This is a genomic window from Rufibacter latericius (assembly GCF_003721515.1).
In the GTDB taxonomy this organism is placed as follows: Bacteria; Bacteroidota; Bacteroidia; order Cytophagales; family Hymenobacteraceae; genus Nibribacter; species Nibribacter latericius.
In genome coordinates this window covers 461,372-503,655 of record NZ_RJJD01000008.1, presented here as the reverse complement: position 1 = coordinate 503,655, position 42,284 = coordinate 461,372, and the positions used below count along the sequence as shown (strand labels likewise).

Here is a 42,284-nt window from a genome sequence, read left to right as displayed (position 1 = left end):
GCGTTTGTCACTTTTCTCCTTGATGAGAAAAGTAACCAAAAGAATCAAGAAGCCTCAAACTCGCTGACGCTCAGACAGTGAGGCTTCAATTCAGTACCACCCCGCTGCCGTCCTTTGTTTCATAGTTGACGTAGGGTATTGTCGTTGGAAAAGCTACTGCATGCATCCAATTACCACTGGGCTACGCATGCGGCCCAGTGGTAATTGGATGCATGATTCTGAGAATTGTTGGAGTTGCTGCAATGTCTGCATCGTTCTGCGGACTGATGTTTTAAGGCTGCCTTTGTGATAACTGCCTTCAAAAACCTTTCATGACTCAGAACTCAAGTCTCACAACCGGCACAGCCGTTCTGCGGCAGCTCGTAAGGTCTCCTCTTTCTTGGCGAAGCAGAACCGAATTACCTGGTGATCCAGGCCATCATGGTTGAACACGGAGACTGGGATTACGGCAACGCCGGCTTCTTTGGTGAGCCTTTGGGAGAAGTCCACATCAGATAAATCAGAGATTTGAGAGTATCGGGCTAGTTGGAAATACGTGCCGGCACTATGTAGCAGCTCAAACTTGGAAGGCTGTAACAGCGAGGCGAAAAGGTCGCGTTTTTGTTGGTAGAATTGCGGCAGCGTGAGGTAATGTTCCTGGTTGTCTAGGTAGGCAGCGATAGCGTGTTGCAGTGGGGTTGCCGTGCTGAAGGTAAGGTATTGGTGTACTTTCCGGAACTCGGTGGTGAGGGCTGCGGGTGCGATGCAGTAACCTACTTTCCAGCCGGTGGTGTGGTAGGTTTTCCCGAAGGAGGAGACCACGAACGATCGCTCGGCCAAGGCCGGAACCGTGAGTACGCTGTGGTGCGGCTGGTTGTCAAACACCATGTGCTCGTAGACTTCGTCGCTTAGGATGAGGAATGGGAATTTCTGGGTGAGGCGGATCAGTTCTTCCAGGTCTTCTTTCTGCCAGACGGCCCCGCTGGGGTTGTGCGGCGAATTGATGATGAGCAGCCGCGTTTTCTCCGTCAGGTTATTTTCTACCTTTTGCCAATCTACACTGAAATCTGGGAAGCGCAGGGGCACGAACACTGGCACGCCGCCGCTGAGCTCAATGGCAGGTACGTAGGAATCATAACAGGGCTCCAGGACCATCACTTCATCGCCGGGCTGTACCACGGCGGAAATGGCTGCGAACAAGGCTTCAGTGGCACCCGAGGTTACCGTGATTTCGGTGTCTGGATGGGCAAAATGGCCGTAAAGCTGCTGCGTCTTCTGGCTGATTTTCTTCCGCAGTAACGGCAAGCCGGGACTTGGCGCGTATTGGTTATGACCCGCTCGCATGGCTTGGGTTACCAGATCGATCAACTCCGGGGGGCAATCGAAATCAGGGAAACCTTGGGATAGATTGATGGCCCCGTGCTGCAAGGCCAGTTGGCTCATGGTGGAGAAGATGGTGGTGCCTACGTTGGGCAGTTTGCTCTGCAAAGAAATACTCATGCGCTTTCAGCCTGTTTTGGTGAAAATAGGTAAAAAACGCATTGCTTCTTTTAGCCGGGCAAAGTTGCCTGCACAATTTCCTGCAGGGTAGGAATTACTTCGCGCTCAAACCATGGATGGCGTTTAAACCAGGCGATGTTTCGGGGCGAGGGGTGGGGCAAAGGGAGGAACTTGGGCAGGTAGTCTTGCCAGGCTTCTACCGTCTGGGTGAGGGTTGGTCTGGCGTTTACGCCCAGGAATGCCCGCTGTGCGTAGGTTCCAATGAGAAGGGTAAGCTGGATGTTGGGCAGCAAAGGCAGCAACTGCGGATGCCAGTGCCGGAAACACTCTGGGCGGGGCGGCAGATCGCCGGAAGGGCCAGTGCCGGGGTAGCAGAAGGCAGTGGGCACAATGGCTACGTGGGCTTCGTTGTAGAATTCATCGGGCGTGAGCCCCAGCCAGCTGCGCAGGCGTTTACCGCTCTGGTCATCCCAGGGAATGCCGGAGGCGTGAACTTTGGTGCCGGGTGCCTGGCCCACAATCATAAGCCGCGCCGAAGTAGTTGCCCGCAACACTGGTCTGGGGCCGTGGGGCAGGTGGGCAGCGCACATCTGGCAAGCTCTGATCTGGGGCAGCAATTCTTCTAACATGGCGGGAAGCTGTTTTAAGGCAAATTTCCGAAAAAGGGCGCAGAAACTCGGGTAAAAAAAGAAGCCGGTACCAAAAGGCACCGGCTTCCGGACTTAAAAGGTGGTAGGGTTATGCTTCGGGGTAACCATCAGCGGAGACCTCATCCTCGGGGAATGCCCGGAGAAGTAAATAGGAGGCTACTACGCTGGTTACGGCAATGGCTATCATCAGGGCTCTCATGGTTTCTCAACGGGAAAGAACCTCTGTTTAATAGTTCCGCGGGTTGTTGTTGCGCGGGTAACGGGAATTGTTGTCGTCTCCGGAGTCTGTCTCGTCTGACCAACGCGGGCCTCGCTCGGTGCCGCGGTCATGGCGGGAGCGGTACTCATAGTCATGGTCATGCCGACGGTTATCTTGGTCATGACGGTCATGGTCTGGGTGCTGGTGAGAGTTGCGGGAAAACATATTTTTCACATCGTGCCAAACCTCGCGGGCACCTTCGCGCATATCTCCCAGGATGTCGCCTTTGTCACGGTCCATGACGCGGCCGTCATCGGCGGTGTAGCGTTGCTCTCTGTACCAGTCATGGTTGCCGCTGCCGTACCGGTAGTCATCGTCTTTGTAGCGGCTGCGGCCTCCTGGCCAGTCGTTGTAAGGGTTGTCATCTGGGCGAGGGAGTTCTTCGCGCACGCCGCGGGAATCCATGTAGCCGCCGCGGTAGTAGTTCTCATTGGAATCATCTCTGCGGCGTTGCTCAGAAAGTCTGTCTTCTGAATGCACGCGGTTGTGGGCATGCCCATCAGAATCCTGGCGGGCGGAGTAATTGCCGCGGCCATCGCCGTAAGGTGAATAGTTGTTGCTGTTGTTATTCTGAAAAGAGGAATTCTCTTGCCGGCGCTCAAAGTGCGTGTTGTTGCCGCGGCCGTCACCGTAGTTCAGGCTGTTAGGGTTGCGATAGGCGCTGTACTCCCTGTTACCGTAGTGTTTGCTCAGGCTCGCGCCCAGGTCGGCGTTGGAGTTGCGCTGATGGGAGTCTTCCGGGAAGTGGCTCCGTTGCTGGTTATTAGGCCCGGTATGGAAATGGTTACCGTTGTCCCAGGTGTTTTCGTTTCCCGGCTGGGTAGGTTGGTTCCGCTGCTGGTCGCGGTTGTACAACTCACGGCCTATCCGGTGATTCTCGGCGTTGCCGTCCGGACCCGGACGGAACTCATTGTATCTTTGATTGCTGTCCATGATTCTATTTGTTTTAATAGCACAATAGATACCTCTTGAGGAAGAGGGAATTGGTAGGTATGTGTACGATGGCGTTGCCGCAGGGTTAAGCCCCTGTGGTTCCTGGTTTTATTTTTGGGGTGTTTTCAGGAAAAGGGCAGGAAAGGAGAAGGGGTGTGGAAAACCTTTGAAAAAGATTTCAGTAAGTGGAAGAAATCATTTTCAAGCGTACCTTTTTATGAAACGATACTTACCTCTGTTGGGTGTTTTCTTGTTGTTTTTCCTGGTGATATCTGGGTTTGCGCACGGTCAGGCTAAAATTGGGAAATCGGTTTTATCCTCCTCTGTAGCCGGAAATGGAACCTTGGTTTCTATCTTCGCTGATGCCGGCCTGAACGTGAGATAAACGTTTAGCGGATTGTGTCTCTGACCTGAATTCCGGTAGAAAAAATTAACATCGTTACATCCTCCAATATGCAGAAGGGCGGCCTTGAATATTCAAGACCGCCCTTCTTTTATATCTTACTTTTGGTTTTCGTTTAGCTGAAGTGCTGGTTCAGGATCTCGCGCACGTGGGCTTCTTCCAGGGGTTTGGAGATGTGCTGTTCCACGGCGTTGTATTTTTTGAGTTTCTCCAGGTCATAGAAACTAGCCGATGAGGTGAGCATCATGACCAGAATGCATTTCTGGGCTGTCTCTGGCAGTTGGTGGTATTGGTCCAGGAACTCAAACCCGTCCATCACAGGCATTTTAATGTCCAGGAACATGAGATCTGGGAGAGGCTGCCCTGCGGCGATGGCCTCTTTCAGAAAGTTAAGTGCCTCTTCTCCGTTGGTGACTACCTCAATGTTCTCAGCGATTTCCATACGGGTAAGGAGCCGCTTATTCAGGTAATTGGTGGTCTCGTCGTCGTCAACCAATAAAATCAGGTTTAACTTTTTCATAGGACAAATATAGAAGCGCTTACGCTAGTAAACGTGGTTTTTAAAATAAATAGTAAAGGTGGTGCCTTCGTTCACCTGGCTTTCTACCTCAATACGGCCGCCGTTTTTCTGCACAATGCGGTTAAGGATGTAAAGGCCCAAACCAGAACCATCTACGTGGTTATGGAAGCGCTTGAACATCTGGAACATCTTGGGGCCGTGTTTCTCCATGTCCATGCCCAAGCCGTTGTCCTGCACGGTGAGTACGGTAAATCCCTGGTATTGGTACGTCTGCAGGTGCACCTTTGGTACCCGGTCTGGCGAGCGGTATTTCACCGCGTTGCTGATGAGGTTGTAGAAAATACTCTTCAGGTTCACGCGGGAATATACCAGCGATGAACCCAGCGAAAAGTCACAGGTGATTTTGGCGCCCGAGCCCTGGATCAGGTCCTGGATGCTGAGCTTGACCTCGTCTACCAGTTCAGATAGGTGGATCTCTTCCTGATGGGCGTCAATTTCCTTCTGCACTTTCACAATCTCAGACAGATCTGAAATGGTGGCATTAATCTGCTTCAGAGACCGATTGAACATGTTGATCAGAAGCGGGGCGTCTGGGTCATGGAAGGTGGCGCTTTTGGTGAGTTCCTGGAAAATGCCGGCCATGTTGATGATGGGCAGTTTGAGGTCATGCGAGGCGGTGTAGACAAAGCTGTCCAGGTCCTCGTTGATGCTGCGGAGCTCCTGGTTGGTTTGCTCCATAAGCTCCTCGTTGCGTTTCTGGTCCTCAATCTCAGTACACGTGCCAAACCACCGCAGAATGGTGCCGTTCTGGTCCCGCTGCGGGAGGGCCCGGGCCAGAAACCAACGCCATTGCCCGTCTGAGGCCCGCCGGAAGCGGTATTCCACTTCGTAGGGTTCGCCGGTGCGCAGCGAATGCCGCCACCGGGAGAAGGCCCGTTCCTGGTCATCTGGGTGCAGGAGGTTGTTCCACATATGGGTGCCCTTGCTGGCTTCCACGTCATAGCCGGTGTATTCCACCCATTGCCGGTTGAAATAATCATGGTAGCCGTCGGGGTCAGTGGTCCAGACAAGTTGGGGCATGCTATCGGCCAGGAACTGGAAATTCTTGGTGCTTTCCTGCAAGTCCAGCAACATTTGTTTCTGGTCCTGGATGTCTGTGTGCGAGCCCACCCACATGGTAATGGCCCCTGCCTCGTTCCGAACAGCAATTCCGCGTACCAGAAACCACCGGTATTCTTCGCTGTTTTTGGTGCGCCATCGGTTTTCAATCATATACGTTCCCCCGGTAGCAAGAGAGTGGCTCCAGCTTTCATGGGTAGCCCGGATGTCATCTGGGTGAATAAAGAATTCCCATCCCCAGCCGGTTAACTCTTCCTCGGTGGTGCCCAGGTAATCGTACCATTGCTGGCTGTAATAATCTACATAGCCGTCTGGCCGGGCGGTAAACGTCATGTGAGGAAGGGCATCCAGAATCTTGAGGGTTCGCTCATGCGAGACTTTCAATTCCTGGGCCAGTTTGGCGGCTTCTTCCTGAACCCGTACGCGCTCGGTTACTTCCACAATCAGGATCATGACCCCTTCCACGGCGTGGTGCTCATCAAACAGCGGCTGGTAGGCGAAATCGAAGTAGCCCAGTTCTAATTCACCGGTGCCTTTCCTGTCTAGATAGGCAGGTGTCTGGTTCCCGAAATAGGCTTGGCCGGTAGCGTATACCCTGGCAATGTGGTCAAAGAATCCCTGGGTTTCCAGTTCCGGCAGGGCCTCTTTGAACGGCTTGCCCACCATCTCGCGGCCGCCTACCAATTGCGTGAACTGGGGGGTAGCGAAATCACCTATCCAATCTGGCCCTTTCACCACGGCAAACTGTACCGGAGCCTGGGCCAGCATGCGTTGCACATACTCGTCGCGCTCTTTGAGCTTTTGCTGGATTTCTTTCTGCTCCTGAATGTCTGTGTCTACGCCTATCCATGCCCGGATATTGCCTTGCCCATCGTACAAGGGGGTGGCGCGCATGGAAAACCAATGGTACTGCCCGTCTGAGGCTTGTTTCAGGCGGGCCTCGTTCACGTATTCTTTGCCGGTGCTCAGAGCCTGGCTCCAGGTAGAAAAGGTGGGGTGCAGGTCTTCAGGGTGAATCACTTTCTCCCAGCCTTCGTCTGGGTGGGTGTTGCCGGTATAGGCGTACCAAGCTTTGTTGTAGTAGTAGATATAGCCATCGGCGCGGGCTACCCAGGCAATCTCAGGAATTCCCTCCAGCAAGGCACGCACGTGCTGCTCACTGGCTTTGAGCTCAGCGGCATAGCGGTTTTTCTCGGTGAGGTCCAGCATGGCCCCAATCATGCGCACAGGTTTTCCAGTTGCATCCCGGGCAACGGTGCCCCGGTCCAGGATTTCGGCGTAGGTGCCGTCTGCTTTTCTGAACCGGTATTCATCCTGCCAGGTAGAACCGTCGCCATCAATGACAAGGTGAATGCCCTCTACTACCCGTTCCGCGTCATCGGGGTGAATACGGCCGTACCAAGAATTGATGTCATGCTCAATTTCTTCCGCTTTGTAGCCAAATGTCACCTGGAACCCGTCGTTCCACCAGATGGTGTCATCGGTCAGGCTCCAGTCCCAGATTACGTCATTGGTGGCTTTGGCAATGAGCTCAAACCGCTCCAGATTTTGCTGGGCTTGTTGGGCCTGCTTTTCGGTTTCCTTTTGAGATTTGACGTGCTGGGTGACATCCTCCGACTCATGGATAAGGTAGAGCACGTTGCCGCTGGTATCCAGCACGGGCGAATTGGAAGGTTGCCAGTACTTCTCCTCAAACCCACCGCCCATCTCCACTGGCCGCGTCACATCATAGCGCTGGAGCGCCATTTTATGGGTCATCTTGTAATCCCGGGCAAATTCCAGCGACTGCCTCCAGTTGAGAACCCCGTCTGCGGTAGCCAGGTCTGGATTGTCTGGGAACACGTCAAACAGGTACTTCCCCAGGATGGACCGGTCTTTAAAGGTAGAGGCCAGATAGGCGTCACTGGCTTCTACAATAGTAAAGTCTGGGGAAACCACAATGTAGGGCCTTGGTAGTGCCTTAAAGATGGAATGAAGATCAGGAGAGGCAGCGGGCAGGGAGGAAGACTTCATGAACGGAAGCGCATTAAATTCTGTAAAGTGGGTCTACAGGGAAGCCCTGTAGCGAAAAAGGATTGAGAGCAAAACCGTTTAGGGGCAGTTTTGTTGAAAACTGCCCCTAAACGGTTTTAAACATGCATCTCTTCAAAAATGCCTTTGACCTGTTGTAACGTAGAAACATCCTCTACCGTCACAATGAGTTTATCTTTGGCTTCCTTCAACCTTGAACGGCGCGGATGCTGCTGCACGTATTTCAAGATTCGGCTGAACGTTTCTGACTGGAAGAAGGCCTCGTTGTTCATGCTGGGGATGTAGCCCTTCAAGGTGTCTTTTTTGAGCGTAAGCTTCTCAAATCCTAAATGACAGGCTTCCCAGCGCATCTTCACGATGTTCACCAACTGCTCCACCTCGGCGGGCAGCGGACCGAACCGGTCAATCATGCCTTCCACTATTTTCTCCAGACTTTCCAGGTCTTTCACGCGGTCAAGCTTGCTGTACATCTGCAGACGCTCAGAGATATTGCTGATATAGGAATCGGGGATGAGGATTTCCAGGTCAGTTTCCACAGAACACTCTCGAATTGGGTCCAGCAGTTTGTCGGCTTCCAGCTCTTTGAAAAACAAGTCGCGGAACTCCGTTTCCTTCAGTTCCTGCACCGCCTCGTCCAGAATCTGGTGGTAGGCCTCAAACCCCAAATCGTTGATGAACCCGCTCTGCTCGCCGCCCAGCATGTTCCCCGCCCCGCGGATGTCCAGATCGCGCATAGCAATTTTGAAGCCCTCGCCCAGGTCAGAAAATTCCTCCAGGGTACTCAAACGCTTGCGGGCATCAGACGGAAGTCCGGATACCGGCGGCGTTAGCAAATAGCAGTACGCTTTCTTGTTGGACCGGCCCACGCGCCCGCGCATCTGGTGCAGATCGCTCAAGCCAAACATGTGTGCCCGGTTGATGAGGATGGTGTTGGCGTTAGGGATATCCAGGCCGCTTTCAATGATGTTGGTGCTCACCAGCACGTCATACTCGCCCTCCACGAAGCGCATCATGCGTTTTTCCAACTCCTCAGGGTCCATCTGACCGTGAGCGTACGTCACCCGGGCATCAGGCACCAACCTTAAAATAAGGTTGGCCATTTCCTCGATGTCTGAAATGCGGTTGTGCACAAAGAAAACCTGGCCTTTGCGTTTTAACTCATAAGCCACGGCGTCTCTGATGAGTGTATCGTCAAACACATGCAACTCAGTTTGTACCGGTTGGCGGTTAGGTGGTGGTGTGGCAATCACGGAAAGGTCACGGGCGCCCATCAAGGAGAAGTGCAGCGTACGCGGAATAGGCGTAGCGGTAAGCGTGAGCGTGTCTACGTTCACCTTGATTTCCTTCAAACGATCTTTCGTTTTCACGCCGAACTTCTGTTCCTCATCAATCACCAGAAGGCCCAGGTTCTTAAACTTGACGTCTTTGCTGGCCAAACGGTGCGTTCCGATGAGAATATCAGTTTTGCCTTCCGCCACTCTGGACAAGGTTTCCTTTATCTGCTTGGTGGTTTTGAAACGGTTGATGTACTCCACGTTCACGGGAAAAGCTTCTAATCTATCCCGGAAGGTTTTGTAGTGCTGCATGGCCAGGATGGTGGTAGGCACCAAAACCGCTACCTGCTTGCCGTCACAAGCCGCTTTGAATGCCGCTCGTATCGCTACCTCCGTCTTCCCGAAGCCCACGTCACCGCAGACCAATCGGTCCATGGGGTGTGGTTGCTCCATATCGTTTTTCACGTCTTCGGTGGCTTTGCCCTGGTCTGGGGTGTCTTCGTAAATGAACGATGACTCCAGCTCGGCCTGTAGGAAACCGTCTCTTGAGTAAGCGTAACCGGGTGCTTTCTTGCGTTTGGCGTACAGCGAAATGAGCTCAGCGGCAATGTCTTTGACTTTGCTTTTGACCTTCTTCTTCTTGTTTTCCCACTCCTGTGAGCCTAATTTGCTCATGGTGGGCGGCGTACCTTCCTTACCGGTGTATTTAGATATTTTGTGCAGCGAGTGGATACTCACGTAGAGCAAATCATCATCGCGGTATACCAATCGGATAGCCTCCTGCAAGCGGCCACCTACTTCTACTTTCTCCAGCCCCGCAAACCTTCCTATGCCGTAATCCATGTGCGTGACATAGTCGCCGGGCTTGAGCGTGCGGAGTTCCTTGAGGGTAAGCGCCTTTGATTTGGAGTAGCCTTCGCGGGTTTTGTGCTTGTAGAAACGCTCAAACAACTGGTGGTCTGTGTAGCACACCAGTTTCACCAGATCGTCTACAAAACCCTCGCGCAGCGCCAGCATCAAATGGTGGAAACGTACGTCGTGGTCCAGTTCATCAAAGATGGTAGTTAATCTATCTGCCTGGCGCGGCGACTCGGCGGCGATGACGTTCACGTAGCCATTGCTTTGGTTTTCGTGAAGGTTGGCCACCAGCCGCTGGAAATCTTTGTTGAACGAGGGCTGCGGATGCGCCTGAAACTGCACCACCTCGGCATTGCGGAAGTTGAAGCGCTTGCCAAACTCCACCATGGTGAACGTTTCAAGCGTCTTTTTGAAATTCTTGCCTGATTCGAATAGGTCCTCGGGGTTGGAAACGATCTGCACGCCGGCACTATGCTCCAGCATTTCTTTGAACGCTTGTTCGGCCTTCTCAAACGACTCAGTCACCACATCCACGGAGTGGCGGTAATCCTTTACCCAAATGATGCTGTTTTCAGGAATAAAGGCCAGAAACGACTCACGGGTTTCCTGCAGAAGCTTGGTCTGCACGTTGGGGATAATGGAGATCTGCTTTTTCTGTTCCACCGAAAGCTGCGTGTTGGGGTCAAACGTCCGGATGCTTTCTATCTCATCCCCGAACATCTCCAAACGGAACGGCAACTCGTTCGCATAGGAGAACACGTCCACGATGCCCCCGCGCACGGCAAACTGACCGGCCTCGTAGACGAAATCGGTGCGTTCAAAGTCATAGCTGGCCAGCATCTCCGTGAGGAAATTCACATCCAGTTTCTCGCCCACCTTTGCGCCCAACGTATTCGCTACCAATGATTTTTTGTTGATGACTTTCTCAGTGAGCGCTTCGGGGTAGGTCACGATTAAGGCACCCGCGCCAGCCCGGTTGTTCAGGCGGTTGAGGACCTCGGCACGCAGCAGGATGTTGGCGTTCTCGGTGGCATCGAACTGGTAGGCGCGCTTGTACGAGCTAGGGAAAAGCAGCACTTCCTGGCCTTCTTCCAACAGGTTGGAAAGGTCGCTGTAAAAGTAAGCGGCCTCTTCGCGGTCATGCAGGATGAACAGGTGCGTGTTGGGCTGCATGGTTTGCAAGGCAGACGCCACCACGGCATCAAGGCTACCCACCAGCCCTTTGAGTTGTATATGTTGAGGTTCAGGAGTCTGCAGGCGCTGGGCCACGGTTTGCACCACGGGATCCTGCCGGTACAGCTCCAAAAATTGAGTTGCTTTCAAAGGTAAATCTTTTCTAGAAAAACAGGGGCAAAGCTAGCCATTCTTGCCGGTTACTGGAAACGAAGTGGAAGAAGGGTTAGTTGCCGGAATTAATGGGAGATTGAGAGATTGAATGATTAAGAGATTAGGTGAATAATTGAAGGCAGAGATTTTAAGCCAGTTTGGAAAAAGGAGGGCTAAAACCTACCAACGTGTGGATTCTTGCTACGGCCTTGTTCTAAGCTGTTCATTCTTTCTGGCTGCTTCCTATTCACAGGTTGTTTCGCTGGCGCGAGCCTCCAACTCGTGTCAGCACGCATTGCCACGCGCTCTATATCAATTTGCCTTTTTGAAAGGGTCTTTCGCGCAAATGGAAGAACTGTTTCTTCTCCGGCTTTCTAGTTTGCCCACAAGATCTTTCCATGATGACAAAGTGGGATAACCATTAACCTTATCAGCAATGCGCGCAGACACGAGCCGGAGGTTCGCGTCAGTGGTGAAGTCCAGCGGTGAAATTACTAGGACTATAAATCTTTCAGGAAACACATGCACTCAATCATTCAAAAATTACTACTCGTCCTTCAACTTGCCTTCCATCTTCTTTTTGAACTTCTCTACTTTAGGGGTAGAGACCGCGCGCATGTAGGGGTTGTTGGGGTTGTTACGGTAGAAGTCTTGATGCTCTTCCTCGGCGGGGTAGAATTCTTTAAGGGCCGCTACTTCGGTGACAATAGGGGCCTGGAAGGCGCGGGTAGCATTCAGTTTTTTCATGTATTCCTCAATCTGGGCTTTTTCCTCGGGGGTGCGGTAGAAAATGGCCGAGCGGTACTGGGTTCCTTCGTCCGGGCCCTGGCGGTTAAGCGTGGTGGGGTCATGCGCCGCAAAGAAGGCCTCCAAAAGGGTTTGGTAGGAGACTACTTTCGGGTCATAGTAAATCTGGACGGCCTCCGCGTGGCCGGTTAGGCCGGTGCTTACCTGCTCATAGGTGGGGTTCTTGGTGGAGCCGCCCGTGTAGCCCGAAATCACGTCATGCACGCCTTTCAGCTTTTCGGCGGCTTCCTCGGTGCACCAGAAACACCCCCCCGCAAAGGTGGCTATGGCTAAGCTATCACGAGGAACCGAAGGCTGTTTAGTGGCCGAGGAAGTTTTAGTGGCAGTTTGTTTTTCCTTCGGGCTTTGGGCGCAGGAACTGAAACCGAATAAAAATATAAAAGCAAAAGCGAGAAGTCTCATCGTTATTGTCGTGGGAAATTGCATATAAGTAAAACCGTAAAAGTACGGTATAAGTTTCGGGGGGAAGTAGGCGAAGGACCGGTAACTTTTTAAGGCTCGCCCGGTAAAATGAAAGTAAACCAAACGCATGTACACTATGTCAGAATCAGCGAAAACCACCACCGACCATGATACCATCCGGAAATGGGCTGAGGCCCGCAAAGGCAAGCCTGCCTCTGTGAAAGGCACCGGAAAAGGCGAGGAAGCCGGTCTGCTGCGCATCAATTTCCCGGGCTACGCCGAGGACAACCTGGAAGACATTAGCTGGGAAGAGTTCTTTGAGAAGTTCGAGGAAAAGAAGCTGGCTTTCCTGTACCAGGATGAGAAAGACAGCCATTTCTCAAAACTCGTGAACCGGGACAAATAGGCGAGAGTTGCTTCTAGCCTGGGCGTTTCTGGCCTGTTTCTTAGAAAGCAGGCCAGAAACGCCTTTTTTTGTCTTAGATACGGGAGGATGATAATAATCATCTCTTTTTATTTGGACTCATTCTAAACAGTGCCTATTTTTGCAGTGTTCCTTTTGAGCTTCAGTTGATTCCCCTATGCCTACCCCTCCTAATCTGCAAGAGTTATTCCGGACTATCTACGGCGCTGTTTACCAGTGCAATCGCTATAACTGCTATTTTGTGGAGTTTGCCGGGGGCATTTCCCCGTTCAAGGTGAAGGATTTCCTGGCGCTGAAGCAGCAGGTAGACGCCATCAATGTGGAGCAGATGGTAAAAGACCCTTCCCGGGCCTCTGATGTACAAGTGCTGATGCCTTACCGCTCTGAGCGTTGCTTCGTCCTGACGTTAACCGATGTACTGCATTTTCAGGAGCTGTTACAGGGAGCCAGAGCCATGATGTCATTAAACAGCATCCTCTTTGAATGCCTGTATGCCCCAGTAGTCTCTTAATTGACTTTTCCTATTTGCCTTTTCGTAGCGAAGCTCTTTCTAAGGAAGAGCTTCTTTGTTTTCAATACCACTCAAAGTTCAGTTGCAGCCTGTGCCAAAAGGGTGAATACTCTTCTCGCGTTTAAGGGGAAAAAACGTTTCAGAGCCGGTTTCCTGAAAACAGCCCTAAAGCGCTTCTCTGGTTTTCCTTTCTACTCCAAGGCTTGGAGTCTTCCGTTCATACTTCCCTTTTCTCCAGCCCCAGAATCTCCCGAAAGGTTTCTTTCCCCGGCTTCAGCCGTTTCAGGTTTTGGACAAGCATAATGGAACGGTCAATCCGGAGCTGCGAACTCTTCACCGCTGCTACGTGCTGGATGATGTACCGCTGCATGCCGGGCTTGAGCTGGTCAAAACGGGCTTTGCCTTCATCATCTTGCCTAAATAACTCAGTAAGTTCCTCTGGCACGGGCGTGCCGTATTTGCTTTCGTCTTTGGCAAGTGACACTTTCACTGGGCTACCTTCTTGAAGGCCAAGTTGTTTCAGGCGCTGTTTGGTGAGCGTGATGTACCCTCTGCCTTGCCCTAGCGCTACAATGCCGCCTTGATAAGTGAGCGTGTTATTCACGGTAACCAGCAACCGCACGTTGAACTTGCCGCCCAACTGCTGCACCACCTCAGCCGGAATCTCCAAGTAGTGGGTGCCCATGAGGTACTCTAGTTTTCCAATGTGCGTGGTGAAGTGGATGGGAGGCATGTTGAGAGAAGTAGGGTTTGAGGTAGTTTAATTAGATTGAGTTATGATTTCAAAATGTTTATGAAATTATGGGAATTGGAATATTTTAAACTAAGTAACCACAAAAACAAAGTAGAAATCTACATTTGAATGCTCAACATCCGGATATAATTCATAAACACATTGTTAGAAGTAGTTTATTTTCTGATGAAACTTTGAATTTCATCTAACAAATTGTTTAGTCTAACATTTGTATCTCTGCTCTTCTCTTTTTGATTTTTGTTCGCTATAACCGCATAATCCCGAGTTATAAATAGTGCTTTGTTTAAAATGATTAAGAATTGGTTTATGAAACTTGCGGCTTCCTCGCCATCTAACTTATAGGCTGTGTCGTAATATTTTTTCAAACTTTTTTCAATGTGTCCTGCTGTATAGTTTCGGGTATTCTCAATCTTTTTATAATCAGTTGCTTTCTTGAAAGCGTCTATGTCTTGAAATAAACTTTTAAGGCTTCCTTCTAAATCTGGATAGTTGCTTTCAACTATAGTTTGTATTCCTGATTTTCCTTTTAAAGGTTTTAATTTGTCGATGGTTTCATAAATTATCAGATATGAGTATTTGATAAAAAATATTTTCTCCCAGTCTGTTTTAGCTTTAACCAAATTCATGAGATTAACTGATAAATCCAAAGTCGAAATAGTGATGTAGCCATTGTAGTTGTTAAACTGCTCCATTTCTTTAAAGTCGACATAATCTTGTTCCGGATTTATTGTATTCAGCAACCTTTTTGCTTCTTCTTGAAGTGCAATGTTTCTCCTTAAGCTATCAAGATGCTTTGTGTAGAAATCTATATTCTTCTCACACTGATCAAGTAGCTTCTCTAAACCATTCATATTGAAGGAATAAGTCCTGTAAACTAGAATTTAAACAAAAATTCATTCCGGTCATCCGTTCACAGGAATAGATAACCGGAATGAATTCAAGAAGATTTTACAAATTTTACGCGTCCTGTCTAAACACTTTGAACTGCTTAATCAGACCGTTAGTGGAAGAATCATGCGAGGTGATTTCCTCCTCAGACATCAACTTCGGCAGAATCTGCTTGGCGAGTTGTTTGCCCAGTTCCACGCCCCACTGATCGAAGCTGTAGACGTTCCAGATCACGCCTTGCACGAAGATCTTGTGCTCGTACATGGCCAAAAGGCTGCCCAGGGTTCTGGGGTCTAGTTGCTTGAACAGGATGGAGTTGGTAGGGCGGTTGCCTTCAAAAACCTTGAATGTTTTCAGGCTGTTTATCTCTTCCTCAGAGCAGCTCATGCGGTGCATCTCGGCAATCACCTCCTCCTCGGTTTTTCCGTTCATCAGGGCCTCGGTCTGCGCGAAGAAGTTGGCCATGAGTTTCGGGTGATGGTCGCCCAGCGGGTTATGGCTGATGGCTGGGGCCAGGAAATCGCAAGGAATAAGTTTGGTGCCCTGATGGATAAGCTGGTAGAACGCGTGCTGTCCGTTGGTGCCCGGCTCGCCCCAGATGATAGGGCCAGTCTGGTAATTAACGGGTTGTCCGTTGCGATCTACGTACTTGCCGTTGCTTTCCATATCACCCTGCTGGAAATAAGCCGCGAACCGGTGCATGTACTGGTCATATGGCAACAAGGCGTGTGATTGCGCATCGAAGAAATTGTTGTACCAAATGCCCAGCAAAGCCAGAATCACGGGCAGGTTCTGCTCCAGCGGTGCTTTGCGGAAGTGGTTGTCCATGGCATGCGCGCCGGCCAGCAATTCCCTGAAGTTCTCATAGCCCACGGTGCAGGCAATAGATAACCCGATGGCCGACCACAACGAGTAACGTCCGCCAACCCAATCCCAGAACCCGAACATGTTCTGCGTGTCAATCCCGAACTCAGCAACGGCTTTGGCATTGGTAGAAAGGGCCACGAAGTGCTTCTTGATGTGCTCCTCGTCCTGGGCTTTCTCCAGAAACCAGCTACGCGCGCTCAGGGCGTTGGTCATGGTTTCCTGGGTGGTGAACGTCTTGGAGGCGATCATGAAAAGCGTCGTCTCTGGGTTGATTTTCTTCAGCGTCTCGGCAATGTGCGTGCCGTCTACGTTAGAAACAAAGTGCGTGGTGATGTTGGGTTTCTGGTAGGCTTTAAGGGCCTCGGTTACCATCACAGGGCCCAGGTCTGAACCACCAATGCCAATGTTCACGATGGTGTCTATCGGCTTGCCGGTGTAGCCTTTCCATTCGCCGCTGATCACAGAATCAGAGAACTTCTCTACCTGCTCCAACACTCGGTTTACCTCCGGCATAATGTCTTTGCCGTCTTCCAGAATAGGCGTGTTCGACTGATTGCGCAAGGCTACGTGCAGCACCGAGCGGTTTTCTGTGAAGTTGATTTTCTCTCCGGTGAACATGGCCTCAATGGCGTCCTGCAGACCGCACTCTTGTGCCAGTGAAAACAGCAACGTCTGTGTTTCCTCGGTGATCCTGTTTTTGGAGTAATCCAGCAGGATATTCTCAAACGTGACGCTGAACTTCTCAAAGCGCTGCGGGTCCTGCGCAAACGCGTCTTTCAGGTGGCTGTCTTTGATTTGCGCGTAATGCTGCGTCAGCTTCTCCCAGGCTTGGGTGGTGGTAGGGTTTATGGATGGAAACATGCGTATGTTTTAAGTTCAGGTCAATGGAGAGCGAAGTTAGGAATTGTGGCGACTTTAGGAAAAAGAGTTTGAAAACCGCCGGCGAAAGTGGCAGGCGTTTCTGCGCCGGTTTTCAGAAAGCAGCCTTATAACCTTCCTGCTATGCGGTATTTTAAGGCTGTTTAGTTTTTGTAGTGGCACGTTTTACTTTATACTCTCTAAGGCAATTTAGCTTGCCATCAACTTCTAACTCTCCGCTTTTTACTAATTGTACCAATCGCCAGTTGAGGGTAGAATCACTAGCTTCAAACCAAATATCTACCAGCGATTCACCGACAATCCTGGCAGCCTTCAGAAGTTCTTCTTTGCAATGTGAAAGGAGTGTGTCATCGAAATAAGAAACCTCCTTTGACTCAATCACCCCATCGGCTCGGGCTACTCTCATTAAACTATTTTCACTTTTTAGGCGGGCCCACATAGTCACCCATTTCCCGTATTCCTCCTGGTCTGTTTTTTTAAAGTATTTATGAATTAGATGTACCTGCTCTGGGTTCATGACACTTAGACTCTCTGCGATGTTGCCATTTTTAGGAATATCTGCTATGGTAAGATTGCTGAAGTAACCTTGTAGCTCAAAGACTAGCCTTGCGGTGGCAAGTCTTTCAGAGGTGGTTCTTCCGCACCAGATGTATATTTCCGCTTTATCCTTTGAATTATCTCTTATGCTTTGGATTTTGTCAAAATCGCCGGTAACGTAGGACCTTAGGTAAGCAGCATCTTCTTTGCAAGGCAGATTACTAGTTACCCAATTCTGTCTTTCTACCCTGCCATCTAATGAGCCTAAATTAATAGGCCCAACCCTCAGATCATCATTCAAGCTTACCACAGAATCAACATCTGCAGTCATCTCTTTAATGGAAAGCAGAGTCAATTCAGCAGTTTCTCCAAATACAATATGGATCTTCTCTGAAGCCATGATTATTTTAATTATATGCTACAACGCTCAACTTACTGCACCCACTTCTGAATCAACTGGTCAGCGAAGGCCTCACTCTTCCAGGCCGATAAACGGGTGGGTTGCCGCGGATTCACGTTCAGATACCACTGCTCCAGAATGCTTTTCACCGCCGGATATCGGGCCGAAAAATCACTGAAGGAGTTGGGCGAAATGGTTTGTTCACTGGGCCTGGCCGGTACCGCCACAATCAGGTGCCGAAGTTCTCCCTCGCTTTCCAGCACCATCACGCCCACGGGCGAAATTTCCAGCACTGTGCCCGGTTCTTTCTGGTCGCAGAGAATAATCACCGGCAACGGCGCCGCGGGCCGACCCTGCACTGAGTCTACCAAGGTGGAAGGAATAAACCCCTCATTGCCGGGATAAGGCAAGAACTCCAGCTTGCGGGGTTGCCCGGCCTCCAGCTGCGGCACAAACTTTTTCTCCTTCGCATCATAGACCTGCGGCAGGGTGGAGCCCGACGGGGTTTCCACCACAGCCTGCCAGTGCTTGGTTTCGGTGATGGCCGGCAACTCGCGGTAATCGGGTTTGCAGCTGAGGCAGAGAATAGCCATAAAAAGCAGCCAAAGCTGCCCATTCTTTAGTGAAGCGACGCGCATGTTCGTGGAAAGGGGTAGAAGCGTTTTCAGCCTGTTTCCTGTAAGATAAGTGAAAAACCGCATTCTTTCAGCTAAAACAATATTGCCTTTTTTATCCTTTCTAAACCATTCTCCCAACCATCCATTCACTCCTTCTCTCACGCTTTCCTTTACTCATTCACTACTGCATTTCGTCCAGCAGCCGGAAAGGGTTAAGCTTTTGCAGGTTCAGCGAGTACCTGATGCTGTTGCGGAAATCCTTGAAGTTTCTGGGGAAATGGTTCTCAAAGTTGCTGCCCGCCACCGGAAGGTAAATCTGGAAAGCATTGTTAAGGAAACTCCATTGCAGACCGGTACCGTAAAAAAGTTTGTTCTGCTCCTGCACGCGGCCCAAGTCAAGGTACACGGCAAAAGGCGTCACGGGTAGATCGGCGGTGAGGTTGAGGGCAGCTATCCACTCACGGCTATTCACCGGCACCGGATTCCGGAAACCGCCGTCCTGCCGATCGGTCTGCCGGATGGCCGAGGCTGGATTTGCCGATCCGTACATGTCGGTGCGGTTAAAGAAAGGCGTTTGCTTCAGGTAATCGGGGCTGCCGGCTAAACCAAGCAGGAAAGGACTACCAAGCTGATTGTTTCCGGCCATTAACCCCACGAAGCCCCGCACCCTGATTTCTTTGTCAGGACGATATTCCCGCCAGTTCTCCAGGGAAAGCCTGAACCGAATCGGGCTGAAATAGGTAGGGCCTTGGTCCGTTAACCCAGGGAAAGTGGTAGGAGCGGAAGGAACAGCGCGATAGCTGAACATGGTGGCGTCAAAGGCAATCTGGGTGCCGCTTATGGCATTTTTGGAAAGTAGCTGATAAGCGATTCTAGGCGCCTGAAAATCGGGGAACAAATCATCCTCCACCAAATGCCAGGCAAACGTCAGCTGTTGCCGCGGAGTGGTCGGGTTTTTAAGCTGATTGTGGAAAGTAATACTGGGAACAAGGGTATAGAACGTAGCGAACCGCTGGCCCTGCACGCCCATCTCTACCTTCCGAAGCGATCCTTGCCCTATCACCCGGTACCTAACATCCGCTAAGCCCGTAAGCCGATTACTCCCGAAAGCGTACATCGGCAGCACCACGTAGTTGAATTTGTGCTCGGTGAGAAAGGTGTTATAGAACACCGCTCCCGCCTGAAATTTGTCAAAGGTATTGTACCCCAGGGCCGGGGCTACGAAAAGCTGCTTCTTGTCTATGCGGTCAACGCCTACCAAAGCCCGAAGCTGCAATAACTCGGTTTTCGGGAAAAGACGCCCTAAACGGTACTGGTTGTCTCGGCGGTCCAGCACAGGGAACACGTACTCAGGATCTAAAACGATGCGGTCAATTTCTGCGGTGGTGGTGAAGGTTACCGTCTGCTCTTTTTCGCCCGGTTTAGTCCAGTGGGATTCCAGCACTTTGCCCTCTCCATCTACTGCACTTACCTGCACCGGCAGGGCCATTTTACCCGTTTGTTGCACTACCGCTTGAATGATTCCGCCCGAGGTTTTAACGGTTTTCAAACGGGCATCTGGGAGAGAAGTGGAAGGTAATAGATCCTTGAAAAACCAGCTTAGTTGCTTTCCCGTGGATTTCTCCAAAACGGCCTGTAAATCCTCGGGTGCCGGGTGGCGGAACTTCCATTGGTGATAATAGGCCTGCATGGCGCTGTCAAAGCGGGCAGTGCCCAGGTACTTTTCCAAGTACTGGAATAGTTGGGCCGTTTTCAGGTAAACGCCGGTGCCGTAATTAAGGGTTCTGAACTGCTGCGCCGGAGCGGTCACCGGTTGGTCTAATCCCCGACTGGCCGCCGACAAATAGGCGGAATTGTCAATGGCTGTTGGTGGCAAATCATCTACTCCAAAAAACTTCCCGAAGGCATTGGTGTTCACTTCGCTGGACACCATCCCGGCATACTTATTCCGAAGCGCCTTCGTCCTGATCTCATAATATGAGTTGATGCCTTCGTCCAGCCAGGGGTGTTCGCGCTCGTTGCTGCCCAGAATGCCGTAAAACCAGTTATGGCCCACCTCATGGATGATCGCCTCGGGCTCAGTGACCGTCACCATCGGGTATTCCATGCCTGCTCCGGCACTCAACGCTGCGTCAACTGCGGTGGCCTGACTGTAGGGGTAGTCACCCAGCCACAAAGAGTAGGCGTACACGACATCGTTGATCTCGTGTGCTCTTTTCAGCCATTGGTCGGCCTGCCTGTTGGTGAACAAAAGCCAGGTGGTGACAGTGCGTTTCGAGTGCGGCAATGTCACTTGGTCTTTGAGTACGTTGAACCGCTTATCTGCGAACCACGCGAAGTCATGGATGCGGTCTTGCCGGTAATGCAGCGTTTTGGTTTTCGTCGCCGAGGGCGGAAAGTTCAGGTCGTCCTCGTTGAATTCCTTCTTGGCGGCGGTGACCTGCGCCAGGCTGTCCAGACGCACCTGTTCCTCTCGGTTCTGCAGTTCGCCGGTCGCGCCTACCGTATAGTTGGCCGGCAGCGTGATGCGCACGTCAAACGACCCGAACTCAGAGTAGAACTCGCCTTGGTCCAGGTACGGCATCGGGTGCCAACCCTTCGGATCGAAGACCGCCGGTTTGGGGTACCACTGCGAAATCTGGTACGATTGCCCCACATGCCCTAGCCGCGAAAAAGAATCCGGCAACTTCACCTGAAACGGCGTGCTGATGGTAATCCGACTTCCTGGAGCCAGGGGCTGGTTTAAGGTGAGCTTCGCGATGTCCGGATTTTGCGCATCCAGTTCCCAATTTATGTTTTGGCCGTCTATTTTGAAATCCAGCCCTGAAATAAACCCGCGTGCTTCCTTCGGGGCGAAGTGAAATCTGTCCTCATCATTCAGAAGCTGCTGTTTGCCGAAGGCGGTGCTCCGGTCTTGGTAGGCGTTGGGCCACAGATGGAAGTACAGGAATGTCAGCGTTTCCGGTGAGTGGTTCACATATTCAATCTGTTCCGAGCCCGAAAGCGTGTGCTGCACATCATTCAGCGTCACGTCAATTTTATAGTTCACCTCTTGCTGCCAGTATGATTGCTGGGCGAAAGCGAGAAATGGAAACAAAAGCAATACAGAAAGAAATAGGCGAAGCGGCATCAGGTAAGTCTAAAATCCGGTTGAAATTACAATTATTAAAAGTAGGGGCAATCCCTTGAGATTGTCCTTGCGCCGGCCAAGCAGTTCTGGTTGTTGGTGAGAACACGCAACAACGGAAGGAGAATTGGTGTGGTTTGCTGTTAAAATTTCTACTAAAGGTAAATAGCAGCAAAAGGCCATCCCAAGGGATTGCCCCTACAGATGATTTTGCCCTGTTTTTCAGAATTTATGCTTAAAATAGGAGTGCGAACTATCACTACCCGTCATAACCAAACTACATGCATCCTTTTAAGAAGATAGCCTCGGCAGCAGCACTGGTGGCGCTTACCCAAATTGCCCAAGCTCAAACCACCAACCTGCACGCCCAGATAGACCAACTCGCGAATAAACTAGAGCCGAAGGTCATCCAATGGCGCCGCGACTTCCACCAGAACCCCGAGCTCAGCAACCGTGAGGTGAAGACTGCCGAGAAAGTGGCCAAACACCTGAAAAGCCTCGGGTTTGAGGTGAAAACCGGCGTGGCCAAAACCGGCGTCATCGGCATCTTGAAAGGCGGACAACCCGGACCCGTGGTAGCCCTCCGCGCCGATATGGATGCCTTGCCCGTGACCGAGCGTAACAGCCTGCCCTTCGCCTCTAAAGTGCGCACCACCTTCAACAACCAGGAAGTAGGCGTGATGCATGCCTGCGGCCACGACACGCACGTAGCCATGCTCATGGGTGCCGCCGAAATCCTGGCCCAGCACAAGAAAGACCTCAAAGGCACCGTGAAGTTCATCTTCCAGCCCGCCGAGGAAGGTGCTCCGGCCGGCGAAGAAGGCGGTGCCGATGTAATGGTGGCCCAGGGCGCTCTGGAGAACCCCAAAGTAGACGCCATCTTCGGGCTGCACATCAACTCCGCCACCGAGGTGGGCACCCTCAAATACCGTCCGCAGGGCACCATGGCCAGTTCCGATAACTTCAAGATCAAGGTGAAAGGCCGCCAGGCGCACGGCGCGTACCCCTGGATGAGCGTTGACCCTATTGTGGTATCGGCGCAGATCATCAACGGCATCCAGACCATTGTAAGCCGCCAGATGGAACTCACCAATGAGGCCACCGTAATCACCGTGGGCGCCATCCACGGCGGGGTAAGAACCAACATCATCCCCGAGGAAGTGGAGATGATTGGCACTATCCGGGCCCTTGACCCCAAAATGCAGGACCAGCTTCATGAGAAACTGCGCCGCACCGCTGAGATGATTGCCGCCAGCGCCGGTGCAACCGCCACGGTGGAGATTGTGAAAAATACGCCCATTACCTACAACCACGAAGCCCTCACCGCCCACATCCTCCCAACGTTACAGACCGTGGCAGGCCAGCAGAACGTGGTCCTCACCAAAGCCGTGACCGGTGCCGAGGACTTCGCCTATTACCAGCAAAAAGTACCGGGCGTGTTCATCTTCGTGGGCGGCATGTCCAAAGGCCAGGATGTATCAAGAATCCCAGCCCACCACACCCCAGACTTCATGATCGATGAAAGCGGCCTTAAACTAGGCGTCCGCACCCTGGCGTACCTAGCCGTAGATTACCTGAACAACCCGCTGAAGAAATAAGAAGCCTCCATATCTAATTTAGCACGCACCCCGTCCCCTTTGAAGGGGGTAGGGGGATGATCACTCATGCTGATGATGGATTTCCGAGGTCCTTTGTAGGGGCAATCCCTTGTGGTTGCCCTTTTCATTTGAAACGCATCTACTCTGTAGCAAACGCAATTGCTTCTTGATGCTGCAATGTCATCCCCTACCCCCTTCAAAGGGGACGGAACGCGTGCCGGTTTGATAACCTCCGTTCTAATAGCCAGTGCCTCGTTTTTAAGCTGTTTTCCAAAAGCAGCCTTAAAGCGAGGCACTGGCATATTTGCCTAATAACATCAGTGTCTGAACCATCTGCCCCTGAGGTCGTACCAGTTTAGAGCCTTTTTTGCCAGAAGGAGCCTTAAAACAGAAGCGTATGCCACAGCAGGTCAGTGATTTCATAGTGGAACGCCTCCATCAATGGGGGACGACACGCATTTTCGGGTATCCCGGTGATGGGATTAACGGGGTTATGGGCGCTTTGGAGCGGGCCGAAGACAAGGTAAAGTTCATTCAGGTGCGGCACGAGGAAGTGGCTTCGCTCATGGCCTGCGCCCACGCGAAGTTCACCGGGGAAGCGGGCGTTTGTCTGGCCACCTCAGGGCCGGGCGCGATTCATTTGCTCAATGGCTTGTATGACGCTAAACTGGACCATCAGCCAGTGGTAGCCTTGGTGGGACAGAAAGCCCGCACGGCCCTGGGCGGGCATAGCCAACAGGAAGTAGATCTGGTTTCGTTGTTCAAGGATGTCGCCAGCGAGTTCGTGCAGATGGCCACCGAGCCCAGCCAGGTACGGCATCTGATTGACCGTGCCTTTCGCATTGCCAAAGACCAGCGCACCGTTACCTGCGTCATCCTGCCCAGCGATCTTCAGGAATTGGAGTACAAGGAGCCGGAGCACAAACACGGCACGGTGCACTCGGGCATCGGGTACCTGCCGCCGCGCGTGCTGCCCCGTGACGAAGACTTGGAGAAAGCCGCCGAGGTGCTGAATGCCGGCAATAAAGTAGCCATTCTGATTGGGGCCGGGGCCAAAGACGCCGCCGAGGAAGTAACCCAGATTGCCGAAGTTCTGGGCGCCGGCGTGGCGAAGGCATATCTGGGCAAAGCCGCCTTGTCAGATGAACTCCCCTTTGTGACGGGCGCCATCGGGTTCTTCGGGACCGAGGCCAGCCACCAGATGATGGCCGACTGTGATACCCTGCTCATGATTGGTTCCAGTTTCCCGTACGCCGAGTTTCTACCCAAAGAAGGCCATGCGCGCGGCGTACAGATAGACCTGGACGGGCGCATGCTCAGCATCCGCTACCCCATGGAAGTGCCGCTTATAGGCGACAGCGCCGAAACTATCCGCGCACTCCTGCCGCTACTCCACCGAAAAGAAGACCGTACTTGGCGGCAAACCATTGAACAGAACATCCAGAACTGGGAGAAGCAGTTAGCCGAGGAAGCCAGCCACCCAGCCAATCCAGTGAACCCCCGTTTGGTGTTTGAAAAGCTCTCGCCGCGTCTGCCGGAGAACTGTATCTTGGCTGCTGACTCTGGTTCGTCCTCCAGTTGGGTAGCGCAATACCTCAAAATCAGGGGGAATATGAAGTTCTCAGTTTCAGGAACGCTGGCCACAATGGGCTGCGCTTTGCCGTACGCGCTCGCCGCCAAATTTGCCTACCCAGACCGGGTGGCGTTCGCGTTTGCGGGCGATGGGGCCATGCAGATGGGCAGCACCGAGGAATTGTTGACCATCCAGAAATACTACCGCCAATGGATTGACCCACGCCTGATTGTGCTCGTGCTCAACAACCGAGACCTCAACTTCGTGACCTGGGAGCAGCGCATGAACGAGGGCAACCCAAAATTCAATGATTCTCAAGTCCTGCCTGATTTCAACTACGCCGCCTACGCTGAGAGCATCGGCTTAATAGGCATCCGGATTGACCGCCCAGACCAAATCGACGCTGCTTGGGAAAAGGCCCTCAAAGCCGACCGGCCCGTAGTGATCGACGCCCTCACTGATCCCGAGATCATGCCCATTACCCCGCAGGTAGCCGCTAATTTCGCAGAGAACATCGCTGAGGCCATTGAACAAGGAGACACTGCCGCCGAGCAGCGCCTGGAAGAACCTTTGAAAGAAGCCGTGGACGAAGCGAAGGAGAAAGACAAGAAAGAGTAGTAGGTTTGTTTAGGCGCTGTTTTTCAGAAATAGGCCCTAAATCACGTACTACCTACTTCACTGAATCGCTGGCGCGAGCGTCCCGCTCGTGTCCGCACGCATGCCTGATCCTCTTTTGCTTCCTGCTTTTCAAAGTTTATAGACCTGGGCCGATCTCCTCCTTACTTGTCATCCTGAAAGGATCTTGTGAGCGAACGGTAGTAGCGCTTACTAAATGCTTGCCTAGTTCGCCAACAAGATCTTTCCAAGATGACAAAGGGAAGCGTTAGGATGACAGGAGAATGCACATTAAATATGTTCAGGACTGCGTGCGGACACGAGCTACAAGCTCACGCCAGCGGTACACTTCTGTTGTTTCTTATTGAAAGCAGTGATCCAACTCCGCAGCTAAAATTCCTTTTCCCGATTGGGTGGTGTACTTTTGTGTTTTCAGGCTGATTTTCCGGAATCGGCCGCTAAACAAAAGAGACCTAATGCTTTTCCATAAATCGCTTCTATTTTTCCTCACTTCTTTTCTAGGGATATCGCTTATCAGCAACGCGCAGACTGGTGCGCAAAATCAGATAGACCAGCTCGCTGATAAAGTTGAGCCCAAAGTCATCCAGTGGCGCCGCGACCTGCACCAAAACCCAGAACTAGGAAACTTTGAGGTAAAGACCGCTGAGAAAATAGCGAAGCACTTGAAAGCCCTCGGGCTGGAGGTAAAAACCGGAGTAGCCAGAACCGGCGTAGTGGGCATCTTGAAAGGAGGGCAGCCCGGACCGGTGGTGGCCCTTCGCGCCGATATGGATGCGTTGCCGGTGGTGGAGAACAACACGCATAACCTGCCCTTCCCCTCAAAGGTGAAGACCACGTTTGAAGGCCAGCAAGTGGGTGTGATGCACGCCTGCGGTCACGATGCACACGTAGCCATGCTCATGGGGGCGGCTGAGGTGCTCAGCGGCATGAAGAAAGATATCAAGGGCACTATCAAGTTCATCTTCCAGCCCGCCGAGGAAGGCTCGGCTCCCGGGCAAGTGGGCGGCGCGAAGCTGATGGTGCAGGAAGGCGTGCTGGAAAGTCCCAAAGTAGATGCCATGTTCGGGCTGCACACTCGGTCTGATGTGGAGGTGGGTACCATTACCTATCGGCCGCAGGGCATGATGGCCAGCTCCGATAACTTCAAGATCACGGTCAAAGGCCAGCAGTCGCACGGTGGAACTCCGTGGATGGGCGTGGACCCGGTGGTGACCTCGGCCTACATCGTGACCGCGCTGCAAACCATTGTGAGCCGGCAAGTGGATGTGACTAACGCTGCGGCTATCGTGACGGTAGGTGCCATCAACGGTGGGGTACGGGCGAACATCGTGCCTAGTCAGGTAGAGATGATCGGGACCATCCGGGCGCTGGACGTGCCTATGCAGCAGCAAATCCACGAGCGCCTGAAGAAAACCGCCACCAGCATCGCCACCGGCGCGGGCGCTACCGCCGAGGTTTCTATCCAAGAGATGACGCCGGTGACCTACAACCACGAAGCCCTTACCGCCCACATGCTGCCTTCGCTGCAGCGCGTGGCGGGCACTAACCAGGTGAAACTCACCAAACCCGTGACCATCGCCGAGGATTTTGCTTATTTCCAACAGAAGGTACCGGGCCTTTACCTGTTCCTGGGCGGCATGCCCAAAGGCGCAGATCCCGCCAAAGCGCCTGCGCACCACACGCCTGATTTCTACATCGAGGAAAGCGGACTTAAACTGGGCGTCCGGACCTTGGCCAACCTGGCGGTGGATTACCTGAACAATCCTCTGAAGTAGTGCTTTAGGACCATTTTTCAGAAAAGGAACTAAAAACCAGGTGCCCGGCTTTTCGGGTGGAGTTACCTGTCCCTTCTTCGTTTTTACACATCAACCTTCATATTCAAAAATTAACTTGAAACTAGCATTAGTGACCTACGAGGCCATCCACAGCTATGGCTCCTTGAGCGGCAGCGAAGACGGCGTCCTGATGGATTACCTTACAGCCAAAGGCATTGACATCACCCTGGAAGACTGGCATGACCCGGCCGTGAACTGGAAGCAGTACGATCTGGCAGTTTTCAAATCGCCGTGGGATTACTTCGATAAGTTCCCGGAGTTCTGCGCTTGGCTAGACCGCATGGAAGCGCTGGGCATCCGTACGCTGAACCCCATCTCTACCATCCGCTGGAACGCTGACAAGCACTACCTACTGGAGGTGGAGAAAGCCGGACTGCCGATTGTGCCTACTGCGTTGCTCAAAAGAGGAACCGCTGTACAATTGGAGCAATACTTCAGCCAATTCCAGACTGATAAGCTCATCATCAAACCCTGCGTGAGCGGCGGCGCTAAAAACACGTTCATTGTGTCGCTGAATGAAGTGGAAGAAGTAAAGCCGGAGCTGGAGGAACTGCTCAGAGCCGAGGATTACCTGGCGCAGCCGTTTATGCCGCAGATTCAGGAAGAAGGAGAGTGGTCGTTCCTGTTCTTCAACGGCCAGTACAGCCACTGTTTGCTCAAGTCTGCGAAAGACGGAGATTTCCGGGTGCAGCACTTTTTCGGGGGAACCATCCACCCGCAGGAAGCCCCGGCGCATTTATTGAAACAGGCTCAAACCATGGTAAACCAGTTTGCTGAGGGTTGCCTGTACGCCCGCGTAGACGGCGTGGTGGTGGGTGAGGAGCTGCAATTGATGGAACTGGAACTCATTGAGCCGTTCCTATACCTGCACACGCACCCAGACGCCCTGGAGAATTACTACCAGGCCCTGATGCAGATGATGGAAGAGGTTCCTTCCTCCGTTTCTTAGCTGATTTTAGAGAAACAGGCCTAAAACAGAAACTCCTCCCTAGCATAAACCGGGGAGGAGTTTCTGTTTTTATAGGTTGTGCAAAGATTACCCAAACAGGTTGATGCTCATACCGCCGTCCACGGCAATGCACTGGCCGGTGATGTATGCAGCGGCGGGCATGCACAGGAAAGCCACCGCCGAGGCCACATCCTCGGGGTTGCCGATGGTGCGGGTAGGGGTGCGGCTCAACACACTTTCCAGATACTCCTGGTTCTGCAGCACCTGATCCGCGAGCGGGGTTCTGATGTACCAAGGTGCCACGCAGTTTACCCGTATCCCGTCCGGCGCCCACTCGCCCGCCAGGTTCTTGGAGAGCTGTACCAGTGCGGCTTTCGTCATGCCGTAGATAGCGCCGGTGCGCACGTGCCCCAATCCGGCCACCGAGGAGACGTTCACCACATTACCTTGTGGGGATGCTTTCAAAAACGGATGCGCTAATCGGCAGAGTTCAAAGGCCGAGGTGAGATTGGTGTTCAGCAGGTAGCTGTATTCTTCGTGCGTGTACTCGCCAATTTTCTTGCGGATGTTGGTGCCCACGTTGTTCACCAGGATGTCTAAGGTGCCCCAGGTGTTCTCCACCAGTTGCAGTAGGTTGTGACGGTCAGCGGATTGGCTGACATCGGCCACCATGCCGGAAGCTTTCAGGCCCCGGGCGCGCCAATCGGTTACGGCTTGGTTTACCTCCAGTTCTTTGCGGGCCACGATAAGGACTTCAGCCCCAAAGGAAAGTAACTCCTCGGCAATGGCGGCGCCTATGCCTTTGGTGCCTCCGGTAACCAGGGCGCGGCGGCCCTCTAAACTCCAACGGTTGTTCTGCATGGTCGTCTTGATAGAAATAGTTGTTTCCGAGGGTAAGTCTACGCAGAAAATGGCAGAAGGGAAAGAAAGCCTCAGAAGCCAGAAGGATTGCCTCTGGTTTTTAGCCTGCTTTCAGGAAATTAGCCCCTAAACTCTCCTAGGTCAAACGCAATGCTATGGTTCTGGAAGGGCAACAAAAAAGCCGGTCTCGGATGAGAACGGCTTTTTCGGAACTAAAACTATAGGGAAAACTAACCCAGTGGGTATTAGCTTCTTTTTTCTTTGATACGGGCGGCTTTACCAGAAAGACCTCTCAGGTAGAACAGACGAGCTCTTCTTACTTTACCTCTGCGGATTACCTCAATTTTCTCGATGTTTGGAGAAAGAAGCGGGAAAATACGCTCGGTTCCGATTTGGTTAGACACTTTTCTTACAGTGAAAGTCTCGCTAGCGCCGGAGTTTCTGCGTTGCAATACCACGCCTTGGAATTGCTGGATACGCTCTTTGTTACCTTCACGGATCTTCACGTGAATATTCACTGTGTCGCCAGCAGCAAAAGTAGGAATTGAAGCACGCTTCTCTGTGTATTCCTGCTCTACTAATTTAATTAAATCGCTCATGACTATAATATAGTGTCTTTTTATCTGCAAAATTCGGAGTGCAAATATAGACGTTATTTTTCTAATTGTAAATCAACAAGTACTAATTTTTTTCATCGCGTAGCAAATCCGGCCTTAGTTGGCGGGTACGCTGCACGGCCTGCTCAAACCGCCACTCCTCCACTTTGGGGGTGTTGCCAGACAGCAGGATGTCTGGAACGGTATGTCCTTCGAAATCAGCGGGCCTTGAATATACCGGAGGCGCCAGCAGATTGTCCTGGAACGAGTCTGAGAGCGCACTGCTCTCATCATTCAAAACACCTGGAATCAACCTTATGAGCGAGTCTGCCAACACGGCTGCCGCCAGTTCTCCGCCCGACAACACATAGTCGCCTATGCTGATCTCGTGGGTCACAAACAGGTCGCGTACACGCTGGTCTACGCCTTTGTAGTGACCACACAGGATGATGATGTTCTTCAGCATAGACAACCGGTTGGCCATGGGCTGGTTCAGCGTCTGGCCGTCTGGGGTCATGTAGATCACCGCATCATAGGTGCGCTGGGCCTGAAGTTCCCTGATGCAGGTGGCAATAGGCTCAATCATGAGCACCATGCCAGCGCCTCCGCCGAAGGCGTAGTCGTCAATCTGGCCGTGCTTGTTGATGGCGTATTTGCGCAGGTCATGCAGGTGTACTTCCACCAGACCTTTGTCCTGGGCTCTTTTTAGAATAGAGTGGTCAAAGGGGCCGGTGAGCAGGTGGGGCTGGCAGGTGATAATATCAAACCGCGTCATCGTCTTCGTCTTCCTCACCCTCTAAAGGCGGTTCTTCCAATTGGCGGTTAGAAGGTTGGGTGTAGACTTCCAGCAGGCCCTCGGGCAGGTTCACGTAGATTTTTCGCTCCTCTTTGCTGGTGCGCAAAACAATCTCGTCCTGAACCGGAATAAGCACCTCGTGGCCCTGGTAGTCCATGGCCAACAGATCCTGGTTAGGCAAGTCAAAAAACGTCTGTACCGTACCCAGTTCGCCCAGTTGTTCGTCTACCACCGTGTACCCAATCACCTCATGGAAGTAGAACTGGTCTTCTTCCAACTCGGGGAGTTGGTTCAGGGGCAGGTAAAGGGCGGTACCTTTGAGTTTCTCGGCATCGGCTACGGTGTTCACATCCTCAAACTTGATGATGCTTTTGCCTTTGTCCTGCGGGTTGAGGTCATCAATGAAAAAAGGAACCAGTTTCCCGTTTATCAACAGGAAAACTGATTCCAATTCATCGTACTCTTCCGGAAAGTCCACGTCAAAAAACGCGACTACCTGGCCTTTGGTGCCATGCGTGCGAACAATATACCCCAATTGGAAGCATGCGTCTAACGTCATGGCCTGTAAAATTAAGCTTGAGCTTCTTCAGTAGCGTCAGCAGCCGGAGCATCAGCAGCGCCTTCAGTGGCATCACCTTCCGCAGCAGGAGCTTCTTCCGTTACTTCTGGAGCAGGAGTGTTCTTGATGCGGATTGCCTCAGCACGAGCAGCGTTTACTTTCGCTTCAGCATCTAAAGCAGCTTGTCTCTGAGCAGCTTTGTCAGTTCCTAATCTTTCTACCTTACCAGAGATTTTGGCTTCTTTGGCAGCTTTCCACTCTGCATAGCGGGCATCAGCCTGCTCTTGCGTCACGGCGCCTTTCAATACACCAATCTGTAAGTGTTTTCTGAACATAACACCCGTGTAAGAAAGCATGGCTTTCACGGTGTCAGTTGGTTGTGCACCTTTCAATACCCAATCCAACGCTTTGTCTTCGTTGAAGTTGATAGTGGCAGGGTTTGTCTGTGGGTTGTAAGTACCCAATTTCTCGATGAAACGACCATCACGTGGTGAACGAGCATCTGCAACTACGATATCATACATCGCAGCTTTTTTGCGGCCTCTGCGGGCCAGTCTGATTTTAACAGCCATAGTAAACTTTGTTAAAGCGCCGGATCCCGTCCGGCATTGGGGTGCAAATGTACGGGAATAATTTTGAAACTGCTAATAGATTGATGATGAGAATATTTGTGGATATCGTTTTAGGGCCGTTTTCAGCAAAACAGCCTTAAAAGTGCTTATCCTTAAAGAAATCAGAATAACCCTGCCGCTGCGCCAAATCAGGATTTTGCTTGATAGAAGCCCTTTTCCTGTATTTGCAGAGGTTAGGCATAGCTGTGCTTTAAGGCTGTTTCTAGAAATCACCTTAAAAGAGGGTATTGTCGCCGCAGATTACTTGAATGGGGCCAAGCCATCCGGGCCTCTGCCAAACAAAAGTCTCCAAAAAGGAGAGTTAAGATAAAGCAGAAAGGCGCTTCCTGAGTGGAAGACGCCTTTCTGCTTTATCTAAGAGGCGGATGGCTACGCCGTAGCTTTCTTCAATTTAATAATCCCGATTTTGTCTAGAGTCCAGATCACCGGATAGGTTGGGTCTACTTCCCACCATTTCACCCCGAAGTTCACTCGATTCGGCAATTTGTGGTGATTGTTCTGGAATAACTCTCCGCCAGTCAGGAAATCGAAGAACAGGGAGTTCCGGGATTTGTCGTTGTTATCGAAGTTCTGGTAACCGTATTTATGGCCGCTCCAGTTCACAATGGCTCCGTGGATCGGGCCCATTAGAAAGTGCAACGGAAGCAACAGATACATCCACCAGTATTCTGCATAGTTTATGTAGATGAGCACGTAAATAACGCCCCAGGCCAACCGCGAACCCCAATGATCACCAATATTTTCCACAACGCGCCAAACGGGGTAATTGCCGTCAAACCGCATCTCTGGTTCCACGCGCTTGTTCAGGAAATCATTGTAGATGTTCTTGGTTTTCCACATCATGGTAAAGGCATTGCTGGAGAAGTGCGGAGAGTGCGGGTCACGCTCAGTATCTGAGAAAGCGTGGTGCATGCGGTGCATGATGGCGTAGGCCCTGGGTGATAGGTAAGAAGAACCCTGGCTCAGGTACGTCAACAGGAAGAAGAACTTCTCCCAGAACACATTCATGGTAAACATTTTGTGGGCGGCGTAGCGGTGCAGGTAGAAGGTCTGCACAAACAGCGACAAGTACCAGTGGGCTACAAAAAAGAGGATGATGATCATGCTGGGTGATGCAATTAATTGTTAATCCAAAAAGGACAGGCTCTATGAAAACAGTCCTGCGGTAAATAAGTTCACAAAGCTACAACGCAAGAAGCAAAGGCTGCAAAAGACAAACCGCTTAATTCCATAAAAGTGACGAGAATCATTTTAGACCCCAATTCCCTAAAATGGCCCCAAATCATAATTCCCTTGAAACACGGCTTTTGAAAAAGGCAGAAGGTATATTCGTTTCAGGCTTATTTCAGGAAAACGAACCTAAAAACGGAAACTCTTTATGAGGGGTTTCAAGCCGATGGCAGAAATAATAAAAGGCTGAATCAGGGTTGAAAAGGCTGCCAGGCGGTCAAGCGAGGGAGAGGGGCCTGTACCGTCACCCAGGTTTTCAGGACAGGGTGCTCAAAGCCCAGTTCCCGGGCGTGGAGGCAGATGCTTTTGTCAGACATGGGCTCGGGGGCGCCATACCGGAGATCACCCAGAATAGGGCATTTCAGAGAGGCCAACTGCACCCGTATCTGGTGTGGACGACCGGTGACAGGACGTACCTCCACCAGGTTTTTGCCGGCCATTGATTTCAATAAAGAATAACTGAGCTCGGCCCGTTGGCTGCCAGGTTTCTCAGTGGTGAGGGCTTTGGTGGTGTTGCGTTCCGAGTCTTTGATGAGCCAGTGCACCAGCGTACCGCTCTCGGGCTGAGGTGTGCGTTGCGTGATAGCCCAATAGATTTTCTGCGTCTTGCGGGTTTTAAACTGCTCGTTCAGCCGACTGAGGGCCTTTGAGGTTTTGGCCAACAGCACTACGCCGCTTACCGGACGGTCCAGCCGGTGCACCACCCCCATGAAGACATTGCCCGGTTTCTGGTATTTCTGTTTGATGTACTCCTTGGCCAGTTCAGACAACGGAACATCGCCGGTTTCATCGCCCTGCACCAACACGCCGCTGGGTTTATTCACCACCAGAATATGGTTGTCCTCAAAAAGTACGTCTAGCTTGATTGGGGCGGGCATTCTGTTTTGGAGCTGTTTTTGGGATATAGGCCCGGAAACGGAAAATTGTTGGTTGTTAATTGCTGATTGTTGTATCCTAAGGAACAATCAGCAATTAACAACCAACAATTAATACGCTTCTTCTTCTGTGGGGAAGTTCAGGGATTTTACGTCTGAGATGTAATTGCTCACGGCACCAGTAATGATCTCGTGGAGCTCGGCGTAGCGGCGCAGGAAGCGGGGTTTGAATTCCTTGGTGATGCCCAGCAAGTCATGAATTACCAGTACCTGTCCGTCTACATGCGGACCAGCGCCGATTCCGATGATGGGAATCTGTAACTCTTGGGCTACTCGTTTGGCCAGGGAAGACGGAATTTTCTCCAGCACGATGGCAAAACAGCCCAGTTCCTGCAGCAGGCGGGCATCAGAGAGGAGTTTCTCGGCCTCGGCCTCTTCTTTGGCGCGCACCGAGTACGTGCCGAATTTATAGATAGACTGCGGCGTCAATCCTAAATGCCCCATCACCGGAACCCCGGCGCTGAGGATACGGGTAATAGAGTCTTTGATCTCCTCGCCACCTTCCAGTTTCACGCCGTGGGCTCCAGATTCCTTCATGATCCGGATGGCTGAGCGCAAGGCCTCCGAAGAGTTTCCCTGGTAAGAGCCGAATGGCAAATCCACGACCACAAACGCGCGTTTCACCCCGCGTACCACTGACGATGCGTGATAGATCATCTGGTCCAGGGTGATGGGAAGGGTGGTCTCATGGCCTGCCATGACGTTTGAGGCAGAGTCACCCACCAATAAAACATCTGTTCCGGCGGCGTCCAGCAGGGTGGCCATGGAGAAGTCATAAGCCGTGAGCATGGAGATTTTCTCCCCGCGCTCTTTCATGCTCTGCAACTGATGGGTGGTAACTATTTTTACCTCGCGTTTCTGAACCGACATAATAAGTAAGGTTATTGCCTTGGGCAAAGGTAAGGAGCGGGAATTTAGGAATCAGGAATTATAAACCAGAAATTCTGCCCCTCGGAAAATGCCATGACCAGCTTTGGGTGAACAGATCCCTGGTTCGTTTTGAGGCGGTTTTAACAAAAACAGGCGAAAAGCAGCGGGGCCATCTTCTGGAAGATGGCCCCGCTGCTTTATTTAGTATGGTCGTCCGGTGGCGCTGCTGCTGCGTCTTAAGCGCAGGTCCTGCAGCAGGGCGGACTTGGCGTTGATGTTGATGGAGTAGCGTTGCAATACCCCAAACGGCACCCAGTCTATGGACATCTGCCAGCAGTGCAGGTCACGCACAATGCCTATGTTGGTGTAGCTCAGAATCCGGTTTTTTAAGTCGTAGCTGGTGGTGTAGTTCACGGCCCATTTATCGGTAAGCGTCACCGAGCCGTTAATACCCGCCGAGGTGGCGTTGTTGACCAGTTTATCGGTGAGCAGGTCACGGGTGAAGTTGGAGGTCAAATCCACCGAGAGAGTCCAGGGGATGTTGAATTCCACGTAGTCAGCGGCAGTGAGGTTACGTTCCAGGGCAGGCAGGTTGGTGGGCGGCGCAGCACCGGATTGGGCTTGCTGCTTGCGGGCCTGCTGATTGAACTCAAACCCGGTGTTGAAGTTCAGGTTCATCAACCGCGCCAGCCGGAACCCTCCACCTTCTAACAGATAGACGTTTCTTCTCACCCCATTCACGTACTGGTACGGGTCAAAGCTCCCCGATAAGGTCACCCCCACGTTATTGAAAAGCTTGGTAGACAAGTTCACGTTGATGTTAGAAAGCTTGAACGAGTCGGCGGCCATGTTGTAGGAACCAGAGAAGTTGAAGGCATCAATCAAACTCACTTTCTTGAATACGCCGGCGCTGTCTGTCTTCACTTTCATCTCCACGTTGTTGCTGATGGAGAACGATAGGGCGCTACTCAAACCCGGGCCAGGTACGTTTCCTTCCAATCCCTGGAAGCGGGAAAGCAATTGCGTGTTGCCAAGGCTGTCGCGCTGTACCCGCTGGTAGAAGCCGTACTCGGCCCGTCCGAAATCCGGACGCCAACTGTAGGAAAGGTTAGGGGTGAACGTGTGCCGAATGGCCTCAATCTTCTTTCCTTTGATCTGGGCAATGCCGTACAAGTTGGTGGTGAGGGAAAGACCGCCCTGGTATTGGTAGGTGCGCTGCAGCCCATTAAGGGTGTCTACCGCCAGCAGGTTTGACCCCGGAATGTTGCGGTACGAGTATTTCTTGGTGAACCAGCTCTCGCTGTAGCTCACGCCTGGGGTTAGTTTAAAGTACTTGAAAAGGCTCACCGTTCCCAGCGTGATGGGAATGTCATGGTTGATGCTGGTGCGGGCGTTCCGGAAGATCTCAGACAGGTTAGAGCCGTTGATGGCCAGAACCGTATCGCGGCCCGGGCGAGTGGTAAACGGAAACCCTAAACTGGACCCTGCGGAGATACTGTTGGTCACATACTGCCGTGCATTCAGGTTATACCCAATCCGGATTCCTTCAATCCAACGGCCGGTGAGCGTACCCCCGAACCATTCAATAGGGCTCTGGCTGGCAACTCCGAAGCTGAAGTCTGGCAGGGTGAAACTCATTTGCTGGGCTGGCACCAGTTCCCCGGCTTCGTTGTACTGGGTTCTGGTGGTCTGGCTTTGCGAGATCGTGACGCCGTAGTTGATGGGCGAGTTGGGGCTGCTCTTGCGGTAAGATACCGTGGAATTAAAAGCCGGCGACAGGGCATTCTGGGCGCTGGTGGAGTTACGCTGGTTGTAGAACTGGCTACCAGCGTTCACGCTTGCCGAGAACTGGCCTTTGCCCGGTTGGGTCACGGGTTGGTGGCTCCAGCTGATCCAGATGTCGCGGGAATCTGAGTTGTAATTGTATTCAGGGCTGGTGGTCACGCCCACGCCTACGTTCTCACTGGCCCTGATAAAGGTGTGGCTCACTGAGAAGTTACCGTTGAATTTATAGCGTTTGGTGTAGTTAGACTGCACCCTCAGACCGTAGCCTCCCAGCGAGAAGATATCACCGGTGATACGCATGTCCATGTACTCGTTCATGGCCCAGTAGAAACCGCCCTCACGCAGGTAGAACCCCTGTTGGTTTGATTCCCCGAAGCTGGGGATGATAATGCCTGAACCTCTTTTACGCGGAGAAGGAAAAAAACCAAACGGCAACCCGATAGGGGTGGGCACATCGGCAAACACCAAGTGGAAAGGACCGGCCACTACCCGGTCATTAGGGATCACCTTCATCTTGGAGGCCTTGATGTAAAAGTGGGGGTGCTCCAGGTCGCAGGTGGTATAGCGGGCATGCCGGCCGTAAACACTTCCCAAGGAATCCCGTTTGATGGTCTCGGCGTGGATGTAGCCTTCACCCTGGGTAGTGATGGCACCAATCACGCGGCCTTTCTTGGTTTTGTAGTTGTAGGCCATCTGCTCGGCCTGGTACGTTTCGGCGCCGTTTTTGAATAAAGGCTTGTTTTGCAGGACTCCAGCGGTGTCCCGCACCCCTTCGGCGTTGATGATATTGGTTTTCCAGTTGATCTGGATATAGGCCGCGTCCAGGGCTACTTCGCCGTAATCAATATGGGCATCTCCGTAGAGGTGCATGATCTGGCTTAGGGCATCGTACCGGATAGAGTCTTTGGCCTTATAATTGATTGTGGTCTCAATATCGCCGCGGGCTTTTGCGTTGGTAGTATCAGGAGAGGTGACGATAACAGAGTCGGCCTTGGGAATTAAATTGGCACGGTTACGGTTAGGACGAATTTGCGCGCTTCCCTCCGTAGCGGAAAAAAAGGCAATCACTGAAAACGCGGCGATTGCCAAAAACAGGAGGGATCTCTTCTGATTCAAGTAATTTTTTTGTTATTTTGTTAACTGTGACAAAGTTATTAACAATAGCTTTTAACTAACGCATCTCGTGAAAAATATTGTCTCGCTTACCGTTTTTGCATTGTTGCTCTTCTCTTCATTCACTACGTTTGATCGGAAGGAGGTAAAAATAAGGACAGTGGTAATAGACGCCGGCCACGGCGGCAAAGACACGGGCTGTAACGGTGCCTCGGCCAGAGAGAAGGAAGTTGCCCTGAAAGTGGCCCTTAAAGTTGGGGAACTCATGGAGGAGAACATCCCCGATGTGAAAGTCATCTACACCCGCAAAGATGACCGTTTTGTGGAACTGATTGACCGCGCCGGCATCGCAAATAAAAACCACGCCGATCTGTTCATCTCCATCCACTGCAACTCTGGCCCCAGTTCTGCCTACGGTACCGAGACCTACACCATGGGGCTTCACAAGACCAGCGGCAACCTGGCCGTAGCTACCCGTGAGAACTCAGTAATCTTGCAGGAAGAAGACTACGAGAAAAACTATAACGGCTTCAACCCGAAGTCACCGCAGAGCCACATCCTGTTCAGTTTGTACCAAAGCGCCTACATTGACAACAGCCTGCGGTTCGCCCAGAAGGTGGAGAAAGAGTTCAAGTCGAAGGTGGGTCGCACTAGCCGCGGCGTGAAGCAGGCGGGCTTCCTGGTGCTCTGGAAATCGGCGATGCCCAGTACTTTGATTGAGATCGGTTTCCTCACCAATCCGCAGGAAGAGAAGTTTCTCAACGATAAAGCCAACCAAACGTATATGGCATCAGGTATATATCGAGCTTTCAAAGAGTACAAGCAAGAGCTTGAAGCCATGAACTAAACACTACCCCTGTGAAATTTTCCAAAGAACTCAAAGTAGCGCTGCTGGGCCTTGTGTCATTGGCAGCACTCTACGTGGGCTTTCTATTTTTAAAAGGAAGTAATATCCTTTCCTCTACCCGCACCTATTACGTGGTCTATGACCAGGTAGAGGGTCTGGCGGTCTCTAACCCGGTTCTGATCAACGGCTTCAGGGTGGGATTGGTGAAAAATATGGTGCTGGATCAAAAGAAAGGCAACAAGATCCTGGTCACCCTAGACATTGAGAAAGACATTGACGTAGGAGACTCCACGGTAGCCATGCTGGTAAGTTCAGACTTGTTGGGCAGCAAAGCGGTGGAGCTGTATATGGGCCGCAACCGGAGCCGCTATGAAGGCGGCGAGTACCTGATTCCCTTCGTGAAGCGAAGCATCACTGATATGCTCTCGCAGCGCGCTATGCCGGTTCTGGGTACAGTAGACACCACGTTACAGCGGTTGAATGCCTTTTTAGACAAAGACGCCAAACAGAGCATCCAGTCTATTTTGCTCAACGCCCAGGCGACTTCTGAAACCCTGCGGGCCGTGGCTCTCGCGAACCAGGGAAACATCAACGAGATCACCAGCAATCTGGCCCGGCTTACCTCTTCCCTGCGGGGCACCGAGGCAAAGTTCAGCCAGTTGGCCAGCAATCTCAACACCCTTACAGACACCATAGACGTAAATTCTATGAACAGCGCCATCAGAGGGTTAGACAGTACCATTGCGCAAGCCCAGCAGACGATGAGCAAGATAAACCAGGCAAATGGCAGCCTGGGCAAACTCATGAACGACGACTCGCTGTACCGAAACCTCAACGGATCTACCGAGAGCCTTAATGCCTTGCTCATGGACCTGAAAGCCAATCCTAAGCGCTACGTGCACTTCTCATTGTTGCAGATTGGCGGGGGCACCAAGGTGGACAAAGCCTCTAATGTGAAGGAAGCCAACAAGGTGAAAAACGCGACCAATGTTCAGAATACCGGCGAGGTAGATCAAAAGAAATAATCCATTTTACCTCTTGAGAAAGCGTTTTGGTGCCGTTTTATGCAAAGCGGGGCCAAAGCGCTTTTTTATTGGCTTCCGTAAAGGGAAGACAAAAGCCTAACAGGTGTTAGCTTTTCTTGGATTTTGCTATATTTGTCCACCCCGCTTCGGGCGTAACCCCTAACCACCCGCTTTCGCAGATTTATGGATATTGAATTCAATAAAAACGAAGACAGCCTCAAACAGCTTTGCTTCCAGCTTAAAAGCAGACATACTAAAGTAGCCTTGGGCGGCGGCGAGAAAGCCATTGCCAAACAGCACGAGAAAGGCAAACTCACCGCCCGTGAACGCATCCAATACCTGCTGGACGAAGACTCGGAGTTTCTGGAGATCGCCGCGTTTGCCGGGGAGGGCATGTACAAAGAGTACGGAGGCTGCCCAGGCGGTGGCGTGGTGGCTGGTATTGGGTACGTGAAAGGCCGACAATGCATGGTAGTAGCCAATGATGCCACCGTGAAAGCTGGAGCCTGGTTTCCTATCACAGCCAAGAAAAACCTGCGGGCCCAGGAGATTGCCATGGAGAACCGTTTGCCGGTGATTTACCTCGTAGACAGTGCCGGCGTGTTTTTGCCTATGCAAGACGAGATCTTCCCCGATAAAGAGCACTTCGGGCGGATGTTCCGCAACAACGCCATCATGAGTTCCGAAGGCATCGTGCAGATTTCCGCTATCATGGGTTCCTGCGTGGCGGGCGGCGCGTACCTGCCCATCATGAGCGACGAGGCCATGATTGTGGAGGGCACTGGTTCCATTTTCCTGGCTGGTTCTTACCTGGTGAAAGCGGCCATCGGGGAAACCATCGACAACGAGACCCTGGGCGGCGCTTCTACCCACTCCGAGATATCCGGCGTCACCGATTATAAGTTCGAGACCGATCAGGAGTGCCTGGACCACATCCGGAACATTTTCGATAAAATGGGCGATAATCCCAAAGCCGGTTTCAGTCGCGTGATCTCGGCGGAGCCGAAACTGGACCCGAGGGAAATCTACGGCATCCTGCCACTAGACCGCGTGAAGCCTTATGACATGATGGACATCATCCTTCGGTTGGTTGACAACTCGGAGTTTGAGCCTTATAAAGATCTGTATGGGCAGAGTTTGATCTGCGGCCTGGCGCGCATTGACGGCTGGGCGGTGGGCATTGTGGCCAATCAGCGCAAGATCGTGAAAAACAAGAAAGGCGAGATGCAGATGGGCGGCGTGATTTACTCAGACTCCGCGGACAAAGCGGCACGCTTTATCATGAACTGCAACCAGAAGAAGATTCCGCTGGTGTTTTTGCAGGATGTGTCTGGGTTTATGGTGGGCAGCAAGGCCGAGCACGGCGGCATCATCAAAGACGGGGCCAAGCTGGTGAACGCCATGAGCAACAGCGTGGTGCCTAAGTTTACCATTTTGATCGGGAACAGCTACGGCGCGGGCAATTACGCCATGTGCGGCAAAGCCTATGACCCGAGGTTGATCTATGCCTGGCCTACCGCACAATTGGCGGTGATGAGTGGGGCATCGGCGGCAAAAACGCTGTTGCAGATTCAGGTGGCATCGCTTAAAGCGAAAGGAGAGGAGATTACCCCCGAGGCCGAAAAAGAACTCCTGGACAAAATCACCGACCGGTATAACGAGCAGTTAAGCCCGTATTACGCGGCGGCCCGCCTGTGGGTAGATGGCATCATTGATCCGCTGGAAACCCGCAAGGTGATCTCGGTAGGCATTGAGGCGGCCAACAATGCCCCCATCACCAAGCCGTTCAACGTGGGCGTGATCCAAACTTGATTTAATTAAGAATGTAGGTAGTGCAAGTTGCCTTCGGCAGGAAAAGGAAGAAATCTTTTGTTGGGCTAAAGCAAAGTAAAAAAGGCGAAAGCGTTTCGTGGCTGATTTTTGGAAAACGGCCGGGAAACGCTTTTGCTTTATTTCCCGTTCTCAGGAGAAGGGATTTTGAAAACCGCCGGCCTTGTTTCCAAACAGATTCGGTCGTTTTAATTCTTAATTCCTAATTTTAAAATCTTAATTACTGTACCCTTGACGAATAAAGAAATAAAGGCGCTCATCTCATTGTTGGACGACAAAGATCCGGATGTGGTGGCGCACGTGCACCAGCGAATTGTGGAGTTAGGCGATACCATCACGCCGTTTCTGGAGGAGGCCTGGGAAGAGAGCCTGGACCCTGAGCACCAGAAGAAACTGGAAGAACTCATCCATGACCTGCAGTACAGTTCCCTTACGCAGCGCCTGAAACAATGGAAAGAAGAAGGGGCCACGGACCTGGTGCGCGGCATGTGGCTGGTGAGCACCTACCAATACCCAGACCTCACGCTGGAGCAAATCATGCAACCCTTGGCCGAGCTGTACTACGAGGCCTGGGTGAACGTGCGGCCCGAGATGCACCCCTATGATCAGGTCAAAGCCTTGAACCATGTACTCTTCAAGCTGCACCACTTCTCGGCCAATACCAAGAATTTCCACGCGCCCAACAACTCCATGATCAACCAGGTGCTGGAAAGCAAGCGGGGAAATCCTTTAACGCTGTGCGTGATTTACATGGCGCTGGCGCAGAAACTGGGTTTACCAGTGTACGGCGTGAACCTGCCCAATTTGTTTATCCTTACGTTCAAGAGCGAGGTCATTCCGCAGTTCTACATCAACGTGTACAACCGTGGGCTCATCCTTTCCAAAAGCGATATAGACAATTACCTGCTGCAACTGAACCTGAGCCCGGTAGAAATTTTCTACGAGCCCTGTGCGCCCATTGACATCGTTCGCCGCGCCCTGAGAAATCTGTCTTTGTCCTATGAGAAACTGAACGACCCCGAGAAAGCCACCGAGATTGAGAAACTCATAGACGTGCTGGGCGATGAAAACCAGACCACAGGCTTATCAACGGAAGAGGACATAGACGAAGACGAGGAAGACGAAGGGTATGACGAAGACGATGATGAAGACCGCTTGTAAGGTTTTTTGGCCGTTTTCCTGAAACCAGGCTTAAAACAAAAACACTGATTTGAGAAGCCATTCCCCAGCGGGAGTGGCTTTTTTGTTTCTGGCCACTGCGGAGAGCTGGCTTATTTTGAGGGTCCTTTTTTGAAAACAGCCGCAAAACAAGTTTCCTCCGCAAGGGTATATCGTTATCTTTAGTTTTTCTTGCCCGGCATTATGATACAGAAGAGTACCCGTTTAGACAATGTTTTCTACGAAATCCGGGGTCCTATCTTTGAGAAAGCAGTGGACCTGGAGAAGGAAGGCTACCGTATTACCCGGTTGAACATCGGGAACCCGGCGCCGTTTGGGTTTGAGGCGCCAGACGAGATTGTGCATGACGTGATGGTGAACCTGCGCAACG

General features: G+C 51.9%; 34 protein-coding genes (1 of these 34 cut by a window edge). 12 read left to right on the top strand and 22 right to left on the bottom strand.

Annotation, left to right across the window (positions count from 1 at the left end; genetic code table 11):
• Positions 1-330: 330 nt before the first annotated feature.
• From EFB08_RS14085 to EFB08_RS14075, 3 genes are all read right to left on the bottom strand, one after another.
• A complete protein-coding gene (locus tag EFB08_RS14085; protein WP_123127586.1) occupies positions 331-1,479 on the bottom strand; it encodes a pyridoxal phosphate-dependent aminotransferase in 1,149 nt (382 codons plus the stop codon).
• Between the two features lie 50 nt (positions 1,480-1,529).
• Positions 1,530-2,108, bottom strand: coding sequence for a uracil-DNA glycosylase family protein (locus EFB08_RS14080; protein WP_123127961.1), 579 nt, complete (start codon positions 2,106-2,108; stop codon positions 1,530-1,532).
• A gap of 247 nt (positions 2,109-2,355) precedes the next feature.
• Complete coding sequence (locus EFB08_RS14075; RefSeq protein ID WP_123127585.1) at positions 2,356-3,321, bottom strand: hypothetical protein; 966 nt, start codon at positions 3,319-3,321, stop codon at positions 2,356-2,358.
• Positions 3,322-3,538: 217 nt separating this feature from the next.
• On the opposite strand from EFB08_RS14075, the gene EFB08_RS23535 reads away from it, so the two are divergent.
• Positions 3,539-3,706, top strand: a complete 168-nt coding sequence (locus EFB08_RS23535) for a hypothetical protein (RefSeq protein WP_165864904.1) — start codon at positions 3,539-3,541, stop codon at positions 3,704-3,706.
• Positions 3,707-3,839: 133 nt separating this feature from the next.
• Here the strand turns inward: EFB08_RS23535 and EFB08_RS14070 are convergent, their stop codons facing one another.
• The 4 genes from EFB08_RS14070 to msrA all read right to left on the bottom strand — a co-directional run bounded on the left by EFB08_RS14070 (position 3,840) and on the right by msrA (position 12,061).
• Complete coding sequence (locus EFB08_RS14070; protein ID WP_123127584.1) at positions 3,840-4,244, bottom strand: response regulator; 405 nt, start codon at positions 4,242-4,244, stop codon at positions 3,840-3,842.
• Positions 4,245-4,268: 24 nt separating this feature from the next.
• Positions 4,269-7,376, bottom strand: a complete 3,108-nt coding sequence (locus EFB08_RS14065; RefSeq protein ID WP_123127583.1) for a PAS domain-containing protein — start codon at positions 7,374-7,376, stop codon at positions 4,269-4,271.
• Between the two features lie 116 nt (positions 7,377-7,492).
• Positions 7,493-10,849 (bottom strand): transcription-repair coupling factor, encoded by a 3,357-nt coding sequence (gene mfd, locus EFB08_RS14060; protein WP_123127582.1) that lies wholly within the window; start codon positions 10,847-10,849, stop codon positions 7,493-7,495.
• A gap of 549 nt (positions 10,850-11,398) precedes the next feature.
• Positions 11,399-12,061, bottom strand: a complete 663-nt coding sequence (gene msrA / locus EFB08_RS14055) for a peptide-methionine (S)-S-oxide reductase MsrA (RefSeq protein ID WP_123127581.1) — start codon at positions 12,059-12,061, stop codon at positions 11,399-11,401.
• A 136-nt stretch (positions 12,062-12,197) separates the two neighbouring features.
• Between msrA and EFB08_RS14050 the strand changes: the two genes are divergently transcribed.
• Together EFB08_RS14050 and EFB08_RS14045 are read left to right on the top strand one after the other, a co-directional pair.
• Entirely contained in the window at positions 12,198-12,467 is a 270-nt protein-coding gene (locus tag EFB08_RS14050; RefSeq protein ID WP_123127580.1) for a hypothetical protein, read from the top strand.
• 175 nt (positions 12,468-12,642) lie between these two features.
• A complete protein-coding gene (locus EFB08_RS14045; protein ID WP_123127579.1) occupies positions 12,643-12,996 on the top strand; it encodes a hypothetical protein in 354 nt (117 codons plus the stop codon).
• A 217-nt stretch (positions 12,997-13,213) separates the two neighbouring features.
• Here EFB08_RS14045 and EFB08_RS14040 read toward each other — a convergent pair whose 3' ends face one another.
• The 6 genes from EFB08_RS14040 to EFB08_RS14015 form a co-directional block, all read right to left on the bottom strand.
• Positions 13,214-13,729 (bottom strand): YdeI/OmpD-associated family protein, encoded by a 516-nt coding sequence (locus EFB08_RS14040; RefSeq protein WP_123127578.1) that lies wholly within the window; start codon positions 13,727-13,729, stop codon positions 13,214-13,216.
• A gap of 176 nt (positions 13,730-13,905) precedes the next feature.
• Complete coding sequence (locus EFB08_RS14035) at positions 13,906-14,601, bottom strand: hypothetical protein (protein WP_123127577.1); 696 nt, start codon at positions 14,599-14,601, stop codon at positions 13,906-13,908.
• 106 nt (positions 14,602-14,707) lie between these two features.
• On the bottom strand, positions 14,708-16,366 hold the full coding sequence (pgi, locus tag EFB08_RS14030; RefSeq protein ID WP_123127576.1) for a glucose-6-phosphate isomerase: 1,659 nt from the start codon (positions 16,364-16,366) through the stop codon (positions 14,708-14,710).
• Between the two features lie 151 nt (positions 16,367-16,517).
• Positions 16,518-17,321, bottom strand: a complete 804-nt coding sequence (locus EFB08_RS14025) for a DUF3658 domain-containing protein (protein ID WP_123127575.1) — start codon at positions 17,319-17,321, stop codon at positions 16,518-16,520.
• 32 nt (positions 17,322-17,353) lie between these two features.
• Complete coding sequence (locus EFB08_RS14020; protein WP_165864903.1) at positions 17,354-17,959, bottom strand: inorganic diphosphatase; 606 nt, start codon at positions 17,957-17,959, stop codon at positions 17,354-17,356.
• Between the two features lie 160 nt (positions 17,960-18,119).
• The gene (locus EFB08_RS14015; protein ID WP_125077743.1) at positions 18,120-21,035 is read right to left on the bottom strand and encodes a M1 family metallopeptidase; all 2,916 of its coding nucleotides are present in this window, start codon (positions 21,033-21,035) and stop codon (positions 18,120-18,122) included.
• A gap of 311 nt (positions 21,036-21,346) precedes the next feature.
• Between EFB08_RS14015 and EFB08_RS14010 the strand changes: the two genes are divergently transcribed.
• The 4 genes from EFB08_RS14010 to EFB08_RS13990 all read left to right on the top strand — a co-directional run bounded on the left by EFB08_RS14010 (position 21,347) and on the right by EFB08_RS13990 (position 27,656).
• Positions 21,347-22,663, top strand: a complete 1,317-nt coding sequence (locus tag EFB08_RS14010; protein ID WP_123127572.1) for an amidohydrolase — start codon at positions 21,347-21,349, stop codon at positions 22,661-22,663.
• 397 nt (positions 22,664-23,060) lie between these two features.
• A complete protein-coding gene (locus EFB08_RS14000; protein ID WP_123127570.1) occupies positions 23,061-24,854 on the top strand; it encodes a thiamine pyrophosphate-requiring protein in 1,794 nt (597 codons plus the stop codon).
• 473 nt (positions 24,855-25,327) lie between these two features.
• Positions 25,328-26,647, top strand: a complete 1,320-nt coding sequence (locus tag EFB08_RS13995; RefSeq protein ID WP_123127569.1) for an amidohydrolase — start codon at positions 25,328-25,330, stop codon at positions 26,645-26,647.
• A 115-nt stretch (positions 26,648-26,762) separates the two neighbouring features.
• Entirely contained in the window at positions 26,763-27,656 is an 894-nt protein-coding gene (locus EFB08_RS13990; RefSeq protein ID WP_227006338.1) for an ATP-grasp domain-containing protein, read from the top strand.
• An 87-nt stretch (positions 27,657-27,743) separates the two neighbouring features.
• On the opposite strand, the gene EFB08_RS13985 is transcribed toward EFB08_RS13990, so the two are convergent.
• The 9 genes from EFB08_RS13985 to EFB08_RS13940 form a co-directional block, all read right to left on the bottom strand.
• Positions 27,744-28,517, bottom strand: coding sequence for an SDR family oxidoreductase (locus EFB08_RS13985; protein ID WP_123127568.1), 774 nt, complete (start codon positions 28,515-28,517; stop codon positions 27,744-27,746).
• Positions 28,518-28,762: 245 nt separating this feature from the next.
• Positions 28,763-29,116, bottom strand: a complete 354-nt coding sequence (rplS, locus tag EFB08_RS13980; protein WP_123127567.1) for a 50S ribosomal protein L19 — start codon at positions 29,114-29,116, stop codon at positions 28,763-28,765.
• A gap of 82 nt (positions 29,117-29,198) precedes the next feature.
• A complete protein-coding gene (trmD, locus tag EFB08_RS13975; RefSeq protein ID WP_123127566.1) occupies positions 29,199-29,888 on the bottom strand; it encodes a tRNA (guanosine(37)-N1)-methyltransferase TrmD in 690 nt (229 codons plus the stop codon).
• Positions 29,875-30,468, bottom strand: a complete 594-nt coding sequence (gene rimM, locus EFB08_RS13970) for a ribosome maturation factor RimM (protein WP_123127565.1) — start codon at positions 30,466-30,468, stop codon at positions 29,875-29,877. Before rimM ends, trmD begins: the two co-directional genes overlap by 14 nt.
• An 11-nt stretch (positions 30,469-30,479) precedes the next feature.
• Positions 30,480-31,040, bottom strand: a complete 561-nt coding sequence (locus EFB08_RS13965) for a 30S ribosomal protein S16 (protein ID WP_123127564.1) — start codon at positions 31,038-31,040, stop codon at positions 30,480-30,482.
• A gap of 429 nt (positions 31,041-31,469) precedes the next feature.
• On the bottom strand, positions 31,470-32,204 hold the full coding sequence (locus EFB08_RS13955; protein WP_123127562.1) for an acyl-CoA desaturase: 735 nt from the start codon (positions 32,202-32,204) through the stop codon (positions 31,470-31,472).
• A gap of 317 nt (positions 32,205-32,521) precedes the next feature.
• On the bottom strand, positions 32,522-33,208 hold the full coding sequence (locus EFB08_RS13950) for an RluA family pseudouridine synthase (protein WP_123127561.1): 687 nt from the start codon (positions 33,206-33,208) through the stop codon (positions 32,522-32,524).
• A 108-nt stretch (positions 33,209-33,316) separates the two neighbouring features.
• Positions 33,317-34,135 carry a 3-methyl-2-oxobutanoate hydroxymethyltransferase gene (gene panB / locus EFB08_RS13945; RefSeq protein WP_123127560.1) on the bottom strand — a complete coding sequence of 273 codons (819 nt, stop codon included), beginning with the start codon at positions 34,133-34,135 and terminating at the stop codon, positions 33,317-33,319.
• Between the two features lie 201 nt (positions 34,136-34,336).
• Positions 34,337-37,036, bottom strand: a complete 2,700-nt coding sequence (locus EFB08_RS13940; protein ID WP_123127559.1) for a putative LPS assembly protein LptD — start codon at positions 37,034-37,036, stop codon at positions 34,337-34,339.
• A 67-nt stretch (positions 37,037-37,103) separates the two neighbouring features.
• Here EFB08_RS13940 and EFB08_RS13935 point away from each other — a divergent pair, with 67 nt between their 5' ends.
• The 5 genes from EFB08_RS13935 to EFB08_RS13915 form a co-directional block, all read left to right on the top strand.
• The gene (locus tag EFB08_RS13935; RefSeq protein ID WP_123127558.1) at positions 37,104-37,880 is read left to right on the top strand and encodes an N-acetylmuramoyl-L-alanine amidase family protein; all 777 of its coding nucleotides are present in this window, start codon (positions 37,104-37,106) and stop codon (positions 37,878-37,880) included.
• Positions 37,881-37,891: 11 nt separating this feature from the next.
• Complete coding sequence (locus EFB08_RS13930; RefSeq protein WP_123127557.1) at positions 37,892-38,905, top strand: MlaD family protein; 1,014 nt, start codon at positions 37,892-37,894, stop codon at positions 38,903-38,905.
• 183 nt (positions 38,906-39,088) lie between these two features.
• The gene (locus EFB08_RS13925; protein ID WP_123127556.1) at positions 39,089-40,717 is read left to right on the top strand and encodes an acyl-CoA carboxylase subunit beta; all 1,629 of its coding nucleotides are present in this window, start codon (positions 39,089-39,091) and stop codon (positions 40,715-40,717) included.
• Positions 40,718-40,966: 249 nt separating this feature from the next.
• Positions 40,967-41,896 (top strand): transglutaminase-like domain-containing protein, encoded by a 930-nt coding sequence (locus EFB08_RS13920; protein ID WP_123127555.1) that lies wholly within the window; start codon positions 40,967-40,969, stop codon positions 41,894-41,896.
• 201 nt (positions 41,897-42,097) lie between these two features.
• Positions 42,098-42,284, top strand: partial view of a pyridoxal phosphate-dependent aminotransferase gene (locus EFB08_RS13915; RefSeq protein ID WP_123127959.1) — the start only. The gene runs 1,034 nt beyond the window's last position; the window shows 187 of its 1,221 coding nt (coding positions 1-187); it begins with the start codon at positions 42,098-42,100; its stop codon lies off the right edge, out of view.

What these genes read in the sequence shown, in the direction of transcription:
- EFB08_RS14085 (WP_123127586.1), bottom strand. Translation starts at nt 1,479, where the DNA reads ATGAGTATTTCTTTGCAGAGCAAACTGCCCAACGTAGGCACCACCATC.
- EFB08_RS14080 (WP_123127961.1), bottom strand. Translation starts at nt 2,108, where the DNA reads ATGTTAGAAGAATTGCTGCCCCAGATCAGAGCTTGCCAGATGTGCGCT.
- EFB08_RS14075 (WP_123127585.1), bottom strand. Translation starts at nt 3,321, where the DNA reads ATGGACAGCAATCAAAGATACAATGAGTTCCGTCCGGGTCCGGACGGC.
- EFB08_RS23535 (WP_165864904.1), top strand. Translation starts at nt 3,539, where the DNA reads ATGAAACGATACTTACCTCTGTTGGGTGTTTTCTTGTTGTTTTTCCTG.
- EFB08_RS14070 (WP_123127584.1), bottom strand. Translation starts at nt 4,244, where the DNA reads ATGAAAAAGTTAAACCTGATTTTATTGGTTGACGACGACGAGACCACC.
- EFB08_RS14065 (WP_123127583.1), bottom strand. Translation starts at nt 7,376, where the DNA reads ATGAAGTCTTCCTCCCTGCCCGCTGCCTCTCCTGATCTTCATTCCATC.
- msrA (WP_123127581.1), bottom strand. Translation starts at nt 12,061, where the DNA reads ATGAGACTTCTCGCTTTTGCTTTTATATTTTTATTCGGTTTCAGTTCC.
- EFB08_RS14050 (WP_123127580.1), top strand. Translation starts at nt 12,198, where the DNA reads ATGTCAGAATCAGCGAAAACCACCACCGACCATGATACCATCCGGAAA.
- EFB08_RS14045 (WP_123127579.1), top strand. Translation starts at nt 12,643, where the DNA reads ATGCCTACCCCTCCTAATCTGCAAGAGTTATTCCGGACTATCTACGGC.
- EFB08_RS14040 (WP_123127578.1), bottom strand. Translation starts at nt 13,729, where the DNA reads ATGCCTCCCATCCACTTCACCACGCACATTGGAAAACTAGAGTACCTC.
- EFB08_RS14035 (WP_123127577.1), bottom strand. Translation starts at nt 14,601, where the DNA reads ATGAATGGTTTAGAGAAGCTACTTGATCAGTGTGAGAAGAATATAGAT.
- pgi (WP_123127576.1), bottom strand. Translation starts at nt 16,366, where the DNA reads ATGTTTCCATCCATAAACCCTACCACCACCCAAGCCTGGGAGAAGCTG.
- EFB08_RS14025 (WP_123127575.1), bottom strand. Translation starts at nt 17,321, where the DNA reads ATGGCTTCAGAGAAGATCCATATTGTATTTGGAGAAACTGCTGAATTG.
- EFB08_RS14020 (WP_165864903.1), bottom strand. Translation starts at nt 17,959, where the DNA reads ATGCGCGTCGCTTCACTAAAGAATGGGCAGCTTTGGCTGCTTTTTATG.
- EFB08_RS14010 (WP_123127572.1), top strand. Translation starts at nt 21,347, where the DNA reads ATGCATCCTTTTAAGAAGATAGCCTCGGCAGCAGCACTGGTGGCGCTT.
- EFB08_RS14000 (WP_123127570.1), top strand. Translation starts at nt 23,061, where the DNA reads ATGCCACAGCAGGTCAGTGATTTCATAGTGGAACGCCTCCATCAATGG.
- EFB08_RS13995 (WP_123127569.1), top strand. Translation starts at nt 25,328, where the DNA reads ATGCTTTTCCATAAATCGCTTCTATTTTTCCTCACTTCTTTTCTAGGG.
- EFB08_RS13985 (WP_123127568.1), bottom strand. Translation starts at nt 28,517, where the DNA reads ATGCAGAACAACCGTTGGAGTTTAGAGGGCCGCCGCGCCCTGGTTACC.
- rplS (WP_123127567.1), bottom strand. Translation starts at nt 29,116, where the DNA reads ATGAGCGATTTAATTAAATTAGTAGAGCAGGAATACACAGAGAAGCGT.
- trmD (WP_123127566.1), bottom strand. Translation starts at nt 29,888, where the DNA reads ATGACGCGGTTTGATATTATCACCTGCCAGCCCCACCTGCTCACCGGC.
- rimM (WP_123127565.1), bottom strand. Translation starts at nt 30,468, where the DNA reads ATGACGTTAGACGCATGCTTCCAATTGGGGTATATTGTTCGCACGCAT.
- EFB08_RS13965 (WP_123127564.1), bottom strand. Translation starts at nt 31,040, where the DNA reads ATGGCTGTTAAAATCAGACTGGCCCGCAGAGGCCGCAAAAAAGCTGCG.
- EFB08_RS13955 (WP_123127562.1), bottom strand. Translation starts at nt 32,204, where the DNA reads ATGATCATCATCCTCTTTTTTGTAGCCCACTGGTACTTGTCGCTGTTT.
- EFB08_RS13950 (WP_123127561.1), bottom strand. Translation starts at nt 33,208, where the DNA reads ATGCCCGCCCCAATCAAGCTAGACGTACTTTTTGAGGACAACCATATT.
- panB (WP_123127560.1), bottom strand. Translation starts at nt 34,135, where the DNA reads ATGTCGGTTCAGAAACGCGAGGTAAAAATAGTTACCACCCATCAGTTG.
- EFB08_RS13925 (WP_123127556.1), top strand. Translation starts at nt 39,089, where the DNA reads ATGGATATTGAATTCAATAAAAACGAAGACAGCCTCAAACAGCTTTGC.